General features: G+C 61.8%; 50 protein-coding genes. 27 read left to right on the top strand and 23 right to left on the bottom strand.

From position 1 onward, the window contains the following. Positions 1-10: 10 nt before the first annotated feature. The 3 genes from ACT3TS_RS09285 to ACT3TS_RS09275 all read left to right on the top strand — a co-directional run bounded on the left by ACT3TS_RS09285 (position 11) and on the right by ACT3TS_RS09275 (position 3191). Entirely contained in the window at positions 11-1300 is a 1290-nt protein-coding gene (locus ACT3TS_RS09285; RefSeq protein ID WP_444531224.1) for an ABC transporter substrate-binding protein, read from the top strand. 92 nt (positions 1301-1392) lie between these two features. Beyond that, the gene (locus ACT3TS_RS09280; RefSeq protein ID WP_444531223.1) at positions 1393-2298 is read left to right on the top strand and encodes a carbohydrate ABC transporter permease; all 906 of its coding nucleotides are present in this window, start codon (positions 1393-1395) and stop codon (positions 2296-2298) included. Further along, entirely contained in the window at positions 2298-3191 is an 894-nt protein-coding gene (locus tag ACT3TS_RS09275; RefSeq protein ID WP_444531222.1) for a carbohydrate ABC transporter permease, read from the top strand. Before ACT3TS_RS09280 ends, ACT3TS_RS09275 begins: the two co-directional genes overlap by 1 nt. 272 nt (positions 3192-3463) lie before the next feature. On the opposite strand, the gene ACT3TS_RS09270 is transcribed toward ACT3TS_RS09275, so the two are convergent. Beyond that, on the bottom strand, positions 3464-4156 hold the full coding sequence (locus ACT3TS_RS09270; protein ID WP_444531221.1) for a DNA alkylation repair protein: 693 nt from the start codon (positions 4154-4156) through the stop codon (positions 3464-3466). A gap of 174 nt (positions 4157-4330) precedes the next feature. Here ACT3TS_RS09270 and ACT3TS_RS09265 point away from each other — a divergent pair, with 174 nt between their 5' ends. After that, on the top strand, positions 4331-5428 hold the full coding sequence (locus ACT3TS_RS09265) for a Gfo/Idh/MocA family protein (RefSeq protein WP_444531220.1): 1098 nt from the start codon (positions 4331-4333) through the stop codon (positions 5426-5428). A gap of 236 nt (positions 5429-5664) precedes the next feature. Here the strand turns inward: ACT3TS_RS09265 and ACT3TS_RS09260 are convergent, their stop codons facing one another. From ACT3TS_RS09260 to ACT3TS_RS09235, 6 genes are all read right to left on the bottom strand, one after another. Next, positions 5665-6378, bottom strand: a complete 714-nt coding sequence (locus tag ACT3TS_RS09260; protein WP_444531219.1) for an ABC transporter ATP-binding protein — start codon at positions 6376-6378, stop codon at positions 5665-5667. After that, positions 6365-7258 (bottom strand): ABC transporter ATP-binding protein, encoded by an 894-nt coding sequence (locus tag ACT3TS_RS09255; protein ID WP_444531218.1) that lies wholly within the window; start codon positions 7256-7258, stop codon positions 6365-6367. Before ACT3TS_RS09255 ends, ACT3TS_RS09260 begins: the two co-directional genes overlap by 14 nt. Next, on the bottom strand, positions 7255-8571 hold the full coding sequence (locus ACT3TS_RS09250; protein ID WP_444531217.1) for a branched-chain amino acid ABC transporter permease: 1317 nt from the start codon (positions 8569-8571) through the stop codon (positions 7255-7257). Before ACT3TS_RS09250 ends, ACT3TS_RS09255 begins: the two co-directional genes overlap by 4 nt. Further along, positions 8568-9575, bottom strand: a complete 1008-nt coding sequence (locus ACT3TS_RS09245) for a branched-chain amino acid ABC transporter permease (protein WP_444531216.1) — start codon at positions 9573-9575, stop codon at positions 8568-8570. The genes ACT3TS_RS09250 and ACT3TS_RS09245 overlap by 4 nt, the downstream gene beginning before the upstream one ends. A 140-nt stretch (positions 9576-9715) precedes the next feature. Next, positions 9716-10951 (bottom strand): branched-chain amino acid ABC transporter substrate-binding protein, encoded by a 1236-nt coding sequence (locus tag ACT3TS_RS09240; RefSeq protein ID WP_444531215.1) that lies wholly within the window; start codon positions 10949-10951, stop codon positions 9716-9718. Positions 10952-11230: 279 nt separating this feature from the next. After that, on the bottom strand, positions 11231-13450 hold the full coding sequence (locus ACT3TS_RS09235) for an NADP-dependent isocitrate dehydrogenase (RefSeq protein ID WP_444531214.1): 2220 nt from the start codon (positions 13448-13450) through the stop codon (positions 11231-11233). Positions 13451-13630: 180 nt separating this feature from the next. Between ACT3TS_RS09235 and ACT3TS_RS09230 the strand changes: the two genes are divergently transcribed. Continuing rightward, positions 13631-14134, top strand: a complete 504-nt coding sequence (locus ACT3TS_RS09230; protein ID WP_444531213.1) for a ferritin — start codon at positions 13631-13633, stop codon at positions 14132-14134. Between the two features lie 517 nt (positions 14135-14651). Here the strand turns inward: ACT3TS_RS09230 and purH are convergent. Further along, positions 14652-16376: a bifunctional phosphoribosylaminoimidazolecarboxamide formyltransferase/IMP cyclohydrolase gene (gene purH / locus ACT3TS_RS09225; RefSeq protein WP_444531277.1), complete on the bottom strand. Its 1725-nt coding sequence runs from the start codon at positions 16374-16376 to the stop codon at positions 14652-14654. Positions 16377-16398: 22 nt separating this feature from the next. Here purH and ACT3TS_RS09220 point away from each other — a divergent pair, with 22 nt between their 5' ends. The 6 genes from ACT3TS_RS09220 to ACT3TS_RS09195 all read left to right on the top strand — a co-directional run bounded on the left by ACT3TS_RS09220 (position 16399) and on the right by ACT3TS_RS09195 (position 22805). Continuing rightward, positions 16399-18078: a glycoside hydrolase family 3 protein gene (locus ACT3TS_RS09220; protein WP_444531212.1), complete on the top strand. Its 1680-nt coding sequence runs from the start codon at positions 16399-16401 to the stop codon at positions 18076-18078. A 78-nt stretch (positions 18079-18156) separates the two neighbouring features. Continuing rightward, complete coding sequence (murQ, locus tag ACT3TS_RS09215) at positions 18157-19113, top strand: N-acetylmuramic acid 6-phosphate etherase (protein ID WP_444531211.1); 957 nt, start codon at positions 18157-18159, stop codon at positions 19111-19113. Between the two features lie 77 nt (positions 19114-19190). Then, positions 19191-20267, top strand: coding sequence for a serine hydrolase domain-containing protein (locus ACT3TS_RS09210; RefSeq protein ID WP_444531210.1), 1077 nt, complete (start codon positions 19191-19193; stop codon positions 20265-20267). 15 nt (positions 20268-20282) lie between these two features. Further along, on the top strand, positions 20283-21635 hold the full coding sequence (locus ACT3TS_RS09205; protein ID WP_444531209.1) for an MFS transporter: 1353 nt from the start codon (positions 20283-20285) through the stop codon (positions 21633-21635). An 87-nt stretch (positions 21636-21722) separates the two neighbouring features. Beyond that, entirely contained in the window at positions 21723-22025 is a 303-nt protein-coding gene (locus ACT3TS_RS09200) for a hypothetical protein (protein WP_444531208.1), read from the top strand. A gap of 138 nt (positions 22026-22163) precedes the next feature. Further along, on the top strand, positions 22164-22805 hold the full coding sequence (locus ACT3TS_RS09195) for a DedA family protein (RefSeq protein ID WP_444531207.1): 642 nt from the start codon (positions 22164-22166) through the stop codon (positions 22803-22805). A gap of 34 nt (positions 22806-22839) precedes the next feature. Here the strand turns inward: ACT3TS_RS09195 and purN are convergent, their stop codons facing one another. The 3 genes from purN to ACT3TS_RS09180 form a co-directional block, all read right to left on the bottom strand. Continuing rightward, positions 22840-23403, bottom strand: coding sequence for a phosphoribosylglycinamide formyltransferase (purN, locus tag ACT3TS_RS09190; RefSeq protein ID WP_444531206.1), 564 nt, complete (start codon positions 23401-23403; stop codon positions 22840-22842). 33 nt (positions 23404-23436) lie between these two features. Further along, positions 23437-24759 carry a cell division protein PerM gene (locus tag ACT3TS_RS09185; RefSeq protein WP_444531205.1) on the bottom strand — a complete coding sequence of 441 codons (1323 nt, stop codon included), beginning with the start codon at positions 24757-24759 and terminating at the stop codon, positions 23437-23439. A gap of 244 nt (positions 24760-25003) precedes the next feature. After that, complete coding sequence (locus ACT3TS_RS09180) at positions 25004-25207, bottom strand: cold-shock protein (protein WP_038467205.1); 204 nt, start codon at positions 25205-25207, stop codon at positions 25004-25006. Positions 25208-25785: 578 nt separating this feature from the next. Here ACT3TS_RS09180 and ACT3TS_RS09175 point away from each other — a divergent pair. From ACT3TS_RS09175 to ACT3TS_RS09160, 4 genes are all read left to right on the top strand, one after another. Then, on the top strand, positions 25786-26223 hold the full coding sequence (locus tag ACT3TS_RS09175) for a hypothetical protein (protein ID WP_444531204.1): 438 nt from the start codon (positions 25786-25788) through the stop codon (positions 26221-26223). A 155-nt stretch (positions 26224-26378) separates the two neighbouring features. Further along, on the top strand, positions 26379-27125 hold the full coding sequence (locus ACT3TS_RS09170) for a DsbA family protein (RefSeq protein ID WP_444531203.1): 747 nt from the start codon (positions 26379-26381) through the stop codon (positions 27123-27125). 2 nt (positions 27126-27127) lie between these two features. After that, a complete protein-coding gene (locus tag ACT3TS_RS09165; protein WP_444531202.1) occupies positions 27128-28027 on the top strand; it encodes a cytochrome c biogenesis CcdA family protein in 900 nt (299 codons plus the stop codon). Position 28028: 1 nt separating this feature from the next. Continuing rightward, positions 28029-28499: a hypothetical protein gene (locus tag ACT3TS_RS09160; protein ID WP_444531201.1), complete on the top strand. Its 471-nt coding sequence runs from the start codon at positions 28029-28031 to the stop codon at positions 28497-28499. 160 nt (positions 28500-28659) lie between these two features. Here ACT3TS_RS09160 and ACT3TS_RS09155 read toward each other — a convergent pair whose 3' ends face one another. Together ACT3TS_RS09155 and ACT3TS_RS09150 are read right to left on the bottom strand one after the other, a co-directional pair. Beyond that, positions 28660-29550 (bottom strand): alpha/beta hydrolase family protein, encoded by an 891-nt coding sequence (locus tag ACT3TS_RS09155; RefSeq protein ID WP_444531200.1) that lies wholly within the window; start codon positions 29548-29550, stop codon positions 28660-28662. 77 nt (positions 29551-29627) lie between these two features. Further along, positions 29628-31304, bottom strand: a complete 1677-nt coding sequence (locus ACT3TS_RS09150; protein WP_444531199.1) for an acyl-CoA dehydrogenase family protein — start codon at positions 31302-31304, stop codon at positions 29628-29630. Between the two features lie 128 nt (positions 31305-31432). Between ACT3TS_RS09150 and ACT3TS_RS09145 the strand changes: the two genes are divergently transcribed. After that, a complete protein-coding gene (locus ACT3TS_RS09145; protein ID WP_444531198.1) occupies positions 31433-33139 on the top strand; it encodes an IS1634 family transposase in 1707 nt (568 codons plus the stop codon). A 105-nt stretch (positions 33140-33244) separates the two neighbouring features. On the opposite strand, the gene ACT3TS_RS09140 is transcribed toward ACT3TS_RS09145, so the two are convergent. From ACT3TS_RS09140 to ACT3TS_RS09130, 3 genes are all read right to left on the bottom strand, one after another. Further along, a complete protein-coding gene (locus ACT3TS_RS09140; RefSeq protein ID WP_444531197.1) occupies positions 33245-33685 on the bottom strand; it encodes a DUF1810 domain-containing protein in 441 nt (146 codons plus the stop codon). After that, a complete protein-coding gene (locus tag ACT3TS_RS09135; RefSeq protein ID WP_444531196.1) occupies positions 33682-34371 on the bottom strand; it encodes an alpha/beta fold hydrolase in 690 nt (229 codons plus the stop codon). The genes ACT3TS_RS09140 and ACT3TS_RS09135 overlap by 4 nt, the downstream gene beginning before the upstream one ends. A 109-nt stretch (positions 34372-34480) precedes the next feature. Next, a complete protein-coding gene (locus ACT3TS_RS09130; protein WP_444531195.1) occupies positions 34481-35062 on the bottom strand; it encodes a helix-turn-helix domain-containing protein in 582 nt (193 codons plus the stop codon). Positions 35063-35157: 95 nt separating this feature from the next. Between ACT3TS_RS09130 and ACT3TS_RS09125 the strand changes: the two genes are divergently transcribed. Beyond that, positions 35158-36132, top strand: a complete 975-nt coding sequence (locus ACT3TS_RS09125) for an NAD(P)/FAD-dependent oxidoreductase (protein ID WP_444531194.1) — start codon at positions 35158-35160, stop codon at positions 36130-36132. Positions 36133-36228: 96 nt separating this feature from the next. Here the strand turns inward: ACT3TS_RS09125 and ACT3TS_RS09120 are convergent, their stop codons facing one another. The 3 genes from ACT3TS_RS09120 to ACT3TS_RS09110 form a co-directional block, all read right to left on the bottom strand. Beyond that, the gene (locus ACT3TS_RS09120) at positions 36229-38901 is read right to left on the bottom strand and encodes a DUF222 domain-containing protein (RefSeq protein ID WP_444531193.1); all 2673 of its coding nucleotides are present in this window, start codon (positions 38899-38901) and stop codon (positions 36229-36231) included. 311 nt (positions 38902-39212) lie between these two features. After that, a complete protein-coding gene (locus ACT3TS_RS09115; protein ID WP_444531192.1) occupies positions 39213-40745 on the bottom strand; it encodes a hypothetical protein in 1533 nt (510 codons plus the stop codon). 157 nt (positions 40746-40902) lie between these two features. Continuing rightward, positions 40903-42414, bottom strand: coding sequence for an acetyl-CoA hydrolase/transferase family protein (locus ACT3TS_RS09110; RefSeq protein ID WP_444531191.1), 1512 nt, complete (start codon positions 42412-42414; stop codon positions 40903-40905). Positions 42415-42689: 275 nt separating this feature from the next. Here ACT3TS_RS09110 and ACT3TS_RS09105 point away from each other — a divergent pair, with 275 nt between their 5' ends. Beyond that, the gene (locus ACT3TS_RS09105; RefSeq protein ID WP_444531190.1) at positions 42690-43232 is read left to right on the top strand and encodes a hypothetical protein; all 543 of its coding nucleotides are present in this window, start codon (positions 42690-42692) and stop codon (positions 43230-43232) included. A gap of 21 nt (positions 43233-43253) precedes the next feature. On the opposite strand, the gene ACT3TS_RS09100 is transcribed toward ACT3TS_RS09105, so the two are convergent. Beyond that, positions 43254-43613, bottom strand: a complete 360-nt coding sequence (locus ACT3TS_RS09100; protein WP_444531189.1) for a DoxX family protein — start codon at positions 43611-43613, stop codon at positions 43254-43256. Between the two features lie 146 nt (positions 43614-43759). Here ACT3TS_RS09100 and ACT3TS_RS09095 point away from each other — a divergent pair, with 146 nt between their 5' ends. The 4 genes from ACT3TS_RS09095 (at position 43760) to ACT3TS_RS09080 (ending at position 45538) form a co-directional block, all read left to right on the top strand. Then, positions 43760-44125 (top strand): hypothetical protein, encoded by a 366-nt coding sequence (locus ACT3TS_RS09095; protein WP_444531188.1) that lies wholly within the window; start codon positions 43760-43762, stop codon positions 44123-44125. A gap of 60 nt (positions 44126-44185) precedes the next feature. After that, a complete protein-coding gene (locus ACT3TS_RS09090; RefSeq protein WP_444531187.1) occupies positions 44186-44560 on the top strand; it encodes a hypothetical protein in 375 nt (124 codons plus the stop codon). Between the two features lie 164 nt (positions 44561-44724). After that, a complete protein-coding gene (locus tag ACT3TS_RS09085; protein ID WP_444531186.1) occupies positions 44725-45090 on the top strand; it encodes a hypothetical protein in 366 nt (121 codons plus the stop codon). A 52-nt stretch (positions 45091-45142) separates the two neighbouring features. Beyond that, the gene (locus ACT3TS_RS09080) at positions 45143-45538 is read left to right on the top strand and encodes a hypothetical protein (RefSeq protein WP_444531185.1); all 396 of its coding nucleotides are present in this window, start codon (positions 45143-45145) and stop codon (positions 45536-45538) included. On the opposite strand, the gene ACT3TS_RS09075 is transcribed toward ACT3TS_RS09080, so the two are convergent. Then, positions 45507-46538 carry a DNA-methyltransferase gene (locus ACT3TS_RS09075; protein ID WP_444531276.1) on the bottom strand — a complete coding sequence of 344 codons (1032 nt, stop codon included), beginning with the start codon at positions 46536-46538 and terminating at the stop codon, positions 45507-45509. The genes ACT3TS_RS09080 and ACT3TS_RS09075 overlap by 32 nt on opposite strands. A gap of 111 nt (positions 46539-46649) precedes the next feature. Next, positions 46650-47483: a pullulanase X25 domain-containing protein gene (locus tag ACT3TS_RS09070; RefSeq protein WP_444531184.1), complete on the bottom strand. Its 834-nt coding sequence runs from the start codon at positions 47481-47483 to the stop codon at positions 46650-46652. Positions 47484-47835: 352 nt separating this feature from the next. Here ACT3TS_RS09070 and ACT3TS_RS09065 point away from each other — a divergent pair, with 352 nt between their 5' ends. From ACT3TS_RS09065 to ACT3TS_RS09045, 5 genes are read left to right on the top strand one after another with little or no spacing between them, the layout of a single operon-like run. Further along, the gene (locus tag ACT3TS_RS09065; RefSeq protein WP_444531183.1) at positions 47836-50577 is read left to right on the top strand and encodes a Z1 domain-containing protein; all 2742 of its coding nucleotides are present in this window, start codon (positions 47836-47838) and stop codon (positions 50575-50577) included. Beyond that, the gene (locus tag ACT3TS_RS09060) at positions 50574-51563 is read left to right on the top strand and encodes a PD-(D/E)XK motif protein (protein ID WP_444531182.1); all 990 of its coding nucleotides are present in this window, start codon (positions 50574-50576) and stop codon (positions 51561-51563) included. Before ACT3TS_RS09065 ends, ACT3TS_RS09060 begins: the two co-directional genes overlap by 4 nt. Further along, the gene (locus ACT3TS_RS09055; protein WP_444531181.1) at positions 51560-53419 is read left to right on the top strand and encodes a hypothetical protein; all 1860 of its coding nucleotides are present in this window, start codon (positions 51560-51562) and stop codon (positions 53417-53419) included. The genes ACT3TS_RS09060 and ACT3TS_RS09055 overlap by 4 nt, the downstream gene beginning before the upstream one ends. Before the next feature lie 41 nt (positions 53420-53460). After that, the gene (locus ACT3TS_RS09050) at positions 53461-54303 is read left to right on the top strand and encodes a hypothetical protein (protein ID WP_444531180.1); all 843 of its coding nucleotides are present in this window, start codon (positions 53461-53463) and stop codon (positions 54301-54303) included. Next, positions 54300-55067: a hypothetical protein gene (locus ACT3TS_RS09045; protein ID WP_444531179.1), complete on the top strand. Its 768-nt coding sequence runs from the start codon at positions 54300-54302 to the stop codon at positions 55065-55067. Before ACT3TS_RS09050 ends, ACT3TS_RS09045 begins: the two co-directional genes overlap by 4 nt. On the opposite strand, the gene ACT3TS_RS09040 is transcribed toward ACT3TS_RS09045, so the two are convergent. Then, the gene (locus ACT3TS_RS09040; protein ID WP_444531178.1) at positions 55064-56566 is read right to left on the bottom strand and encodes a DNA cytosine methyltransferase; all 1503 of its coding nucleotides are present in this window, start codon (positions 56564-56566) and stop codon (positions 55064-55066) included. The genes ACT3TS_RS09045 and ACT3TS_RS09040 overlap by 4 nt on opposite strands. Between the last annotated feature and the right edge of the window lie 233 nt (positions 56567-56799).

The raw sequence follows: 56799 nt of genomic DNA, 5'->3' as shown, positions 1-56799 counted from the left end.
GAGGAAAAACATGCGACGTCGTCTATCGTTGCTTGCCGGAGTTGCAGCGCTGGGTCTGACCCTGGCAGCCTGCGGCGGCGGCGGCGACACCCCCGCTGACAGCTCCAACGCCAAGGATGCCACCGGAAAGGTCGGCGTCTTCACCTGGTGGGCCGATGGTTCCGAGAAGGCCGGCCTTGACGCACTCGTCAAGGTGTTTGGCACGGACTACCCGGATGTCACCTTTGACAACCTTGCCGTTGCCGGTGGCGCAGGCTCACAGGCCAAGAGCGTCCTGGCCGCACAGTTGAAGGCCGGCAACCCGCCGGATTCCTTCCAGGCCCACGCAGGCGCCGAGCTTCAGGACTACATCGACGCAGACCAGCTCGAGGACCTGAGCAGCTTCTACGAGGAGAACGACCTCACCTCGCAGTTCCCCAAGGACCTCATTGACCGTCTGACAGTTGACGGCAAGATCTACTCCGTGCCCTCCAACATCCACCGTGCCAACGTCGTCTGGGCCAACGTTGAGGTCCTGAAGAAGGCCGGCGTCGACCCGGAGAAGCCCGCCGAAGACCTCGACGCCTGGTTTGCCGACATGGACAAGATCAAGGCCTCAGGCACGATCCCGCTGGCAGTCGCCGGTTCCTGGACCCAAGTCCAGCTGTTTGAAAACATCCTCCTGGCCAGCTTGGGCGCAGACGGCTACAGCGGCCTGTGGGATGGCAAAACCGAGTGGAAGAGCGCCGAAGTCACCACGGCCATCAAGGCTTACGAGAAGGCCCTCAGCTACACCAACACCGACCGCGACTCACTCAGCGACTGGGCTCCTGCCACACAGCTCGTTCAGGACGGCGCAGCCGCCTACAACGTCATGGGCGACTGGGCGGAAGCCAAGTTCACCCTCGACGGCGACAAGGCCGGCACCGACTACGTCTACTTCCCCACACCGGGAACCGCAGGCGTCTTCGACTTCCTCGCCGACTCCTTCACACTGCCCAAGGGTGCCCCGAACCCGGCCGGTGCCAAGGCCTGGTTGACCACCATCGGCTCCGCCGAAGGCCAGACCGCGTTCAACAAGGTCAAGGGCTCCATCCCGGCCAACACCACCGCCAAGACCGATGACTTCTCCGAATACCAGAAGAGCGCCATCAAGGACTTCGGCCAGGACACGATCGTCTCCTCACTGGCGCACGGTGCAGCAGTGCCCGTTGCCTGGTTGAACGACCTGAGCACCGCCGTCAACAAGTTCGGCGGCGACAAGAACGTTTCAGGGCTGCAGGATTCCGCAGCATCGATCGCGGCGAAGTTCGCCGAGTAACACACCGCATTCAGGCTGGGGGCGGCCGCGACAATCATGTCGTGCCGCCCCCAAGCCATGCACTACCGATTTTCTTCGGAAGGAGGCAAACTATGTTAAAACGTGCAAAAACATGGGGTCCCGGCGTATTGCTGCTGGCCCCGACAATCATCCTGGTGGGCGTCTTCGTCTACTGGCTCATCATTGAGAACTTCCGTGTCAGCCTCACAAACCAGCACACGGCCAAGCCCAGCAACAAATACGTTGGCTTTGACAATTACACCAACCTCTTGGCAGACCCAAACTTCCAGCACTCACTGTGGAACCTGCTGGTCCTGACCATCGTCTTCCTCGGTGGCACCTTGATCTTCGGCTTCCTGTGGGCCTGGATCCTGGAACAGCCGTCCAAGGGCGAAGGGTTCTTCCGCTCGGTGTACTTGTTCCCCATGTCGGTCTCCTTCATCGCCTCCGGCGTTGTGTGGCGCTGGCTGCTCTCCAGCCTGCAAACCACCCAGCCCGGCGGTGAACGCACCACGGGGCTGAACCGGCTCCTTGACAGTGTTGGTTTGGGTGCCTTGCAAAACGACTGGTGGTCGAACCCCACCTGGGGCATTGCGGCCATCGCCGTCCCCGCCATCTGGCAGCTTTCCGGCTACGTCATGGCGTTGTTCCTTGCCGGTTTCCGCGGCATCCCCGACGAGCTGCGCGAAGCGGCACGCATCGACGGTTGCACCGAATGGAAACTGTACCGCCACGTAATCTTCCCGCAGCTCAGCCCGGTCATGCTCTCCGCCGTCATCATCATCGGCCACATGTCCCTGAAACTGTTCGACCTCATCCGCGCCATCGTGCCGGACGCCAACACCTATGACGTCCAGGTTCCGGCGACCATGATGTGGGTCAAATACATTGGCAGCGACTACGCCGATGCCGCCGCGATCGGCACCATCCTGCTGGTTCTCGTGGCACTGGTCGTCATCCCCTACCTCATGTACACCTCACGAGCGGAGAAGCGCTAATGTCCACCGCCACAGTGAACAACAAGAACCGCCTGCGTTCGGCGCAGGACATGAAGTCGGATGCCAAGCGCAACAACAAACGGCGCATCAACCGCACGCTCAAGTACGCGCTGCTGATCTTCTTCGTCGTCGTGGTCATGCTGCCCGCGTACGTTTTGTTCATCACCAGTTTCAAGGGAACGGCCGACGCCGACCCCTCCCGTGCCTGGTACCTCCCCGAAGTGTGGGAAACCGGCGGCTGGGTGAAGGCCTGGACCACGCTGGCCCCCTCCTTGGGCCGCACCGTCCTGCTGGTGGTGCCCTCGGCATTGGTGTCCGCCTTCCTGGGCTCCATCAACGGCTATGTGCTGTCCAAGTGGAGGTTCCCCGGCTCGAACATCGTGTTCACGTTGATCTTGTTCGGCATGTTCATCCCCTACCAGGCCGTCATGATCCCGTTGACGCAGCTTGTCAGCGACCTCGGCGTGCCGCAGGGCGTCCCGTCCCTGATGCTGCTGCACATTGTCTACGGCCTGCCGATCTGTACGCTGATCTTCCGCAACTACTATGCCTCCGTCCCCGATGAACTCATCGAGGCGGCTCGCATGGACGGTGCCGGCATCCTGCGCACCTACGGCTCGGTCATCTTCCCCGTCTCGGCCCCCGGCTTCGTCGTGGTGTTGATCTGGCAGTTCACCTCCGCCTGGAACGACTACCTCTTTGCCGCGTTCTTCTCCTCCGGCCGCAACGGCCCGGTCACGATCGCACTGTCCTTCCTCGCCGGCGGCCAGCTCACCGACTACGCCGCCTCCATGGCCGGCGCGCTGATCGCCTCCGTCCCCACACTCATTGTCTACATCCTGTTGGGCAAGTACTTTGTGGGCGGCCTGATGAGCGGTTCAGTCAAGGGCTGACGCCCAAGCACCCCCGGCCCAAGGCAGGCCGGCCGCACAGGCCCCGTCCGCCGTCGTTCCTCAAGGACGACGGCGGACGGGGCCTTCCGCGTCTCCCCCGCCTTCCAGCCTGCTCCAGACACTCGCTCCGTAGATGGGGTGTTTGGGCCAACGCTCACTTGTTGGCGGGGTGCTTCAGTTGCGTTTTTTAGCCCGCGTGGTGATGGCCAGCAGGGCCACAATCCCGATCCCGACAGCCGGCCGGCCTGCCAGCCAGCCGCACTAGTGTCCTGCTACTTGGCCTGCCGGCTGACCATCTCGTTGATCCAAAGGGGCGCGTACGGGGAGGTGCAGTTGGGCGGGGTGGGGTAGTCCTTGAGCACTTCGAGGCGCTCACCGATCTCCAGCGCGCGGGCCCGCAGCTCCGGGTTTTCAATGCCGATCTGGGCCAGTGCGAAGTTCATGGCCCATTGGAGGCGGTCCGGGGCCGACTTCATCTGGGCCTCGATGATGTCCAGCAGGCCCGGCAGGTCCAGGCCCGCCGGCGCCTTCACAATGCGTTCGCTCGTCAGCGCCCAGCCGGCCGCCGCAACCACCGGGTCGGGATCGGTGAACCAGGCGTTGCGCAGTTCCTCTGCGTGGGGGCCCTTCTTCACCACGTAGTTCACGAGCCAGTCGTTCACCTTGGGGATGTGGGCCTGGCGCAGCATGGTGTCCAGCTCTTCCGCGGTGAAGGACTTGGGCCGGAACATCAGCAACGCCACCAGCCGCGCTGCAGTGTCACCGGTGGCCCAGAGCTCGCGGGCAAGCTCCTGCTGGGACTTCAGCCGCTTCGCAATTGCACGCAGCTTGCCAAGGTTGACGCCGTGGTCGTCACCGTGTTTTTCGTTGATGGCACGAGCCTTGGGGTCCTCCAGCGCCGCCAACTCGGCCAGCACCTGGGCCGCAGTGGTAGTTGTTCCAGTCGTTTCAGTCGTTTGCGCCATCTCGGTCTCCAGTTCCGCAGCAGATGCGCTTCATCTTACTGGGCGGAACCGACAACTGCGCGGGGCCGGTCTCCCGGCGGGCACGCCTTCGCCAACACCTTCGTGTTCGACGCAATTTGTCGAAGCGCTTGTCATGTTCCCCCGCCGGAGATGCATTGCTGGCAGAATGTCCGAATGAGCACCCCACGATTCGTCGGCCGTCCCGACTGGTACACCACATTCAATCCCGACACCCTTGCCGCCACCGGCGCTCCCCTGCGCTGGGGCGTGATTGCCACCGGAAACACTGCCGACACCGTCACGGCCGATCTGGCGCTGCTGGAAGATGCCGTGCTGCAGGCAGTGAGTTCGCGCAGCGGGAAGAGCGCGGCAGCGTTCGCCGAACGGTTTGGCTTTGCGACTCATTATTACGACGGCGGATCCGACGGTTCAGCTGACCCCGGCCACCTCCAGCTGGTGGCGGACCCGGAGGTGGATGTGGTTTACATTGCCACCCCGCACGGGCAGCACTTTGATGTGGCACGGGCTGCCTTGGAGCACGGCAAGCACGTTTTGTGCGAGAAGGCACTGACCATCACGGCCGCCGAGACGCGCAGCTTGATCAATTTAGCGCGCGCCAAGGGACTGTTCCTGATGGAAGCCGTGTGGGCGCGGTTTGTGCCGGGCTACCAGCGAGCCCTGGAGATCATTGCCTCGGGCGAGATTGGTGACGTGAAGTGGGTGCAGGCCGATCTCGGCTTCGTGGCGCCAACGGATGAAACGTTGCGCATTTGGGCCCCGGCCGACGGGGGTGGGGCGCTCCTTGACCTCACCGTCTACCCGCTGCTGTGGGCGTGGGGAGCACTCGGCCGGCCTGAGACGGTGGCCGCCACCGGCACACTCACTTCCTTTGGCGTGGACGCACAAAACACCATCACGCTCAGCTACCCCAACGGCGGGCAGGCCCAGCTGCTCAGCCACCTGACCTCGCAGGGCCCCAGCCGGGCCACCGTCTCCGGCACCCTGGGGTATCTGGAAACGGTGGATTCACTGAACAACCCCCGGCAGCTTCTCATTTCCGGCCCCGGCGACGCCAAACGCACCGAGACATTTGAGTACCCGGGCCGCGGCTACACCTACCAGCTGCGCGAAGTGACCCGCTGCATCCAGGCCGGACTGACCGAAAGCACCACCATGCCGCTGGATGATTCCCTGGCCATCATGGAACTGTTCGACGAGGTCCGCCGCCAAATAGGTGTCAGCCACCCCAACGATGCCCGCACCGACCTCTAACCGCCGCCCTGCCCCTGCCCCTCTCACTGCCCAACGCTCGCTCTCATACGGGGCCCTTTTCCCCAACGCTCTCGCAATGGACGCATCGCACGGTGCGGGCACTGCGCGAGCGTTTCGAAAATAGCCGCCATTACTGCGAGAGGGTTTGTTGGGGGGGGCGACGACGGGGCGCCGCCTTCGCGCTGGAAGGTGACGCCCCGCCGTCGTACTTTGGGGTTTTACTTTGGGATCGGGACTCAGCCGACGCCCAGGTAGGCTTCCTTGATGGCCGGGTTGGCCAGCAGTTCCTTGCCCGTGCCGCTGTGCGTGATCTCGCCGGTCTCGAGCACAAAGGCCCGGTGCGCCCGGGCCAAGGCCTGGTTGGCGTTTTGCTCCACGAGCAGCACCGTGGTGCCCTGGGTGTTGATCTCGGTGATGATCTTGAAGATTTGCCGGATGAACTGCGGGGCCAGCCCCATGGAGGGCTCGTCCAACAGCAGCAGCTTGGGCCGGGACATCAACGCCCGGCCAATGGCGAGCATCTGCTGCTCGCCGCCGCTCATGGTGCCGCCAAACTGCTTCTCACGCTCCTTCAGCCGCGGGAACAAGGTGAACACCCGGTCCAGGTCCTCGTCCACGCCGCTGCGGTCCTTCCGCCCAAAGGTGCCCATGTCCAGGTTTTCCAGCACCGTCATGGCCGGGAAGATGCCTCGCCCTTCCGGCGCCTGCGAAATGCCCTGCACGACCCTGATGTGGGCCTTCATCTTGGTGATGTCCTCCCCCATGAACTTGATGGTCCCGCCCGAGGGGTTGAGCAGCCCGGAGATGGTTTTCATGGTGGTGGTTTTGCCGGCACCGTTGGCACCGATCAAGGAGACGATCTCGCCCTCGTCCACCGTGAAGGACATGTCGTGGATTGCCTGGATCCTCCCGTAGTGGACCGAGACGTTGTCCAGCTCAAGCAAAGTCATCTTCAGGCTCCCCTAGGTAGGCGGAAATCACGCGCGGGTCTTCACGGATGTCGTGCGGCTTGCCGTCGGCGATCTTCTTGCCAAACTCCAAAACCACAATCCTGTCCGTGACGCCCATGACGAGTTTCATGTCGTGCTCAATCAAAAGGACCGTGTAGCCGTCATCCCGGATGGTGCGGATGAGCTGCATGAGCTCTTCCTTTTCCGCCGGGTTGAAGCCGGCAGCCGGTTCGTCCAGGCACAGCACCTTGGGGTCGGTGGCCAGCGCCCTGGCAATTTCCAGCCGGCGCTGGCTGCCGTACGGCAGGTGCCGCGAGAGTGTGGCTGCCTGATGGCCGATGCCGACAAAGTCGAGCAGGGCCATGCCGCGCTCAATGGAGCTCTTTTCCTCCCTGATGTGTCTGGGCAGGCGCAGCAGGGCCCCCACCACGCTGGTTTTGTGCCGCGCATCCAACCCAACCACCACATTCTCCAGGGCAGTCATTTCGCCAAAGAGGCGGATGTTTTGGAAGGTGCGGGCCAACCCTGCACGCGTGATTTTGTGCTGCTTCATGCCGTTGAGCAGCCTGCCCTCCAGCAGCACCTGCCCGCCGGTGGGCTTGTAAACCCCTGTCATGGCGTTGAAACACGTGGTCTTGCCTGCCCCGTTGGGGCCGATCAAACCAAGGATTTCACCGCGCTTGATGGTGAAACTGACGTCGTCCATGGCCAGGAGGCCGCCGAATTTCATGGTCAGGTTCTTGACCTGCACCAAATCCTCGCCGACATCGACGGCAAACTTCCTGTCGGGTGCGATGGCCTCGGCCGTTTCCAGGTCGACGCCGCCGGCACGCAGGGCCGCTTCGTCCACTCCGCTGTTTGGATCCACTGCTTCACTCATGATGGCGCCCCCTCTGCGCGGGGTTTGGGCGACGGCAGCGTGGCAGCCGCTCCCGGCCCGCCTGGTTTCCCGGAACCGTCTTGCGGGCCCGGTGCGCCAGGCTTGTCCGGACCGTCCGGACCGTCCGGCCTGCCGGAATTCTTGGCATACTGGCGCCTGACTGCAGCATACGCCTTGGTGCCGTAGGCCAACAGCCGCTGTTTGGCCGGAACCAGGCCTTGGGCACGGTAGATCATGATGATGATCAAGGCGATGCCAAAGATCAGGAACTTGTACTCGGCAATGGCCGTAAACCGCAGCGGAATGTAAGCCACCAGGGCGCCGCCAAGGATGGCACCGACCTTGTTGCCCGAGCCGCCCAGCACAACTGCCGCGACAAACAAGATGGACGTCACGACGTCGAACTTCTGGTTGTTCACGAAGCCAACCTGGCCGCCCATGAGCGCCCCGGCCAGGCCGCCAACACCGGCGCCGAGCGCGAAGGCCCACACCTTGTACTTGAACGTTGGCACACCCATGGTCTCGGCGGCGTCCTCGTCCTCGCGGATGGCGATCCAGGCACGGCCAACGCGGCTGCGCTCCATGTTGCCGACCAGGAACAGCATGATGATCAAGATGGTCAGTGTCAGCCAGTACCAGGGGGTTCCGTTGGAGTTGGCGAAAATGGGGATTCCGTCGGCGCCAACACCGGGCGGGTGGCCCACGTTTTGGAAACCGGGCTGGCCCTTCATGGCTGGGATGATGGTGGCGAGGATGCGCACGATCTCACCAAAGCCGAGCGTCACGATGGCCAGGTAGTCCCCGCGCAGGCGCAGCGTGGGCAGGCCCAGCAGGACGCCGACAAACATGGAGACCGCAATGGCCACGGGGAGCGTCCACAGGTACGGGATCTTGATGAACGCGGAGTCCGGGCTGGTCAGCATGGCCGCCGTGTAGGAGCCGACGGCGAAGAAGGCAATGTAGCCAAGGTCCAGCAGGCCGGCGTAGCCAATCACAATGTTCAGCCCGACGGCGACCAGCGCGTAGATTGCCATGAGCTGGCAGGCCAGCGGCCAGTCGTTGCCTGGTTCGGTCGTGATAAACGGGATGTTCATGACGGGCAGCAGGAACGCCACGACCACGATCGGGATGAGGATCAGCCATTGTTTTTGGCGCGGCATTTCACGCCACCGGTCACTCCACGCACCAAATTTGCGGTTTGCCCGCGGCACGGCTGCGCTTGAGCCAAGCGGCACTCCCGCAGCATCCGAGTCGGCTGTGCCCTGTGCTGACTTGGCGGTTGACAGCGGCTTTGGTCCGTCTGACATGCTCATGCCTTGCTCCTTCCAAGCGAGGTGCCCAGAATTCCTTGGGGACGGAACAGCAGCACCAGCACCAGCACGAGGAATGCGACGACGTCGGTCCACTGGGAGTTGCCCAACAGGATCTGCCCATAGTTGCCGATCAAGCCCAGCAGCAGCCCGCCAAGGAGGGCGCCGCGGACGTTGCCGATGCCGCCCAGCACTGCGGCCGCAAAGGCCTTGATGCCGAGGATGAAGCCGCCGTTGTAGACAACGCCGGAGGGGATTTTCATGGTGTAGAACAGCGCGGCCGCGCCGGCAAGGATGCCGCCGATGACGAACGTGGTGATAATGATTTTTTCCTTGTTCACGCCCATCAGCGTTGCCGTGTCCGGGTCCTGGGCGACGGCGCGGATGCCGCGGCCGGTGCGGGACTTGCTGATGAAGCGTTCGGTAACGACCATCATGATGACAGCGGCCGTCACGATCAGGATCTGGTCGTTGTAGATGAAGGTCCCGAACAGCTCAAAAATCGGCGTGACCTGGAACATGGTCAGGGCCTGTTCGGGGACGGCCCCGCGCCATACGTAGATCAGGTACTGGATGGTGAAGGAGGCGCCGATGGCCGTGATGAGAAAAACCAGGCGGGGTGCGTTGCGTTTACGCAATGGTTTGTAGGCCAGCCGCTCCAGCAAGAATGCTGCCAGGGCCGCGGCCAGGATGCCCACGATCAACGCCAGCAGCAGGTTGATGACAATGGCGCCCACATCCAGATTGGGGGCGGAGGGGCCGAAACCCAGGAAAGAAAGTGTGAACCAGACGCCGTAGCAGCCAATGATGAAGACTTCGGAGTGGGCAAAGTTAATGAGGTTCAGTACACCGTAAACGAGGGTGTAGCCCAGGGCCACCAGGGCGTAGATGGAGCCAAAGGTCAAGCCGTCAAAAGTTGCGGACCAGAAGTTCTGCCCCAAGGCTGCAAAATCCAGCGTAATCCAGTCGCTGGCCGGCGGTGCGGCCAAAAGTATGGTTGGAATCATGGGAGGTTTCCATTTCCTTCCGCGGCGTCCGGCAGGTCATGCCGGCGGCCAGCGCAAGTTGAAAGGTGGGCTGACGGGTGCTTGCACGGCAATGCTGTGGGGCGGAAGTCCACCCCACAGCATTGCCGGCCAGCTGGGGTTTACTCCCCGATGGGACCGATGGGAACGATCTTGCCGTTCTCCGTCTTGTAGCCGTAGACAGTCGGAGCCTGCAGCTCGCCCTTGTCGTTCCACTTGTAGTGCTTGCTCAGACCGTCCTTGTCGTAGGTCTTGACCCATTCGAGCAATGACGCCCGGTCCTGGTTTCCGGCGTCGATGCCCGAGAGCAGCACGGTGGCTGCGTCGTACCCTTCAATGGAGTACGTTCCCGGGTCGATGCCGGCCAGTGCCTTGTAGTCCTTGGCGAAGGTGGGGAGCAGCTCGCCGGGGATGCAGGGGCAGGTGAAGTATGCGTTGGCGGATGCGTCGCCTGCCTGCTTGATGAACTGGTCATCCTTGAGCCCGTCCGGACCAATGAACGTTCCCTTGTAGCCCTTGTTCACCAGCTGCTGGTCAAACGGGGCGCCTTCGGCGTAGTAGCCGGAGTAGAAGACGGCGTCGGCCTTGGAGTTCATGATCTTGGAGATCGTGGCCGAGAAGTCCTTCTGTCCCTGCGTGACCTTGTCAGTGCCCACCAAGGCGTCGCCGAGGCCTTCGGCGGTGGTCTTGCCCAGGCCGATGCCGTATTCGGAGTCATCCTGGACGATGTAGACCTTCTTGGCCTCCAGCTTGCCTGTCATGAACTTGGCTGCTGCCGGGCCCTGGACCGCGTCGTTGCCCAGTCCGCGGAAGAACGTGGTCCAGCCGTTGTTGGTCAGGTCCGGGTTGGTTGCTGCCGGGGTGACATGGACCAGCTTGACCTGTTCGAAGATGTTGCCGGTGGCCTTGGACTCGCCCGAGAACGGCAGTCCCACAACGCCGATGATGCCTTCCTCCTTCGTGGCCTGGGTGACCGGGCCGGTGGCCTTGTTGGGATCGCCTTCAGTGTCAAACTTCTTGAACACCACCTGGCAGTCGGCGTTTGCGGCGTTGTGCTCGTTGATGGCCAGCTGCACGCCGTTGAAGATGTTAATGCCGAGCTGGGCGTTGGGGCCGGTCTGGGCACCAACATAGGCCAGCGTGGTGGTGGCCGGACAGGTGGCCTTGCCGTCACCGGCCGGCAGGACGGCGTCCTTTGGCGTGTCAATGGTTGTCAGCGCCGGAATATTGACGGCGGCGCCGCCCCCGCCCTCCGAAGAGCTTCCGCCCTCCGGGGCAGCGGTGTTCGCACATCCAGCCATCAGCATGCCAAGTGTGGCTGCCGCAGCCAGTGTGGTCATAACTCTCTTGCGGTTCATTTATGCGCCTTCCGAAGTTAGCATCAAGGCCCGCGGGACGTCGTCGTTCCCCGTAACCATTGGCTTCACGTGATTTGACCTTACTACCCAGTATGTGAGGTGGAACACATATATTGCGTAAAGATCTGATAACAGATGCTTGTTTTGCGCTGGGAAGGCCCGACGGCGGCTGGTTGGGCAAGAAAAAAGCCCGCCCCGGGTGAGGGGCGGGCTTTTTTGCTGTGCGCCCCTTCGGGGGCTGCGGCTGGCAACCCCCGAAGGGGTCGCAGCTGGGATCCATTAGGACAGCGTGTCGATGGCCTTGTTCAGCAGTGCCGACGGGCGCATGATGGCTGCAACCTTGGCTGCATCAGGACGGTAGTAGCCGCCCAGGTCAACCGGTGAGCCCTGCACGTCCGCGAGTTCGGCGATGATTGCTTCTTCGTTGCTTGTCAGGTCCGCGGCTACTGCCTTGAACGCTTCCGCCAGCTCGGCGTCGACTGTCTGTGCCGCCAGTTCCTGTGCCCAGAACTTGGCTAGGTGGAAGTGGCTGCCGCGGTTGTCGATTTCGCCAACCTTGCGCTTCGGCGACTTGTTTTCCAGCAGGAACGTGCCGGTTGCCCTGTCGAGGGTGTCGGCCAGAATCTGTGCCCGGGCGTTGCCATAGTTGACGGCGAGGTGCTCGAAGCTGACGGCCAGGGCCAGGAACTCGCCCAGTGAATCCCACCGCAGGTGGTTTTCCTTGATGAGCTGCTGTACGTGCTTCGGGGCGGAGCCGCCGGCACCGGTCTCGAAGAGCCCGCCGCCTGCAATCAACGGCACGACGGAGAGCATCTTGGCGCTGGTGCCCAGTTCCAGGATCGGGAACAGGTCCGTGAGGTAGTCGCGGAGCACGTTGCCGGTGACGGAAATGGTGTCCTCGCCGCGGCGGATGCGTTCCAGGGTGAAGGCGGTGGCCTTCTCCGGGGACAGGATCTGGATGTCCAGGCCGTCGGTGTCGTGGTCCTTGAGGTACTCGTTGACCTTGATGATGAGGTTTGCGTCGTGGGCGCGGTTGCCATCCAGCCAGAACACAGCGGGGGTTGCGGAGGCGCGGGCGCGGGTGACGGCAAGCTTGACCCAGTCGCGGACGGGGATGTCCTTGACCTGGCAGGCACGCCAAATGTCGCCGGCTTCGACGTCGTGCTCGATCAGCACGGTCCCGGCAGTGTTGACGATCTGCACGGTGCCGGCTTCGCCGAGCTCGAACGTCTTGTCGTGGCTGCCGTATTCTTCGGCTGCCTGGGCCATGAGGCCGACGTTGGGGACGGTGCCCATGGTGGTCGGGTCGAAGGCACCGTGGGTGCGGCAGTCGTCGATGGTTGCCTGGTAGACACCGGCGTAGCTGCTGTCGGGCAGCACTGCCAGGGTGTCGTGTTCCTGGCCGTCGGCGCCCCACATGTGCCCGGAGGTGCGGATCATGGCCGGCATGGAGGCGTCAACAATCACGTCGGAGGGGACGTGGAGGTTGGTGATGCCATTGTCGGAGTCGACCATGGCCAGTGCCGGGCCGTTTTCGTACCCCTTCGCGATGGCGGCTTCAACGCCTGCGCGCACGTCCACAGGCAGTTCGCCCAGGCCGTTGAGGATGGAGGCCAGGCCGTTGGCCGGGCTCAGGCCGGCAGCTGCCAGGGCCTCGCCGTAGTTGGCGAACAGTTCGGGGAAGTAGGCCTTCACCACGTGGCCGAAGATGATCGGGTCGGAGACCTTCATCATGGTGGCCTTCAGGTGCGCCGAGAGGAGGATGCCCTCTTCCTTGGCGCGGGCAACCTGTGCGGTCAGGAACTCGTCGAGTGCCGCGGCGCGCATGACCGTGCCGTCAACGATTTCGTCGGCCAGGACGGGGAAGGCGTCCTTCAGCACGGTGGTGCTGCCGTCGGCTGCAACGAACTGGATCTTGATCTTGTCATCGGCTTCGATGACAACGGACTTCTCGTTGTGGAAGAAGTCGCCGCTGTCCATGGTGGCCACGTTGGTCTTGGAATCCGCGCTCCAGGCACCCATGCTGTGCGGGTTGGCCTTTGCGTAGCTCTTCACCGAAAGGGGTGCGCGGCGGTCGGAGTTGCCTTCGCGCAGGACCGGGTTCACGGCGCTGCCCTTGATCTTGTCGTAGCGGGCGCGAACGTCCTTTTCCTCATCCGTGGAGGGGTCATCCGGGTAGTCCGGGAGGGCGAAGCCCTGGCCCTGAAGTTCGGCCACGGCCGCCTTCAGCTGCGGGATGGAGGCGCTGATGTTCGGCAGCTTGATGATGTTGGCGTCCGGGCTCTTGGCCAGGGCACCCAATTCAGCCAGGGTGTCGGCTGCGCGCTGCTCTTCGGTGAGGTAGTCGCCAAAGACGGCGATGATGCGGGCGGAAACGGAGATGTCCCGGGTTTCCACCTCCACTCCGGCCGTGGAGGCGAATGCCTCAACAATCGGCAGGAAGGAGTACGTGGCCAACATGGGCGCTTCGTCTGTCAGGGTGTAGATAATCTTGGCCATAGGTGAGGTGTCTCCTGCGAAAATTCAATGGATTACTGAGAATCTGGTGAGATTTCTTTCCCTCCCAATCTACCCGAGACACGGCGTTTGCCCGCTATCGGCGCTTTAGGTGACGCTGCCCTAAGTGAACTTAGCCTCACTTTGTGTGCGCCGAATTCATTTTCGCAATAACGTGGAGCCATGGAACTTAAGGGAAAACTCGCAGAAGCCATCAACGATCAAATTACGCTGGAGATCCAGGCCGCGGTGGTTTACCGCCAGCTGGCCATTGAAATGGATGTTCAGGACCTGCCCGGCATTTCACGCTGGTTCCTGGCCCAGTCGGCGGAGGAGCTGGTGCACGCACAGAAGTTCACCGACCACATGACCGACCGCGATGCCGCCCCCAAGATCGGCACGATCACGGCTCCGGATGTCACGATCAACACCGTCCTTGAGGCGTTTGAGGCGTCGCTGGCGCACGAGCAGAAGGTCTCGGAGTCAATCCGCAACCTGTACCGCATGGCACAGCAGGAGGGCGACATTGACTCCATCCCGCTGTTGAACTGGTTCATCGAGGAGCAGCTGGAAGAGGAAGCCACCGTTGGCGAAATCATTGGCCGGGTGAAGCTGATCGGCGCCGATGGCAACGGCCTGCTGCGTTTGGACGCCGAGCTGGGTGCCCGCAAGGAAGGCGACGACTAACCTCCCCACCAAACCAACGCTATCGCAGCAATGGCTGGATTTTTCGGAACGCTCCCGCACCCCGGTGCGAGAGCGTTCCGAAAAAATGCCCCATTGCTGCGATAGCGTTTTAAAGCACGATGCTGGCGGCAGCCGGTGGGCGGAATGGTTTCGCCGCGGGGGTGGGGCACGGTCTCCGGCGGGGTGGCTGGGGGTTGGGCGGTGCGCCCGCGCAGTTGGCCAACCAAGAGCGGGACGCCAAGCACGAGCACCACGAGCACAAATATTCCAACCACCACGTACAACCACACTGCACCGGACATGGCCGCAACTCCCCCCACGTCGAAGAATATTTCAGTAGTGGCGGGTATGCCACACGGGTGAGGTGGCGTCGTAGTTTGGGTAAAACTACCGCCTCCGGATCTGAGCCACGATGCCGACCAGCAACGTCAGAAACGCCAGTGTCGCCGCACCGATGATCAGTGTGGCCAGGACGCCGGGCTCCAGCAGCCAATCCAGCATGCTCATGGATGTCCTGTCAGTGGAAGAAGTGGCGTGCACCGGTGAAGTACATGGTGATGCCGGCTTCGTTGGCCGCCGCAATCACTTCTTCATCGCGCACCGATCCGCCGGGCTGGACGACGGCGCGGACACCGGCGTCGAGCAGGATCTGCAGCCCGTCGGCGAACGGGAAGAACGCGTCTGAGGAGGCCACGGCGCCGATGGAGCGCTGCGCGGACGCGGCTTCGGGGGTTCCCGAGGCGCCGCCGGCAGCGTCAACCTCGGATTCCACGGTGACCCCGAGCGTGTTGGCGCGCTCAACGGCCAGCTTGCAGGAGTCGACGCGGTTGACCTGGCCCATGCCGATGCCCACTGCGGCGCCGTTGTGGGCAAGCAGGATGGCGTTGGACTTCGCGGCGCGGACCGCGGTCCAGGCAAAGGCGAGGTCGGCGAGGGTGGCGGCATCGGCCGGGGCGCCTGCGGCGAGGGTCCAGGTGTCGGGGTTGTCGCCGTCGGCGTCGACCTTGTCCGACATTTGCACCAGCATGCCGCCGGAGACCTGGCGGACTTCAGCCGGGTAGCGGCCATAGCCTTCCGGCAGCGACAGCAGGCGGATGTTCTTTTTCTTGGCGAGGATCTCCACGGCTTCGGGCTCGAAGTCAGGTGCGATGACAACTTCCGTGAAGATGCCGGCCACGGTGCGGGCCATGCCGGCGGTGACGGTGCGGTTGGCCGCGATGACGCCGCCAAAAGCCGAGAGCGGGTCGCAGGCGTGGGCCTTGGCATGGGCGTCGGCGATGGGGTCCACAGCGTCCGGGGAGGCCACGGCCACGCCGCACGGGTTGGCGTGCTTGATGACGGCCACGGCCGGCTCGTCGAAGTCGAAGGCCGCGCGCAGGGCTGCGTCGGCGTCAACGAAGTTGTTGTAGCTCATGGCCTTGCCGTGGAGCTGGTCGGCCTGGGCGATGCCGGCCGGCGCACCCTTGTCAACGTACAGAGCTGCCTGCTGGTGCGGGTTTTCGCCGTAGCGCAGCACCTCGGAGCGTTCCAGGGAGTAACCGGCGTAGGACGGCCAGTCGATGATGCCGTCGCCGTCCTCGTCGAGGAACTGCGCGGAGGTCCAGGCGGCCACGGCGTTGTCGTAGGCGGCCGTGTGTGCGAACGCCGCGGCTGCCAGGCGCTGGCGGGCGATGAGTTCGAAGCCGCCGGCCTGTGCGGCGGCGATGACGTCGGCGTACCTGGCCGGGTCGACCACCACTGCCACCGAGGGGTGGTTCTTGGCTGCGGCGCGGACCATGGAGGGCCCGCCAATGTCGATCTGCTCAACGACGGCGTCCTGGCCGGCACCCGAGTTCACGGTGTCAACGAACGGGTACAGGTTGACCACGACGAGGTCGAACGGCTGCACGTTCATGTCTTCAAGCTGGCGGACGTGGTCCGGGAGTCGGCGGTCGGCAAGGATGCCTGCGTGGACCAGCGGGTGCAGGGTCTTCACGCGCCCGTCGAGGGCTTCGGGGAACCCTGTCACCTCGGACACTTCGGTCACGGGGACACCGGCGGCAGTAATTCTGGCTGCCGTTGAACCGGTTGAAACAATGGCGACACCGGCGGCGTTGAGGCCGATGGCCAGCTCTTCCAGCCCGGTCTTGTCGTAGACCGAGATCAAAGCCCGGCGGATGGGAACACGGTTATGCGGAACGCTGGTCACAGGAAATCTCCAGGGGTGGTTCGATGATGGCGACACATAAAGTTTAGGCCACATCCGCGCCGGTAGGATTTCAACCATGACTTCAAGTGAGCCAGACCACCAGCAGCCTCCCGTTGACGGCAATCCCACAGCACTTCCCGGCAACAATCCCACCGGCTTGCCGGCAGATCTCGACCGGCTGGTCAATTCGGTCATCCTGCCGGGTTTTGTTGGCACAACTGCGCCACCATGGCTGGTGGCGGGCCTCGGGAACGGGCTGGCCGGCGTCGTGTATTTTAGCCACAACATTGATCCGGGCGCGCCCGGGCAGGTGACTGCCCTCTCCGCCGCCATCCGCGCCGCGAACCCGGATGCAATCATTGGCGTCGACGAAGAGGGCGGCAACGTCACCCGCTTGCAGGCCAGCGGCGGCTCCACGATTCCCGGCGCCGCCGTCCTGGGCGCCCTGAACGAGCCGGCCGCCACCAAGGCAGCCGGCCGCGCGATCGCCCGCCTGTGCCGCGACGCCGGCATCAACCTGACCATCGCCCCGGTGGCCGACGTCAACACGAATCCGCTCAACCCCGTGATCGGCGTGCGGGCCTTTGGTGCCGACACCGCCCTCGTCAGCACCCACACGGCCGCCGCGGTGGCCGGCATCCAGAGTCTGCACGTGGCAGCATGCGCCAAGCACTTCCCGGGGCACGGCGACACCGTGGCGGACTCGCACATGGACATTGCCCGCGTGAACCTGACCATGGCGCAGATGGCAGAGCACCACCTGCCCCCGTTCAAGGCCGCCGCCGATGCGGGCGTTGCCGCCATGATGAGCGCACACATCATCATCCCCGAGCTGGGCGAGGCCCCCGCCACCTTGAACCCGGCTGCGAGCGCACTGCTGCGCGGGATGGGCTTTGCGGGCGTGTTGATCACTGATGCGCTGGACATGGCCGCCGTTCGCGCCACCGTCGGCCCCGGCGAGGGCGGCGTGCTTGCCCTGCTGGCCGGCAACGACCTGCTGTGCGTGGGCAACCCGCTGAACGCCTACACGACCGGGCGCGACGACGAGTCCTGCTACACCGAGGTGTACGACGCCGTGATGGCTGCCGCCACGTCCGGACGCCTGCCGGTGGAGACCCTGCGGACGGCGGCCGCCCGTGTGCAGGCACTGGCCCGGTGGACCGCCGCGGGAGTTCCACGGCAGGATCCCGCCGACGATTCAGCCGGGGAATCCCGGGAAACGGACGACGACGTCGACTGGGTTTCGGTGGCTGCCCGCGCCTGCCGCACGGATTCGCTGGGCACAGACTTGCAGGGCACCGGGGCGTTTGGCGCCGTGGCACCCGGTGCAGCTGCTCCGGTGCTCACGGGAACCGGTCCCGTCACCCTGGTCGATGCCCGCACCGGCCACAACATGGCTGCCGGCCCCACCGGAAACTTTCTTGCCGCCGCGCTGGGCGGCTACGCCGTCGACGTCGTCCTTGCCGCGGAACTTTCCAGTGCGGACCTTGAGTCACGCCTGGTGCAGGCGCACGCCACCGACGCCTCCACGCACGCGGCACAGGGCGCCGTCCTGGTCCTTGTCGATTCACTGGCGTCGCCCGGGCAGCAGGAGACACTGGAGCTGGTCTTCTCCACCGTCCCGCAAGCGGTCTGCATCAATGCCGGGCTGGCTCCCGCCGAAGCCACGCCGCGGGCGACCATCCACTGCCACGGGTTCAGCCGGGTGACCGCCCAAGCGGTGGTCCGCCTGCTGGAATCCGCCCAGCCCGCCTAGTCGCACAACCCTCCCAGCCACACCGCCCGGCCCAGTCCCCCACAGTCCAGTCCCCCACACAGCAAGGAAGATCAAACAGTGACCACCCCTGAGCGCACCATCGACGCCATCCGCTCCGAAATCGCGACCCTGACAACCGAAGCATCCAATCCCCGGTACCCGGACCTGGCCGCCCTGACAACAACTGAACTCGTTGCCGGCATGAACGGTGAGGACGCGCTCGTGCCCGCCGCCATCGAAAAGCAGCTACCGGTCATTGCCGCCGTCATCGATGAAATCGCAGCCCGGATGGGCCGGGGCGGCAGGCTGATCTACGTGGGCGCCGGAACCCCCGGCCGCATGGGCATCCTCGACGCCAGCGAATGCCCTCCCACCTTTGGCACCGACCCCTCCCTCGTCGTTGGCGTCATCGCCGGCGGCCAGGCAGCCGTCAAACAAGCCGTGGAAAACGCCGAGGACAGCGCCGAGGCCGGAGCCGCCGACGCGGCCGCCCTGAACCTGACGGCGAACGATTCCGTCGTGGGCATCGCCGCATCCGGCCGCACCCCGTACGTCATCGCCGCCGTCAAGGCCGCCCGCGCCCAGGGCGCCTACACGGTGGGCTTCGCCTGCAACAACAACTCCCCGCTCGGCGCCGCTGCGGACACCGCCCTGGAGATCGAGGTCGGCCCCGAGTTCCTGACCGGCTCCACCCGCCTAAAGTCGGGGACCTGCCAAAAACTTGTCCTGAACATGATCAGCACCATCAGCATGGTTCGGCTCGGCAAAACGTACAAAAACGTCATGGTCGACCTGCGCGCCACCAACGCGAAGCTGCACGCCCGCAGCGAACGCACCCTCATGCAGGTCACCGGCTGCGACGCCGCCACGGCCACCTCCGCCCTGGCCGCCGCCGACGGCCACGTCAAGGCCGCGATCCTGGCCATCATGACGGGCCTGCCCGCCGAGCAAGCCGCCACCCTGCTGGCCGACAACGCCGGCTTCCTGCCGAACGCCATCGACGCCGGCACCCGCCCGGGCACCGACGCGAGCTGACGACCCGGCCCGCCCTCCATTCCGACAACCCAGACCACCCTGACAATCCAGACAGCGCACGACGCCGGGAGCCACCCATGACTGCCACCCACCGACACCTCGAATCAGACATACGCCGCCTGCTCAACCAGTGCGTGGCGGATGGGGTCGCACCCGCGGCAAGCTGCGCCGTCGTGCTTGGCCTTGATTGGCTGCCTGAAATCGCTGCCGGGGCAGCCTCACCGGAAACGTACTTTGATTTGGCCTCCGTGACGAAGCTGTTCACGACCGTGACAGCGCTGTCGCTGGTGGACAGCGGCGAGCTGGAGCTGGATGCGGCCATTGGCGGACGGCTGCCCGCGTACAGACGCGGGGCCAAGTCGGCCGTGACGCTTCGCCATTTGCTCACCCACACCTCGGGCCTGCCGTCGCAGTGGCGGGGCTGGGAGCGCAGCCTGGACGAGGGACGCGCCTTTGACCGCCAGGCACTTGTTGCGGACCTGCTCGACACGCCGCTGGAGGCCGCGCCGGTGACACGCTTTGAGTACTCGTGCGCGGGGTTCAACACGATCATGGCGCTGGCCGAGCACGTGACGGGCACGCCGTGGGCTGCCCTGGTCCAGGAACGGGTGCTCGGGCGGCTCGCCACGGACCGCATTACCGGCACCCCGCGCGTGGAGCACTGCGCACCCACGGAGTTCCAGCCGTCGCTGGGCCGCGGCCTGGTCCGGGGCATTGTGCACGACGAGGCCGCCTGGTCATTGGGCGGGCTCAGCGGCAACGCGGGCATGTTTGCCACCGCCGGCGGGCTGCGCGTGTTTGGGGCGGCACTCCTGGACGGCCTGCCCGGCATCCTCTCCCCCGGCCTCGCCGCGGAGATGTGGCGCAGCCAGCTGCCCGACATGCTGGGCAACAATTTCAACCCCGCCGATCCCGGATTTGGGCACGGACTGGGGCTGCGCATCAACCAGCAGCCCTGGATGGGCACGGCAGGCCGCGAAGCCCGTGGGCACGGCGGGTTCACCGGCACCTCCCTGCTCATCGACAGGGAGCACGGCCTCACCGTCTCCCTGCTGACCAACCGGGTGAGCCCCCGCCGGGACGGGGATGACGCGACCGGGCTGCGCAAGGCGGTGTCCGACGTCGTCTATTCTGGTAAAAATGACCCTAACTGACCAGGACAAGGCCTCATGAGCATTTCACCGCCCACACTTACCGGCGACCGCGTCGTGCAGGAGCTGCCCTGGAAGTGGCGCGTGCAGGGCAGCATTTTCCTCATTGGCGGGCTCGGCTTCATGTTTGACGCCTGGGATGTCACGCTCAACGGCTTCCTCATACCGCTGCTGTCCAAGGAGTGGGGGCTCAGTCCGGGCCAGGCGGCGTGGATTGGCACGGCCAACCTGATCGGCATGGCCGTGGGCGCTTTTGCGTGGGGGTCGATCGCGGACATCATTGGGCGCAAGAAAGCGTTCACGCTCACGCTGCTGATCTTCTCCATCTTCACGGTGCTCGGGGCCGTTTCCAACGAGATCGTGCTGTTTTGTGTATTCCGCTTCCTGGCCGGCTTTGGGCTGGGCGGCTGCATTCCCGTGGACTATGCGCTCGTGGGCGAGTTCACGCCGCGCAAACACCGCGGCCGAGTACTGACGGCGATGGACGCGTGGTGGCCGATTGGGGCGTCGCTGTGCGGGGTGGTCTCGGCCGTGCTGATGGCCTCGTTTGGGAATTGGCGGTACCTGATGCTGGTCATGGTGCTGCCGGCGCTGCTGGTCTTTTGGGTGCGGGTGGGTGTGCCGGAATCGCCGCTGTACCTGGTGCGTGCCGGCCGTCCCGCCGAGGCCAAGGCCGTCATCGAGCGGTTGATCGAGCGGACCGGGGCCACCGTGGGGCCGTGGACGCTGCCCGATCCGGCCACAGCGCCAAAGCTCTCCTTGGGAAAGATCACCGACCAGCTCGCCGGCCTGTGGCGTTTCAACTGGCGCATTACCGGAATTGCGTGGTCGTTGTTCCTGACCATTTTGCTGGTGTACTACGGCGCCTTGACGTGGATGCCGTCCATTCTGGTGGCCACGGGGTACGCCCAAAACAAGGCGTTCATGGCCACTGCCGCGATGACCGGCATCGGCTTGTTGGGTGTCATCGCCGCGGCGCTGCTGGTTGAGCGCCTTGGCCGGAAGTGGATCCTGGCCGTGACGGGGCCGCTGGCGGCGCTGTCGCTCGTGATTTTCGCCCTGGTCCTTGACGCTCCCATTGCCGCACAAATCTGGCTGCTCGTGTTTGGCTTTGTCGTCCAGGTGGCCATCCCCGTGCTGTACACCTACGTTTCGGAGCTCTACCCCACCCATTTGCGGGCCACCGGCTTTGGCTGGGCGTCCACGATTTCACGGGTGGGCGCAGGGCTGGTGCCGTTGATTTTCGGTTCCCTGCTGTGGCCGGTGCTGGGACTGCCGTTGACGTTTGCCTTGACTGGCGGCCTGGTCGTGCTGGCCGTGGTCTGGATGGCGTTCTCAGCGCCGGAGACAAAGGGCGCGGCACTGGATTAGCTTGCGTCCTGGACGCTCAGGATTCCTCCACGTTGAGCAGGTAGTCTGTTGCCGACAATGAATTCCCCAGCTATTTAAGGACCATCCATGAGCGCCCTCCTTCCCACCGCCTTCGCCACCGCCGGTCTGCTCGGCGGCTACCAAACAGCCCGTGCCACGAAGAACCGCCAGCTCGGCGGGGCCGTTTTGGCGGCGGCCGGCACCGCGGCGTTCCTGGGCTGGAAGAAGAATGCCGGCGCCGGAACGGCCGCTGCCCTGGCCACCACCTATGTGCTGGCCTTTGGCGCCTCCCACCCGCTCGCCAAGAAGATGGGTGCCTGGCCGGCCGTGTACACGGTCACCGCCGCAACAGCCGTTGCCTCACTGGCATTGGGCCGCACCCGCAAGTAGCGCCGGAACTGACCGGCGCAACGCAAAAGACGCAGCGCCGGTCGGTGCCGTTGCCGCGACTGGCCCCTCCGGCCGTAGAATCTAAACTAGCTTTCATCCCGGCAACGGCACCACCGCGCCATCAACGAAAAGGACTCCATGGATCTCGCAGCCGACACCACCGGCTTTCTGGCGAGCATCTGGATCTACTTCATCGGCGGTGCGTTCGTGATGGCCTCCGCCGTCCTGCCGCCTGTTCCCAGCACCACTGTATTTGTGGCGCTGGGCGCACTTGCAGGGCTCGACGGCGGACCGCAGGCCCTGCCGCTGGTGCTTGCCATGATGGTCGGCGCCATGGCAGGGGACCTGCTGACCTACTGGCTCACTAAATTGTTTGGCCACACACGCTTGGGCTCGGTCCGTGGGCCACGGCGCCAACGCGCGGTTGATGCTGCCACGCGGAGGCTGACACAGCGGCCCTACATGTTCATGCTGACCTCAAGGTTCATCCCGCTCGGCCGGCTCTCCTCCAACATCGCCGCCACCGTTGCCGGATACCCGCTGCGGGCGTTTACGGTGTTTTCGTTCGTTTCAGCCGCGGTCTGGTCCATTTACGCCGTCGGCATCGGCATCCTGACGCAGTACTGGCCCGGCATCTCGACGCAGGTGGCGGTGGTCATTGCGATCGTCTTTTCCATCGTTCTCGGCTGGCTCGTCGGGAAGGTTTCGGCCTGGTTCCTTGACCGGAAGAAATCACGGCTGCTCTCCGGCAGCACCCCTGAACAATCGCCACGCCCCTAACATCCCCTCACAACCTCCCCCTCAGGGGTTCGGCTCAGGCGCGGGCCAGCTCTCCCAAAACCTGGATGAGCAGCTCGCGTTCGGCCACCTTGATGCGTTCGTGCAGCGACTCTTCCGTGTCCTCCGGGAGCACGGCGACGGGTGTCTGGGCGATGATGGGGCCGGTGTCCACGCCTGCGTCGGCGAAGTGGACGGTGCAGCCGGTGACCTTCACGCCGTAGGCCATGGCGTCGCGGACACCGTGGGCGCCGGGGAACGACGGCAGCAGTGCCGGGTGGGTGTTGACGTAGCGGCCCTCGAAGGCGTTGATGAAACTCGGGGCGACGATGCGCATGAAACCGCTGGACACAACATAATCGGGTTTGTAGCCGGCCACGGTTGCCAAAAGCGCCGCATCCCATTCGGCACGGCTTGCGTAGTCCTTGAAGTTCACCACGAAGGTATCGAGCCCGGCGGCGGAGGAGCGGTCAATGCCGAAGGTGTCCGGCCGGTCGGCGCCCACCGCGGCGATTTCAACGGGCAGGCTGCCGGCGTCGACGGCGTCGATCACGGCTTGAAGATTTGAACCTGTCCCGGAGACTAAAACAACTATGCGCATGCCCACAATTTTAGGGGCAAGGACCCGCATGCCCTATTCGGCGGCTTCTTCATTGCGGCGCAGCAGTGGCAGCCCGTCGCGTTCACCTTCGAGCCACGGCGCCAGAAGGGAACCAAGCACGACGCCGATCCCCACCTCCGCACCGACCCACAGTGCCGCAGTGGTTGGGTCCGGGCCCAACTGGGTGAACCGGCCAATCCCGAGAGAGCCTTGTGAAAGCCAGAACAGCACCCAGGTGATGGCAGCCGCAACGATGCCAGTCACCGCGCCGAGAAACAACGTGGACCCGGGCAGTGAGAGCCACCGCTGGCGGACCTTGAGGGAAAGCCACTCGTCAAAGTGATTTTCCCCGGCACGCACAAACCACCAGCCGGCAAGCAGGCCGGCCACTACGGGGATCAGGAGCGCAGCAAAACCCCATGTCATGGCCCCTGCGGGAAGAGCAGCAAGAACCGGAATGGGCGGCACGGGTGCAACCGCCGTGCCCAGGGGAGACACTGTCGATCCAACACCAAGGTTGAACCCGTCGCCACCAGCCCAGGCCAGCGACCAGATCGCCAGGTTGGGCATGAAGGCCAGCTGCGACAGCGTCAGTGCCGCCCCGCCCATGGCACCCGGACGCAGAGCCTGATAAACGCCGATGATGTCACCCCAGCGCGCTGCCACATTCACCGCCAACAGCAAGGCCGAAAGCGACACCGCGGCCATGACGGCGACAAAGCCCGAGCGCAGTACGGTCCAAGCGTAGGATCCGGCCCAGCGCTGGTCCTGACTTGTCTTGGCGATCCAGTCCGCGGCGCTCATGCCGATCAGCCGGCTCCACGACCCTGCCTCCAACCGTGAACCAATGATGAGTCCCGCGGCAGCCGGAATGATGGGAATCAGCATACTTCCCAGCAACGGCGCATCAATTTCGGGAGTGCTGCAGACAAAGCCTGTGGCCAGTCCGGCGGCCGCGTAGACGGCAACGGCGCTCAGGAGTGGCTGCCACAGCTGGTCTGTGTAGGAAGCCCTGGCCAACCTTCTGCCGGCCCGCCAGGAGAGGAAAAATGGAATTAACAGCAGCCCCAGGGGCAGCAGGCTGAATGTGCCCGATTCCACCGTCGCGGAGCTGGGCCCGCTGGCCACTGTCACGCTGAGGGGGACGCCATGTCCCAGAAGCCAGATCTGGCCGGCCAATCTGGCAACGACCGAGGGATCCTTCTCGGCAAAACCGCCGGCAAACCAGGTGGCGGCGAGCGGGACAGCCACGATCAAGGCAGATATTACAAACATTTGAGCAGCCTCAAATGCCCCTTGCAGCCACAGCGGCATGGGAATCCCGTCGCTTTGGCGCTTGGCCGCTTTCGTGTTCATCGTTTTCAATGTTCCCACATGGCGGCCCCCTGAGCCGCGCACAGCGCCGGTGGAGTTCCCCACTTTATGTGCACCTATGTGCAGCGGAGCCGCCAACCAACACATTCTGGCCGGTAACCCCCAGTGGGTCCGAGACCAAAATTGTTCGTTAAACACAGATAAGGCCCGGGATAAATCCCGAACCTTATCTGTTCAAGCCCTAAGGACTAAAGAATGCGCGGTTGCCCGCACGTTTTCTTTAGAATTAGATAGCCTGGATGTTGACTGCCTGAGGACCCTTGGGACCCTGCTCAACATCGAAGGAAACCTTCTGGTTTTCTTCGAGGGAGCGGTAGCCCGAGGAGTTGATCGCGGAGTAGTGCGCGAAAACATCCTGTGACTGGTCATCGGGAGAGATGAAGCCGAAGCCCTTTTCAGCGTTGAACCACTTGACGGTACCTGTTGCCATTATTTCTATTTCCTTCTGAAGTTGGAGATTCCGCCCGACCTTCGGGCCTCCGTATACGGTGTAAGTCCGCTTCTCCAGAAAAGCGACGTCTGCCCGAGGGCCGGCATCGCTTCAACTACAAAAAACGCAACACTACAACTACGTCCAAGTATACATACCAAATGGCGGAAAGCCATTAAATCTTGAGAGCCGGATCACTTGAGCTGCGACGAGGCTGTGAGAAGTCTGGGAAAACGTGGAGTTTCCGGGGATCCCAGAGAAATTGACCGTGACACGTCACTCAAAGTTTCCCTGTTGTTCATCCGTCATCTCGGAAAGAGTTGCGCCCTCATGGGGATGCACGACGCCGAAACCAGCCTCCCAGCCCACGTCACCACCGACCCCCCGGCCTCCCAGCTTCCTTCTCCCCCGCATTGGGTGTCTTCCCAGCCTTCACCGGCTTCCCCCTGCCGCCAGTTCGCCCCGGGGCCCACGGCTGCTGTCGCACAAGGCTGCTGACGTATAGTTGGGGCCAATGTGCCGGGATCCGACCGGGCAGGCACCAATTGTGAGACCACACGGGCAAGGGAGGAGAGCAGATGCGAAGCACCAGCTCCTTCATCCGCGTGGCTGCCCACGGCCTGTTGCTGGCCTTCGCAGCATTCCTGCTCGTCACCGTCGGCTGCACAGGCGCAAACGCCTCCCCCGGAGCGCAGGAGAATCCCGGTACACAAGGTGCTTCGGCCGTGTCGCAGCCGTACGCCTCTACGAGCCCGGCTGCCGGCCAGGCCACAGGCCAACAAGCCGCACGGCTGGAAACCTCCGGCCAGGTATTGACGGCTTGCGTCCCGGGACGGGACAAAGCCCGGGTTGAGAGCAATGCTGTTGCCCCGACCTTGGCGCATTTGCAGGACTCCCCCGGGAACGCCGGCTCAGGACTTCCCGACCGGGCCCGGGCGAATACCGCCTCGGCACAGTTGTCGGACAGGATTCCCGCGGCGCTGACACATCTGGACCTGGGGATCGTCAGGACGTAGACCACGGTGCGCCGGCACCCAACCCAGCATGAAAAGCATGGGTGGTTGTCCGGCGTCGAACGTGTCCTTATATATGTATGCATGGTGCGCTGCCGCCGGCCCGGATTCCCGCGGCCGCGGAGGTGCTGCGCCTGCGCGATCCCGAAAGTTTCCCCATGAATGTAAACGTGAAAACGAAGAAGACCCGGAATGTTGTCCTGGCCCTGGTGCTGGGCGCTGTCCTTGTTCTGGCCATTATTTTTGTCGGCGCTGCTGCCGGTGAGAGCCGGCTGAATTCCGCCAACCCGACCGTCAGACCTGGCTCACCGTCCGCCGGCGGCTCGGCCGGCAATCAAACTCCGGAGTCGGGGCCGCAGCTGGAGCGGCGGACTCCGTCGGATCCGCTGGCGCTTGGCGCAGTGGATGCCCCCGTGGTCATGATCGAGTACTCGGATTACAGGTGCCCGTTCTGTGGTGTGTACGCGCGCAAGACCCAGCCCGAAATCGTGAAGAAGTATGTTGAGACCGGGCAGTTGCGCATTGAATGGCGCGACCTGCCGGTATTTGGCGATTCCTCGGTGAATGCGGCAGTGGCCGCCCGCGCCGCAGCTGCGCAGGGCTTGTTTTGGGAGTTCAACGAGGCCGTCTACGCGGCTGCACCCGAGAAGGGCAAGGCCGAACTGACCGAGCCGGTGTTGGTGAAGTTTGCCGAACAAGTTGGGATGCCGGACCTGGCAAAGTTCACGGCGGACCTGAAGAGCGCCGAACTGCAGGCGCTGGTCAAGGCCGATCTGGCCGAGGGAACGGCACTGGGATTGAACAGCACACCCACTTTTGTCATCAACAACCAGGCGATTCCCGGGGCCCAGCCGCTGGAAGTCTTCATCCAGGTGATTGACGAAGCATTGGCACAGGCCAAGTAGCTGTGGACATTGGATACACGGGGGCATTCCTGGGTGGAATCCTCACCCTCCTGAGCCCTTGTTCGGTCATGTTGCTTCCGGCGTTTTTTGCCTATGCGTTCGCCAGCCCCACCAAATTGCTGGGCCGCACGGCACTGTTCTACGCGGGCCTGCTGACGACGCTGGTGCCTTTGGGCCTGCTCGCCGGCTTGGTGGGATCCCTGGTGATGCAAAACCGGAATGTGCTGATCACGGTTGCGGCTGGCGTGGTGATGGCCATTGGGGTGCTGCAGATCATCGGAGTTCAATTTCCCGGTCTAAGCCGCCGGGCCGGTGCCGACGGCACGTCCGCGGTGTCCGTTTTCGTGCTGGGTTCGGTCTACGGTGTGGCGGGTGTGTGCGCCGGCCCGATCCTGGGTTCGGTCCTGGCAGTGGCAGCGGCCGGCGGCAATCCGCTTTATGGCGGATTCATGCTGGCGATCTTTGCGCTGGGCATGGCCCTGCCGCTGGGCATCCTGTCCTTGTTCTGGACCCGATTCCGGCTCGGCGAGCGCGGCTGGCTGAAGCCGCGGCGCTTCCAGCTCGGCCCGTGGAAAAACTCCGTGTGGATGGTCGTTTCCGGCTTCCTGTCGATTGGCATTGGCGTGCTGTTGCTGTCAACGCAGGGCACAGCTTCGCTGGGCGGGGTGTTGGGCATCGACGCGCAGTTCGAGGCGGAGTCGTGGGTCGTGGGGATCTCGTCGAAGATTTCCAACGTTGGTTTCGGTGTTGCCGCGCTGCTGGTGCTGCTTGCCGCGGGCGGCGTGTATCTGTGGCGGTCCCGCCGGGCCGAACACGACGCTGAACGCCGGGCCGATCACGACGCCGGCCGCGACGCCGATCACGACGCCGGCCGCGAGCGCAGCTCCCGGGACGGGGGCTGACATGATCCCCACCGTCACGCGCAATTTGCGCGGCTGGCCGCTGCGGCGCTGGACGGTCTTCGCCGCGACGGCTCTGGTGGTCTATGTGGTGGTCGCCATTCCGACCGTCTTGATCCCCAACCCGTTCTTTGCCCGCGAGATTCCGCCCACCTGGTGGTCGCACGCGGCATTGGGCACCACCTCGCTGCTCACCGGGCTGCTGATTGCCACTTATGTGGCATCCCCCATTGCCCGCACCGGCGCCACGAACAAGTCCGGGATGTTTGGATCCTTTCTGGCGTTCTTTGCCGTCGGCTGCCCCGTCTGCAACAAGCTGGTGTTGCTGGCGTTGGGCACCACCGGGGCCATGAAGTTCTTTGAGCCGGTGCAACCAGTTCTGGCGGTACTGTCCATCGGACTGCTGCTCTGGGCATTGCTGCGCCGGATTTCCCAAGAGAATGCCTGCCGCGTGTCAGCTGCCGCACACCAATAAGGCACGACGCCGCCGCCCACCCTCGCTCCAAGCTGGCCCGATCGGAGGTGGTTGCGCGGGCGGTTTCGGGAGGTGGTTGCGCCGGCGGCTACGGGCGGGTGCGGCGCAGGCAATGACAGAAGGGGCGGCTGCGCGGTCTGACTGCCACCCTCAACTTGCGTCACCCGTGCCGCCGCTCCTCCAGCCACTGCGCCACCTGAGGCCAAAGCCCCTCGCGCAGTCCTCGGCGGAAGAAGCCCATGTGCCCGATCGCCGCAACGCCGAATTCGGCAGGCGAGTACGTCCGGCGTTCCACGTCCGCCGCGGTCAAGTGATCCGTGATCGCGTCAATCTGCTGCGGTGTCGCCCAGGGATCGTCGCTGAATCCGATCGCCAGCAGCGGCCCGGTGACGGCTGCCGCCCGCTCGGAGGCGTCCATGGTTGGGTCGTCAAAGAAATACCCGGGCAGACGTGACCAGCGGCCCCATTCCCTCATCGCGCCCGCTGGAATGTCCTCGCCCAGTCCCAGCTTTTTGCCGGGCATGTAGCCGAGAATCCGGCCGGTCAGCGGCCCCGCAACACTGAGCGTCAGCCACACCTTGACCCGCTCCGGCAAGGCCGGAACGGTTGCGGTGACCCCGGCATGGGAAGCAATGGACACCATTCCACGCAGGCCTTCCACCCCGGACCCCAATGCCAGCGCGTGCCCGCCAATGCTGTGGCCCACGGCGAACCGCGGCAAACCCGGGAATCGCGCCGCCGACCATTCCGCCACATCGGGGACGTCCTGGTCCATCCAGTCCCGCATGCGCAGTCCGCGGACGGCCCTCGGAGCGCCGGATCTTCCGGTGCCGCGGAAATCGTAGGTGACAACGGCATAGCCCTGCCCAGCCAAATACTCCGAAAAACCCGCATACAGCCGCTCGGGGACAGCAGTGGCCGGATGGATCACCACCAGGGCAAGCGGCTCATCGGCCGACGGCGTCCGCAAGGTACCGCGAATGCTTCCGCCGCCCCGCGAGGCAATCGACAAATCCCTGGCGTTCACCGTGCCATTCGCATTGTTACTCATGAGTAACATACTAGGTCGCCTCCGCCGCTTTGTCAGCAGTTGAGCCAGCAGTTGAGCCAGCAGTTGATCCCGTGCAGCTACGCCCGTGCCAGGATCCCTGCCAAATCGGCCGACGGCGGGAGGGACCCGTAGTTGAACGAGCGGTCGGCCCCGAGCCGGGAGACAACAAACGCATCCGACACCGCGGACGGGGCAAAGCGCAGCAGCAGCGATGCCTGCAAGGCCAACGCCAGCTTTTCCACCACATTGCGGGCTTGCCCGGCAAAGTCAGCCGGGGCCGACCGCATGGGCGCCAATTGCTCCTTGAGCCGTGCGGCAAAATCGTCAAATACCGGGTGCGCACCCGAAGCGACACGCAATTCAGCAAAGAACGCATCCACAGATTCCGGCTCGGTGGCCATGGTCCGCAGCACGTCCAGCGCAATCACATTGCCCGTTCCCTCCCAAATGGCCGTGACCGGCTGCTCCCGATAGCGCATGGCCAGCGGGAAATCCTCAATGTAGCCGTTGCCGCCCAAGCACTCCATCGCCTCATAGGCGTGATTGGGCCCGCGCTTGCAGACCCAGTACTTGGTGACCGCCGTCGCCAGGCGCCGGAAAGCACGTTCGGAGGGTCCGGCGTCGTCGTCAAAAGCCCGGGAAAGCCGCATGCTGACGACGGCGGCAGCCTCGGATTCCAGCGCCAGGTCCGCCAGCACATTGGCCATGGCCGGCTGGTCGATGAGCCGGGCGCCAAACGCGCGGCGGTGGCGGGCATGCCACACGGCCTCGGCCACCGATTGGCGCATGCCGGCGGCCGTGCCGAGGATGCAGTCCAGCCGGGTTCGTCCCACCATGCCCATGATGGCGCGCACGCCGCGGCCGGGCTCGCCGACCCGCCAGCCGGCAGTTTTGGCGAATTCAACCTCGGAGGAAGCGTTGGAGCGGTTGCCCATCTTGTCCTTCAACCGCTGGATCATGAAGGGGTTCCGGTCGCCGTCGGGCAGCACTCGCGGCACCAGGAAGCAGCCAAGCCCCGCTTCCTCCTGCGCCAGGACGAGGAAGGCGTCCGACATGGGTGCCGAGCAAAACCACTTGTGGCCGGTGAGCAGGAAGTGCCCGCCGGCCGGCACCGCACGGGTGGTGTTGGCGCGAACGTCCGAGCCGCCCTGCTTCTCCGTCATGGCCATGCCAAACAACGCTCCGGGCTTGCCGGCGGAAAGCTCCGGACTGTACTGGCGGGAGTACAACCGTGGCAGCCACTCCCCTGCAAGCTCCGGCGCCCCACGGAGGGACTCCACTGCAGCATGGCTCATGGAAATGGGGCAGGCATGGCCTGGTTCGACCTGTGCGAACAGCATGAATTGCGCCGCCCGCAGCGCATTGGCACCCTTCCCGGGATGCTCCCACGCGGAAGTGTGCGCCCCGGCGGCAACGGCCTGCGAGATGATGCGGTGGTACGAGGGGTGGTATTCCACCTCGTCGATTCTCTGCCCGTATTTGCTGTACGTGTGCAGAATCGGCGGATTTCGGTGCGCCAGCCGGGCATCCTCTTGAAACTGCGCTGAACCCACGACGGCGCCCGTCGACTCAATCGCGTCCTTCACCTCCGCTTCGCCAACAGTTTGCAGGTACTCCGCAAGCGGGACGTTCGCCGTGTACTCGTTGACGTCCACGCGGGGCGGCGGCTGGTTGAACACACGGTGGGTTTCGAGGTTTGCTGGCGGGCTGCTTTCAAGGGGTCCGGCGGTCATGCCGGCATCTGTGGCGGTCATGGCTCTAGCGGGAGTTTCCCGGCTATTTCGTTTTTGAAGGCTCCGACAAAATAGAAACCGCGTAGCTTGCGGCGTGTCGGCGCCTTCATTTCACCAAAATGTGTATGACCTAAAGTATGATATGTGGTATGGCGCTCTATAAGAAAACTGTCAACGGCAGCGTGTACTGGTACCTGCGTGAAATGGCGCGGGTGGACGGGAAGCCGAAGATGGTCTCCGAACGGTACTTGGGCAGTGCGAAGGACATTGAGAAGCTGCTCGATGCCAAGGAAGCAGTCTCTGTTCCGGGCCGGAGCAAGCATTTGGGTTTCGGTGACAGTGCCGCGGTCTGGGGTATTCTGCAGCGCCTGGATGTTGCCGGGATCATCGATTCGGTGGTGGGTGCCCGGCGTAAGGATGCCGGCGCGTCGGTGGGCACCTTCTTGGCCCTGGCGGCCTTGAACCGGGTCGTGGCACCCACCTCGAAGCTGGGCTTCGCTGACTGGTGGAAGTCCACGGCGGCAGACCGCTTCACCAAGATCCCCGCTTCCGTGCTGGATCACCGGAAGTTCTGGGAAGCCACGCACCGGCTCAGCCTTGACCAACTCGCGGTGATTGAGGAACGCATCGCGGTGGCGATGGTCACCGAATTCGATCTCGATATCTCCGCCCTGGCACTGGATATGACAAACTTCGCCACCTACATTGATTCAGCCAACGAGGCGGCCCCGATCGCCCAGCGCGGCAAGGCCAAGCAGAAACGCGCCGACCTGCGCCTGATCGGTTTGGGACTGGTCATCACCCGCGACGGCGGGATCCCGTTGCTGGCCCACGCCTACCCGGGGAACAAGCCCGACGTCACCCAGTTCCCGCTGATGATCGACGCCCTCGGGACCCGGCACCGCAAGCTCGCCAAAACGGCCGGGGCCACGGCTGCGCCGGAGGTGACGGTGGTTTTTGATGCCGGACAGAACTCCGCCAGCAACTTTTCCCGCGTCACCGACACGAACCTGGCTTTCGTGGGCTCCGTCCCGCCCTCACAGGTTGCGGACCTGCTGAAAATCCCTGCTAAAGACCGCAAGGTCGTGGATAAGAAACGCTTTGCCGGGCTGACCGCGACCGAGACCCGCCGGGTGGTTTACGGGACCGAACGCCGGGTGATCCTGACTCATTCACCGACCTTGCATGCCAAGCAGGTTGCCGGTTTCGCCCAGACCCTGGCCAAAGCCCAGACCACACTGGGCGAGCTGGCCGAGACCCTGGCCCGCGGAAAAGCCCGCCGCACCACCGACGAGCTGGCCGCGCACATCAAGACGATCACGAACGATTCATGGCTGCGCCGCGTCCTTCAGGTGGCCGTCACCGGTGACACCCCGGCCACCCACCGCATCACCACCGCCGTCAACGAGGAAGCGCAGGCAGAACTCGAGGATGAGGTGTTCGGCAAACGCGTCCTTGTCACCACCCACGAGGACTGGCCTGTTGCCGCCGTCGTGGAAGCCTACCGATCCCAATCCGATGCCGAGTTCGGATTCCGGCAACTCAAGGACCCCCACGTCGTCTCGTTCTCACCGATGAATCACTGGACCGAGCACAGTATCCGCATTCATACCTTCACGTGCGTCTTGGCCCTGCAAATCGCCCACCTCATGCGCCGCGAAGCCGAGAACGCCGGGGAACACCACTCCGTCCGCGAACTGCTCGAACGCCTCGCAAGCATCGGTGAAACCGTGATGATCTACCCCTCCACCGGAGGCCGCCCAAAGGTCCGACGCATGCTCACCGAGGAAATCGACACCCATGCCACCCTCGCCGAAATCTTCAACCTCAAAAAATGGGCCCCAAAGAAAAGTTAGGTGATACACTCCGACGCATCAAAAAGCGGCTCTGACCAGGCATAACACCAGTCTCGAACCCGCTAACCGGGAAACTCCCGCTAGGCTACGCCGTGCATCACTGGTTCAGGTCGATGAGCGCCAGCGTCCCAGGATGCCCTCCGAGGCAGGGTCCGGAATGCCGTCGTAGAACCGCTGCAGGACCTCGCCAAAGATTGGTTCGTCCGGTGCAGCAGCCTGAAAAAGTGTCATGGCCGAGCGCAGCTTGTAGACATCAGGGTCGCCGAAGATCTGCTCCGCGGAGTGTCCCGAGGTGTCCAGCAGGATGCGGCAGCACTCGCGCAGCCGGGCGCCCAGGACTGGGTGCGCCGCGTACGCAATTGCTTCCTCCAGCGACTCAAGCGCGAAGTACTGGGCTGTCCCGCTGCGGCCCAAGCCCTCGGCCTGTGGAAAAACGAACCACATCCAGTGCCCTGTCTTGCGGCAGGCACCCAACTCGGCCTTGACGCCGTCGTATATTTCATCCTGGGCCACGAGGAAGCGGCTCAGGTCAAAACCGGGACTCATCGCGCTCCCTTCCCGAGCACCATTGCCGTGCACGCCCGGTCGAGGAACTCGGCAACCTCGCGGGGGCGTGACAGCACCGGGGCATGGCTGGAGGCAATTTCGGTGACGACTGCGCCCATGCGTGCGGCCATTTCCCGCTGCAGGAGCGGTGGCACACAGGCGTCCTCCGTGGCGAGCAGATAGTGGGACGGCAGATCCAGCCACGCGGGCGGACCCACTTTCACGCCATCGAGGCCAATCCGGACCATCTTTTGCGTAGCGGCGGCAACAGCAACGACATCCACGGGAGCATCGGCGGCCAACAGCTGGCCAAAGCCCTCCCTGTTGATATAGGTGTAGTCTCCGGCGACCACCACATGGTGAGAGATCAAGCTGCCGGGATACTTGCGGGACAACCTGCTGACAGATTCCCCCTCCGCAGGGGCAAACGCAGCAACGTACGCCAACGCCTCCACAGCTTCAACGCCTCGGGCAGCCTCGCCGATGACCGCACCGCCATAGGACCATCCCGCCAGCAAAACCGGACCCTGCACCGTGGCGAGCGTGCGGCGGACCGAGGCAACGTCGTCGTCGAATGACTCCAGGTTCAGCTGGGCGGCCACGGGGTCATGCCCCAATGCCCGCAACTCCATGATGACTTTGGCCCAGCTCGAGCCGTCAGACCATAAGCCGTGAACTAAAACCATTGTCGCCATCGGGGCACCTCTCCCTTGAAGTTTTGCCTCAATGTACCAAAGAACGACGTCGGCAAAGCTCACCAATTGCCTCACGACCGCCAACACCGCCGGCCGACGGCTACTTCGCCGGCGCCGCCCGAACGTGCATGCGCTCACCCTGCGGTCCAAAAAGAGTCAGGAACTCCACGCTCTCAAACGTGGCCCGGCCAAACCAGTGCGGGGTGCGCGTGTCGAACTCCGCGGCTTCACCCTGCTTCAGGACGAAGTCCCGCTCCCCCAGCACGACGCGCAGCTGCCCCCGCAGGACATACATCCATTCGTACCCTTCGTGAACCTTGGGCTCAGGCTGCAGCAGCACGGAACCGCCGGCAATCAGATGCTTGAACGCCTGCATTCCGCCGGCGCCCCTGCTCAGCGGGATGATGGTCTGGCCGTGACGGTTGATGGGGCGCAGATGAATCCGCGGATCCCCGGTCGCGGGGGCGCCCACCAACTCATCGAGCGGCACCGCGTAGCTGCGGGCGAGCGGGAGCAGCAACTCCAGGTTCGGCCGGCGCTGCCCGGACTCCAACCGCGACAACGTGCTGATGGAAATGCCCGTTGCCTCGGCCAATTCAGCCAATGTCCGGCCCCGCTGCAGGCGCAACGCCTTCAGCCGCGGCCCAACGCTTGTCAGCACGTCTTCGATGTCATCACTCATAAAACCAGTTTGCCATTCCAGCAACAAACATTGCCACTTCGACATGTCTGGGCGCAGGCTTGAAGGACACAGCGACCCATCAGAAGGCGGACATCATGCAAGACGTAATCATCATCGGCGGCGGAGCTGCGGGACTCAGCGCGGCACTCCTCCTGGGCCGTTCACGCCGGTCCGTCACGGTCATCGACGGCGGACAGCCGCGCAACGCACCGGCTCACGGCGTGCACGGCTTTCTCACGCGCGACGGCGTTGCGCCCCGTGAGCTGGTTCGCCTGGGCCGGGCAGACCTGGCCCAATACGACGTGCGAGTTGTGGAGGGAACAGTGGTGGGGGCACAGCGCTTGGACGGCGGCTTCCGTGTTTCACTCGAGAGCGGTGACGTTCTCGACGCAGCGCGGATACTCGTCACGACAGGGCTGGTGGATGAGCTGCCCGAAATCGAGGGACTCAGCGACCGCTGGGGCAAGGACGTGGCCCACTGCCCGTACTGCCATGGTTGGGAGATTCAGGACCAGGCCATTGGCGTCATTGCCAGCGGGTCATTTGCCGCACACCAGGCGCTGCTGTTCCGCCAATGGTCGCCCAACATCACACTGTTCCTCAACGACGAGCCCCGGCCCGCCGACGTCGAACGTGAACAACTGGCCGCCCGTGGCATCACAGTGGTTGAGGGGAAAATCGCCAGGGTTCGCGCCGTCGATGATGCCGTAAACAGCGTCGAACTGACGGACGGGACCAGCCATCCGGTTCAAGCGCTGACTGTCCAGTCGCGGGTTGTCGCACGCGCAGCCTTCCTGACCGGGTTGGGTCTTGTGCCGACACCCAACCAATTTGGGGAAACCTTGGAGTCCGACGAGACGGGGCTGACAGCAGTTCCCGGCGTATGGGCGGCCGGCAACGTCACGGACATGAAGGCCACTGTGCTGGCCTCGGCTCAGGACGGGGCGAATGCCGCGGTGGCCATCAACATGGACATGATGGCACAGGAACTCGCGACGGCCTTGGCGGAACATCAAGCGGACACTGCGGCGGTCCCTCCGGAAGAATCCTTAGGCGTCCCGGTCGGCTGATCGGAGCCGGTGATCGGTTCCGCACGTTGATCGGCACCAGCCACTGGCGGGCAACAACCTTCGGCTAAATCTTCAACTGGCCTTCAACTGCCCTGCTCAGCGTCCCATGTCTGGATGGCTGACGAGGTAGTTGGCGAGGGTTTCTTTGTCGAGGGCCGCTTGTTCCTCGTCGGTGGGGAAGGTCCCTGGTGGCGGCACTGGCAGCGGGCGGGCGTAGGGGTCGTCGTCTTGTTCCATGCCCGGGATGTCGTCCTCGTCCAGGACCGCGAAGTCCAAGAAGTCCTGGGAGTCATCGAACTCGTGGAAGTCCTGAGGCTCTTGAGGATCCGGGGGCTCGTGGAACTCGGGAGCACTTTCGGGGTCAGTACTCGCGGGGTCAGCGGCGGTGTTTTGGCCGGTGTTGTTGTGGCTGTCTGGTTGTCCGAGGGTTTTGTTGATGTGTGTCTTCAGCCATTCCGGGTAGACCGGTGGTTGCGTATCGCCGACCTCTGGCGGGTAGTACCGCCCGGTCGGTGAGGTCCAGGCAACCCGTCCGGCGACTATGGCCGGGGTCCAGCCACGCAGGCGCACTGCTTCACGTTCCGGGCTTTGATCGGTACGGCATTCACCGGTACGGGTCCTGTCGTCCTTGAAATGCTTCAGCACATGATGGCGATGACACAACGTTTCAAGGTTGTCGTAGATGGAGAGGCCGCCGTGCTCAAATTTCTTGATGTGGTCGATCTCGCAGTTCGTCGCTTTCGCCAGACACCCCGGGAACTGGCAGTACTCGTCCCTGATCTGCAGCATCGTGCGCATCGCTGTGTTGATCCTGTAGCGTTGCGGAGCCACATCGAGAGGTTCATTGCTGATCGGATCAACCAACACCCGCAACAACGACGGAGCCCCTGCCGCCAAGTGCCGGGCAACTTCCATGCTGAGCGGACCATAACCTTCCAACCACGCCGGCTCATTCGTGGCCCCCAACAACGACAACGCAGGAATCAACAACACCGGAGTCACCTGCGGCATCGGCGGCCACACCGGCCCCACCACACAAGCACCACCCCCGGCGGCACTGCTACCAGTGCTGGCACCGGCGCCGCTGGCGCCGTTGTTGGTGCCGATATTCGCATTGTTGGTGGTGTTGCTCGCAGTTGTCCCCTCACCACCGGTAATTGAGGCCAAGTTCGCACTGCTACTGGCGCTGTCGGCGGTCGTGATTGCGTTGTCGGCGCTTGACGGGGGTGGTGTGAGGGTTGGCGGGATGGCTGCGGGGTCCCAATCGGGACCGTTGCGGATATCGGGGTCCTTGAAGCCGGGATCGGAATAGTCCGGGTCGTCAAAGACAGGCACCCACCTGTCAGGAACATCCACCACACCACGGTCCCGCCGGGCTACATAGTCCCAGTCCGGGCCACGATCACGGATCGGGACGGGCTCTGGGGCCGGGTCTGGCTCTGGTTCCGGGCCGGGGTCCAGGGGGACCCCGTCGGCGGCCGGGTCCACTGGCGCGAACCACGGACCCTGAGCATCACCAGTGGCGGTACCGGCAGCATCCGCAGCGCCGTTAGCTGCAGCGGGCCCAGTCCCCGCGCCGGCGCCGTTAGGTGTGCCATCAGTGGTGGTGCCCTCAGCGGCGGTGCTGGCGGTATTGGAAGTGCCGTCAGTGGTGGTGGCGGCATTGGAAGTGCCATCAGCGGTGCCGGCGGTATTGGTGGTGTTGGGTTGGGTGGGGGCGTAGATCTGGTTTTCGGCCATGGACTGGTTCAGCAGCAGGGCCGCGGCGACATCAGCCCTGAGCTGGGTCAGGGTCCTCTCTTCGTGGGGTCCCTGGGCTGCCTGGGCAGTCAGAGTGCATTGAGCCCAAATAGCCTCCACGGTCGGTGCTGGTGCATACAAGCTCAACCACGACATCCCGTCCCGGGCACGAGAAACACCCAACCGCCGCTGGCTATACTCACGCCGCGTCTTGGGAGTGATCGTTTCCGGGTAGAACCGTTCCCGGCGGCGCCGGGCCTTCTCCCGGAAACTCGGCAGCGTGGCGCCGGCAGCTTTGCCGAGCAAGACCTGCTCAAAAGCATCAACAGTTTCCTGGGCCAGGCCTGCTTCACGCAGCAGACTCGTTTCCTGGGCGATGATGACCGCGTAGTCCCACCCCAACCAGCCACTGCTCAAGGACTCCATCGTGGCCGGCAAATAGTTCACGAGCGTGCCCGCATGCAGAATCAACTGCCCCGCCACCCCCTCGGACACCGACAAGATCCCGGCCAAGTCAGCCCGCATCGACATCAGCGAGATATCGTACTGCCAGGAATCAACAGCAAGAATGCCGCCCTCAAGAACAGCCGTGGACTCTAAACGGGCTATCAACACAGCCGCCAGCGCCGCGCACTGATTCTGATGCTTATGCAACGCCGCAATCGCGTCAGTGCAACCATCCATCAACGCCCGCGCCCCCTCCAAACGGGACTCCACAACACCAACACCAGCAGATGGGCCAGCAACAGGGGAACGAAGAGCGGCAGACCCGGCGCCAGCACCGTCGGGGACAGTAGCGGCGGGGTCAACGGCTTCAGCAGCGGCTGGCTGGGCAGTGTCAGCAGCGCCGCGACGGGGGCCGCAGTGGCGGGGATCGGGAACCGGCAGATCGGGCAACCCGGCCATCGCAGCAATGTCAGTGCCAAGGGGTTCAATGGAAGGAAGAGCAAGTCCAGCAATCAGGTCCGCCACACTCACTGTGGTGGATGAACCATCCCGGCCAACCGGGAAATTCACTGAACTACCCATACCACAAGCATATCTCAAATGTGTGGAAAGCAACACTATTATCCACAACTACCTAAAAATATTTCCTAGCACCCCCGCGGCCCTGATTCCTGTCCATAATCGTCTAAATGACGCACGGATCTCCTCAGCGGATGCGTCCTGATGAAGGCCTTCGGGGACTTGTATCTGCGAATCCATCGGGATGGGCGATCGCGTTCATCACTGCACGGGATCAGTTCGCCCCTTGGTCACCCAGAGCATGCCACACATGGACTCGAGCACTCATTCAACGAATTGAAGACGAATGAAGGCCGAGTTAAAGAGGCGGGACACTAATCGCAGAGAAACACGCCGGCGCGGTAACCGTAGTCGCGTTCAAGCTTGTCGATGCCGTCCGGGTCGTGGCTTGTCAGCGCCTCTTGGATGGCCTCCGGCGGTGCGGGGAACTCGGCGTTGAGGTGCTTGAGCGCCCACGCGTTGCTGGTGAAGGCCCATTCAAACACCAGCAGGGCCCCGATCACGGCGGCCCAGGTCAGCACGTGCGCGGGCGTCCACGGGATTTCGCGGTTCAATGGGCCAAACACCAAGGTGTGCGTGGTGAGCATGGAGAATGCGGCGGCAAAGAATCCGACAAAGACCGCCGCCTCCGTGGCCCCGAACGACACCCCGGAGCGGATGAACCAGCGCCGGCGCATCATGAACTGCCAATACACGGCGGCGTTGATGATGGTCAGCACGGTATAGAGCCAGAGGGCGGCCAGCGTCCACCACGGGACGTCGTCGACCATGGACGGAACCAGCAGCGTGCCGGCCAAGGCGAGCACGGCAATCAGGTTTGGCGGAATGCCGATCAGAAAGCGGGTCCGCCGTGCGGCCCGGGGAGTTGACGGGCCGTCGGGATGGGTTTCATCTGCCATCCACTGGGGAACGTAGCGCATGCCCAACGCCGCGCTGCCAGCCACTGTGCCGTCCGGGCCTGGCTCCGGCCGGGTTGCGGCGTCCTCGTCGCTGACGTGCTCCCCCGGCACAGGTTCGTCAGCGATGTTCACAAAATTCTGTCCGAGGTACCGGCGCTCAAGCAGGATCCGTTCCTCGACAAAGGGCCGCTCGGGGTCCGTCCACACATCGAATTCATTGCCGATGGCCGGCGCCCAGACAGGATAGTCAAAGAACCGGATCCGGCTGCTTTCCAGCCGACCTCCCGTCCGGTATTCCAGCTCAACGTGAAACATTGCCCTGTTGTCGACAATGAATCGCTCGTTCGTCACCGCCACCACAGTGCCCACCGAATGGTCCCCGCCGGCCACAATGTCCCGGTGCGTCCGCTGTTCCACCTTGGCCTGCCGCCACATGATTTTGGCCAGCCTGAAGACCTTGATCGCGGGCACCAGCAGCAGCACCGCCAGCCCTGCCAGCAGCAGGAAACCGAGCCAGTGTTCGGTGACAGCGCGGATGACGGCAGCACCAATGCAGCCGGCAAGGAGGCCCGTCAGCACGGAGGCGTGGGCCAACCGCCTGCCGCGCCGCGACACAACCGTGTGTCCATGGTGGTCGGAGGTGCGCTTGACCACCCCATACCCCAGCACGTGCTTGAAGTCCTTGCCGATCTGGTTTCCCAGACCAAGAGCCCCCACCAGGCCAACAACGAACAGCAGGGCCGGCACAAAGTGGGCGACGTCGTCGAACACGCGGCTGATTTCAAAAGGCGAGAAGAATCCGAGCATCGCCACGGCCAGCGCCCAGAGGAATGCCACCAAAATGCAGGAGCGCAGGGTTTTCATCACGTAGCCGGCCCACACCACCGGGGAGGTGGGCAGCGGCACCGTGTCCGTGCCCGGGACCGCGCGCGACATGGGATACGCCATGATCGCCCCCTCCAGTTAGCTGAGCTTTCATTGTGCCCACGGGAGGCAGCGATGTCGAGTTGCGCCACGGCTTTTCCGGACACGGCCGACGGCGGCTGCCGGACTTGGGTGCCCCGGGCACGCATCCGGTGGGTTCACCGGGCGGGGAGGCAACCGCCTACGGGCGCATGTCCCCGGTCTCGATGTAGCGCTGGTGCCAGGACAGCGCCTCGCCCAGCAGGTGCGGGGTGTGCTTGCCGTAGGAGTCACGCGAGGCGCGCGCAAAGTAGTCTTCCAGCATCGGCTTGTAGTCGGGGTGCGCACACTTTTCGGTGATGACGCGGGCGCGCTGCTTCGGGGACAAACCGCGCAGGTCGGCCAGCCCCTGCTCCGTGATCAGGACCATGGTGTCGTGCTCCGTGTGGTCCACGTGGCTGGCCATCGGCACGATGCCGGAAATCCGGCCGCCCTTCGCCGTGGACGGGGACATAAAGGCACCGAGGAAGCCGTTGCGGGCAAAGTCGCCCGAGCCGCCGATGCCGTTCATGACGTGGGAACCTACCACGTGCGTGGAGTTCACATTGCCGTAAATGTCGGCCTCGATCATGCCATTGAGTGCAACACAGCCGAGGCGCCGGATCAGCTCAGGGTGGTTGGAGATCTCCTGGGTGCGCAGCACAATCCGTTCACGGTAGAAGTCCACGTGCCGGTTGAATTCCTCAATGCCCGCCTCGGACAGGGAGAAGGAGGTGGCGGAGGCAAATTCAATGGTGCCGTCCTTGATCAACCCAAGCATGCCGTCCTGGATGACCTCGGTATACGCCTTCAGCCCGCGGTAACCGCCGCGCGAGAGCCCCGCCAGCACGGCGTTGGCGATGTTGCCCACGCCGGACTGCAGCGGCAGCAATTTGTCGGTCATGCGCCCGGCCTTGATTTCCCCGTCCAGGAAATCCAGCAGGTGGTCGGCGATCTGGTTGGAGGCAGCGTCCGGCTCGGCGAAAGCCGAGAGCCTGTCGGGTGCGTCGGGTTCCACGACGGCGATGACCTTGTCCACGTCGAGGTTCAGGTACGGCTGGCCAATGCGGTCTTCCGGGGCTGTCAGGTGCACGGGCTTGCGGAACGGCGGCAGCGCGGTGCCGTAGTAGACGTCGTGCATGCCCTCCATGGCCGCGGACTGCTGCGTGTTGACCTCCAGGATGACGGCGTCCGCCATGTCCAGCCAGGTCTTGTTGTTGCCCACCGACGACGAGGGAATCAGCGAGCCGTCCTCCCGGATCCCCACCACCTCGATGATGGCAATATTGATGCCACCGTAGAAGCCGAACCAGGTGTGCTGTGCCACGTGGCTGAGGTGGTTGTCCATGTAGTCGAGTTCGCCGTCGTTGATCCGCTTGCGCAGCGCCGGGTCCGACATGTACGGCAGGCGCAGCTCCATGCCGCCCACCTTGGCCAGGACGCCGTCGAGCTCGGGAGCCGTGGACGCACCGGTGAGGACCTTGATCTTGAATGATCCGCCGTCAGCGTGCACTTCCTCCATCCGGGAGGCGAGCGCCTGCGGGACCGCTTTCGGGTAGCCGGCGCCGGTGAAGCCGCTCATGGCAACTGTCATTCCCGGCCTGATCAGCGCGGCTGCCGCCTCGGCAGACATGCGCTTCTCCAACAATCCAGCGTGGCGGATACGATCGTGCACAGTGGTCCTCTTTCAAACTTTTCCCGAGACATCCGGCAATGTCACCCAAACCACTATAGGCGGTGACACAGAATACACCCAGTCAAGCATCCCGTCCATAGTCTTTCGCAAATTAAGCACGACGGCGGCACGCACCTTGCGTCGCCGGGGCACCTGGTGCTGTGGCCGGCCGGGAGTCCCCAAGAGCCCTCTGCGGGAGGAACCAACACAACTACACTTAACAGGAATACGGCCTTGCATGGCCCCTCGGTGACAACGGCAAGGACGGCCCCGATATGAGGGAATGGTTCTGGCGGCACAGGACAGCCGCCATCCCGCTTGCCATAGTGCTTGTCGCTTCGGCGGGATTCTTCGCCTATCTCGCCAGCGGGAGCAACTGGCCGCCTGCCCTCTTTATGGTCGTGTTCAATGTGTTGTTGTGGACGGGCCTCTTCTGGCTCAATGCGCGGGCAGCCCGGAAACGGAGGAAGTCCCTGGAAGCGCGTGGCATCATCGCTTTCATCCGATATCCGGGGTCGCGGCCAGGTTCCCTGGACGACGTATGGGCCTGCGGCACCGCCGACTGCCAGCCGCGAACTATCATCTTCCAAGAAATCATGTCCGGCACTGAAGTGCCGTTGGGAAAGCCAGTAAGGCTGGATGTCGTCTCCGTTGCCGGGACGCAAGGGACCAGCGGCCACGGTCCGGCGAACATCCTGCCCCCTGGATTAAAGGTGCTGACCCTGGCCTTGACCCGCGGGACCGTGGATATTGCCGCAGAACCCTCGGCCCTGGCCCGGATCGAGCAGGAAGTCTTTCGGCCCGCCCCGGCCGCTTGACGTGGTCCGAACCGGTCGGCCTCAGGGAATCGCCAGCCACACTGCGGCGGCAGCAAGTACGAACAAGACGATGTTCAAGCCGATCTGCCGGCTTTCACCGCGGAACAGGTGAAGGCCGATCGCGCCGATCTGCAGGAGCACGAGCCCGGTGGCTGCGGCGATGGACAGCCACGGGTGGATGCCAGTCAGTGGAGGCAGGATCAGGCCGATGGCGCCGAGGACTTCAAGTGTGCCGATGGTTTTGACGGCCACCATCGGCGCCTGGCCCACCCACGGCATAACTGATTTCAGCTGCGTCTGGGTCCGAACGAGCTTCATCCCACCGGAGTAGACGTACACGAACGCAAGCAGCCCCGCGATGATCCAGTAGGCGATGGGCATGCGGCTCCCATTCAATAGACACTAATTTCCACGTGAGCCCATCATGCGCCAGCGTGGAAGCCGCGGCAAGTGCGGCAAGGCAGCCCAAGAGCCTGCCCCGGCACAACAAACTAATAATCACCGTCCGATGCTGATAGAAATAGAGCATGACTGATACTTCCAGCCACCCGGCTGCACACGGCGAGCATCTGCAGCCACAGCGTTCACAGTTAGTTGGCACCATCGTGTCGCTCGTCGGCTGGGTGGTGGTGATTCTGCCCATCATCATGATGTCCGCGCTGATCTTTGCCGAGGTCATGAGGCCCGACCGCGGCATGTGGGACCCCCGCAACATCGCACTGATGCTCGCCGGCGTCGTGCTGTTGTTTTGCATGATCGCCGCCCCGCACTTGCTCGGGCAGGCCGTCAGGTTCCGCGAACGCGCCATGTGGCGTGCGGCCCTGGTCACCGGCATCCCCACAGTCAGCGTGGTCCTGTATTTCGTGTTCCGCTGGGTGGCCAACCTTGGCTAGCGGCTGAATCCCACAGATCCGCCCCGCCCCGATACATTCCACCAGTCGCATAAGGCATCCATGTCATATCCCGATCAGCAGCCGCCATCACTCCCGTACCAGCCCGGCCCCCGCATGCCACCGCCACCGGTCCGCAAGGGGCGAAGTTTCATCTGGCTCATCCTTATTGCCCTGGCAGGGTGGGCGCTGTTCGCCGTTCCAGCCCTCTGGCTCTTCTTTTCCGCGGCAATGAACTTGAGCTTGGCCCCCGGACGGCCTGCCACGGGAGGCTACGTGGCCTTCAGCCTTGTGTCCGTTCTGTGCATGCTCTCCTCTCCCATCCTGCTGGGCTGCGCCACCACGTTCCGCCTGAAGAGCTTGTGGATCATCGGCATCATCACCGTCATTCCTGCACTTGTCGGGGCCGCAATCATTTACTTGGGTCCGTACTTCTGACCAGAGCCGGGCATGGAAGACTCCTCCACGGAGAACCCCTTTGTCGAAGCCACGCGGGAGCCACGCGGAAGCCGCGCCGGACGTCACCCCGGAAGCCACGCGCCAATGAGCCCCAATTAGTCCATTTGTTTGGCTAATTAACTTGGGGATGGTAAAAATGATGCATGAGCATTCCCGTGAGCAGTCCCGCGGACAACTTGAAAATGCCGCGCCGCGACAAGGCCATCGTCATCACCGTCGTTGGCTGGCTGCTGCTTGCGCTCCCCCTCGTCTTGGTGGTCAGGTTCATTGGCGCTGTGATTGAGCTGTCCGGGTCGTACAACGAGGGAACCATGGGCTCGGGCGACAGCGGCTTCGTCGTCCTCCTTGGCGTCGTGGCACTCTGCATGGTGGCGGCCCCGCTCTTTGCGGGCATCGGCCACTATCGCGCCAGCTTCGCGTACCGGCTCCTGGCTTGGGTCACGGGCGCTCCGTCCGTGCTCGCCGCGGGTTTCCTGTATCTGACCATGTTCAACGGGGCCCGTTTGTGACCGTCGCCTCCTAACACAGCCCACATCCAGCACGGCATGCCAGAATATTTCCATGCCACGTCCCCACCGCGAGATCCCGTCCCAGCGACTGGCGGTCTCAGTTGTCCAAACGCCCAAACCTGCCGCCAAGCCCCACCGGTCAGTGTGGTGGGCCATTGGCATCACGCTGGTGGGCTGGGCGCTGCTGGCCTACCCGGTGGTTTTGCTGGGGTTGCTCTCGTACATTGTCATGGCGGGGACCTACGACGGCACCGTGACAGCGGCCAGTGTGGCTCTTGGCATTGCCGGTTTCCTGGCCACGCTGGCCATGGTCGCATTTCCGCTGCTGCTGGGCCTTGCCGTCAAAGTACGACGCCGGTCCCTTTGGTTCGCGGCGATTCTCACCGGCGCGCTGTCCGTTGCCGCCTGCATCTACCTCACTGTGGAGTGGCTGGTCCCGCTGGGCTGACACACGTGGCAGACGCGCAAGCTTGGGCGCGGACTACAGCCCCCGGAAGCCGCGCCGGCGCGACCACGGCGTCAAGGTCAGCCGGCAGCGCAACTGATTTAACGCCGTCGTGCTTAATAAAGGTGGTTGACTCGGGGTCGAGGCGGGTGCGCATGACGTCGATGGCTTCGGGGTTTTGGTCGACAAGGACGAAGCGGCGGTCCAGTTCCTGGGCGGCGGCGCCGGTGGTGCCGCTGCCGCCGAAGAAGTCGAGCACCCAGTCGCCGCGTTCGGTGCTCGCCTGGATGATGCGGCGCAGGATGCCGAGCGGCTTCTGCGTCGGGTATCCGGTCTTTTCCCTCCCATTGGGTGAGACGATCGTGTGCCACCAGGTGTCCGTCGGCAGCTTGCCGAGCGCGACTTTTTCGGGCGTGACCAGGCCCGGCGCCATGTACGGTTCGCGGTCGACCTCTGTGCTGTTGAAGTAGTACGTTTTGGGGTTTTTGACGTAGACGAGGATGTTGTCGTGCTTGGCGGGCCACTTCTTTTTGGAGCGGGCGCCGTAGTCGTAGGCCCAGATGATCTCGTTGAGGAAGCATTCGCGGCCGAAGAGCGCGTCGAGCAGCACCTTGGCGTAGTGGACCTCGCGGTAGTCGAGGTGGAGGTAGAGGGTGCCGTCGTCCTTGAGCAGGCGCCAGGCTTCCTCGAGCCGGGGTTCCAGGAATTCCCAGTAGTCGCCGAACTGGTCGTTATAGCTGAGGGCCAGCCCCTTGATGGTGTCGTAGCTGCGGCCCTTGAAGCCCACGCGCGAGCCGGTTTCGCTGCGCACATTTGTCATGTTTTGGCGCGTCTGAACCTTGCCGGTGTTGAACGGCGGGTCGATGTAGATCAGCCGGAAGCTCTCATCCGGGAGCGTCCCAAGGAAGCTGAGGTTGTCCCCTTCGGCAACGATGTTACTGCCGTCGGCCTGCCAGGCAGTTGACGACTCTGTCGCCGGCTCGGGAGCCGGGTCCGTTGCCATTGCCGGTGGCTGGCCCAAGGGGAAAATGCTCGCGTCCGTTGTCATTCTTCAAGGTTAGCGGGGCGTACAGGGTTGACCGAACCCTGTCCACTTCCTGGGGCTCCTGCCGGCTTAGCTTTCCGTGTCATCGGCGCTCAACACGTCCTTGGTGGCGTGGTTGTAGTGGAATGTGACGGAGCCGCCAACATGTGCGAACTCGTGGTTGGCCCCATCCAGCACACCAAACGCGCCGTAGTTTTCGTCCCAGGACCCGTTCAGGACGGCCTTGTAACTGTATTTTCCGGCCGGCAGGTCGGCTGTGAGCTGCCACGTGCCGCTGTGCTGCAACGTCATTTGCAGGGCGCTGTGTGCGGGGTCCCAGTTTTTCGCTCCGAGCGCTTCGCCAAACGTCCCGGCCAAGGCCACCGATGTGGGCTGGTCGGCCGGCGCGTCGGTGGACTCCTTCGCCTGCGTGGCTGTGCCTGTGGCTGTGGCTGGCTTTGCTGACGGTTTCTTGGCGGCGGGTTTCTTGGCTGCCGGCTTCGTGGCTGCGCTCTTGCTTGAGGCCTTTTTGGCGGCGGCCTTGGCTGCTGCTTTTTCAGCGGGCTTTTCCGGCAGCGGGGTGCCCGCCGGAATCAGTGTGCCGTTGCCGAGGGCGTCGACAAGCTTTTCGACAGTATTAAAGGCAACGGTTGCCCGCAGCCCATTTTCCGTGATCTCCCAGCCGCTGCGGCCCTTGGTCATCCAGCCGGCCTTGACCAGATCGGCTGTGGCCTTTGTGAGATTCTTGTGTCCGCGGGGAATGCCGCCGCTGAGGAGCTCGGATTCTTCCTTCGTGAAGGGAATGCGCGTGGTGGCTTTCGCCAGGACCTCTCCCCCGTTGGGCTTCTCAACCAACCACGACCCTGCGGCCATGATGTCGAGTACTTCCTTGAGTCGGCGGTTGGTGTTGTCTCGAATGCTCACGGCAGGTCTCCTATGGAAGCGGTGTACGTTTCAACTGTGGCACGGGGAAAAGTTACGCGACAGTAGGTGACGTGGGAGTCGGCGGACGTCGTGGCACACGCGGCCGATTTAAGTGTGAGCAAGCGGCAACCCCACCCATTCGCAAGCAAAATGTGAACCTGGAATTCCAGCGCACACTGAAGCCTCACCGCCACCGCAGTAAGCCCAATAAATCTGAAGTAGGCATAAAATCTGATTCCTATTAGTCACCAGATTGCGGCCATAAGGCAGAAAAGACGAGGTTTCTCTGAACCCTTAGGTAGGATCTCATTGGAGTGTTTTCGAGATGCACGTACGTTACGGGGGAAAAGCGATGAAGCAGGAAATTTCACAGCAAAAAGACGAGGCAGACGCGCAGTCAAGCCAAGTAAAGCAGGTCGCCGATCTAATTGAAGGTCTCGTTCGCGGAGGAAAGTCTATTACTGCGGCCGTAAGCTTCCTAAAAACTGGCTTCTTGGCCATCCCAGAAAACCTCCTGATGGCCGGTCGCCTCGAGTACGAACGCCGCCGAAATCTCATACTCGTTTGGGACGACCAAGGCGATACCGTCATAGGACCTCAAGTCGGCAGCTGGTACGGCGGTCCCGCCAGCGGTGACGTGTTCTGGCCTCCGCTATGGAATCAACTAAAAGAGGAGATACCGGATGGGTGCGAAGATGTGGATCAGGCTTCATCGAGAGTCATTTCTCTAGGTTCCAGTGCTGGCGATGAACACATAGATACCCGAGGACTCGTCCTCGGGTACGTCCAAAGCGGTAAAACGACCAATTTTATGTCAGTGATAGCCAAGGCCGCTGATGTGGGATACAAGCTGATCATCGTCCTATCAGGCCAGACAGATAACCTTCGCCAGCAGACGCAAGACCGAATTCAGCACTACCTACTCGGCTCTCATCCAACGCGCATCCATCCACTGACAACTCTCGAAAAGGACTTCTCCGAAGATATCCTTCCCGAAGCCCTTCTGAGCCAAGACGATTTACGCTTTCTGGCTGTCGTCAAGAAGAACCCAGCGCGACTCTCTCGCCTCAACAAATGGTTAAAAAAGGCGTCAGCCACCACCCTCGCATCCTGCCCGATCCTCGTCATTGACGATGAGGCGGACCAGGCATCCATCGATGTTGGCACGAAGCGGCAATCCACTATTAACGCCCTCATCCGGGAACTGTTGTCTCACCCAAAGTCCGCATACATTGCTTACACGGCTACGCCCTTCGCTAATCTGTTGATTGACCCGAAAGACCCCACTGACCTATACCCGCGCACCTATGTTGTCAGTCTGCCTCGACCAGATGCCTACTTCGGGCCTGAACGCATCTTTGGCACGTTGGACGCGGAGGAAGGCACAGATCCTGACGACGGACTAGACATCGTGCGGACCATCCCTGAGGCAGATGTTTCTAAGGTCCGCCCTCCTACGGGAAAGAACAGCATAGAGTCCTGGACTGCAGAAGTCTCCCGTACAATGCGGGCCTCAATTCTCTGGTTTCTTTTGGCCACGACAGCAAGGCGGCTCAGAACCTCAGAAATTAAACACTCTTCGATGCTGATACACACTTCCATGCGAGCATTGGCTCACGTCGAAATCCAAGAAGCTGTTGATATCGAACTGAACGGAATTCGCGGAGACTTCAACAACAATGATAGAGAACTCATCACCGAGATCGAAACTTTGTGGAGCGAAGAAACTGCCCGCGTATCCGCCACTTTGTTTAACAATTCAGAGATAAGTTTCTCAGAAGTGTTAGCAAATCTGTCAGATACCTTGGAGGCAACAAAAGTCATTGTTGACAACTATCTGTCAACCGAACGTTTGAGTTACGACAAAGAGAAACCTTCGACGGCAATTGTCATCGGAGGAAATACCCTGTCTCGCGGCTTGACGCTGGAAGGGCTCATATCTAGTTACTTCGTTCGAGCTTCATCGGCATATGACACGCTTCTTCAAATGGGGCGATGGTTTGGCTACCGAAAGGGGTATGAGGATCTCGTCAGGATTTGGATGACTGATGAATTACGCCGCTGGTTCACAGCATTGGCAACGGTTGAAGCGGAGATTCGAGATGAGATTGAGGTCTACGCCAAAGAGAACAAGGATCCAAGCCAACTTCCCGTCAGAATTCGAACTCACCCTCAGATGGCTGTCACGTCCGCATCCAAAATGAAGAACGCAATCAAGGCACGAGTCACGTTCTCGGGTCACAAGATTCAGACGATTCTGTTCAGCAATGATCAGGAATGGCTCGATGCCAATGTCGAAGCCACAACTAATCTCGTTCAGCGTGCTATTGCTCTAGGCCACAAAGAGAATGAACTGGAGCGAACCAACAGTCGTGGGTTCATGAAAGTTCCAGCTGAGATCGTTCTTCAGTTCTTAGATGAATATTCAGTTCATGAAGATGCCCGCACATTCAAGTCCGAACCTATCAAAGACTACATCCGATCCCAGAATGAGCGTGGACTGTTGGACGAGTGGAATATTGTGTTCATCGAACGACAAGGGCAGGACTCTTCAGATTTGTCACTTGGTTTAGATGAACCTCTGAAATTGTTGCGTCGGCGAAAGCATAGTACTTCAACGGACGACACGATTAATTTGAAGGCCATCGCTTCTCGGTGGGATCGCATCGCCGATCTCGAACTACCAAAGTCGGCCGTCGTTTCCTCCCTTGGGCTAGCCGATGAGTCCAAAGTACTGGATCGGCATCTGAGGACCATAAGATCTCAACGAGGTTTAGACAAGACTGGCCTGCTTATTATTTATCCAATCAATATGAACTCAGAAGATACATTCCAGCCTCGGCCCGACGTCCTAGGAGATACGACAGTCACTGTTGCCGCTGTCGGAAAGTCTGAACGCGAAGCTCTACAGGCACCACAGCACTTGGTTGGTGTGGGGCTTCTCTTCCCTGAATCAAAATTCAACACCGATACGATAGATTACATCAGCGCCAAAGTTAGCCCAGATTACCTTGACAACGCCGATGATGAACTCATCCAAGCGGATGCGCGAGATGAAGAATTAGCAACCCAAGAAGAGAATGCATCAAAGTGACAGAGCATAACGAGGCCTCCAGTTCGATATTCGAATACTTGACCGCTGCGGCCGCAGCAAAAAAATTGACGGCGCGCCCTACTACTGCCTCGACTCCCTTGGGAGAAGTCGTACATGCTATCGACGCACAGGGCTTTCCGTCCTTAATGGTTCCAGTCGCAGAAACGGAAAGAAAAGGAATCGACTGGCAAAATAAGATCATCACTTTCGGCTACCGTCAGATGCGAATCGCCGGAAAAGACCGTACTTTCCTGGTGCTCCAATGTACTTCCTCACGCCTTCTGCCCCAGTTCAGTCTCCTTGCTGATGATGTTCTTGAAGCGGTTTCCAGGAACCCAAACGAAGCCGACAGAGCTACTCGAAATACCCTTGAACGCTGGAAAGAGATGCTTCGGGACACTCAATCAAAGTTGCTGGGCGAAGAAAAGCTCGTCGGCATTTACGGTGAGCTTCTGTTCTTGGAGCAGCTAACGATGCATCACGGGATTGATGCTCTTTCAGCGTGGACGGGACCGCAAGGCATGCGTCATGACTTTGAACTGGCGAATGCCTCCTTCGAAGTTAAGACCACGACCAACCACAACAGCTTGACCGTAACTTTCCACGGGTCAAAACAGCTGGAGCCAACGGACCATCTTCCGTTATTTGTTGTGGTGTACCAGATCGAAAAATCCGTAAACGGCGTCTCAGTACCAGCTTTGCTTCAGAGGCTCTACGATCGAGGTTTGGACCGTCTGGAGATACTGCGACAAGTCGGGCTACTTGGATACGCTGAAGAGGATTCTGGACACTACTCGGATAAGCGATTCACGGAGCTGACCCATAAGGCTTTGAAGGTGACTCAAGATTTTCCGCAGCTCACCAGCTATACCGTTCCCCCCTCGATTTTGGACCAAATAGGCTCTTTGAACTATTCCGTCGATCTGGGGCCACTGCCAGCTTCAGACATAGCGCTAGAAGAACTAACAGTCAGGGTGCCCCTGTGAATAAGCAATTCTCCCTCTTTCGACACCCTTGGGAAGCTACGGGAAGTGGCGACGCACGCTCCCTTCAGAATGCCATGGGTAAGACCAGCTTGGACTTGTGGAACGTGCTTGTCCGCGAATCCCTCCAGAACAGCTACGATGCTCGCATCGAAGATAGTATCGGATTCGCCATCGCTGACACAGAATTGAGTGAGTCCGAGACCTCGATATTGGTCAATGAAATCTTCGCCGAGCTACCTCCCGAAGGCGCATCTACGAAACTGCGGCAGATGCCCTCGAAGGGCAGAATTCGTGTCCTAACTATTTCAGATTATGGGACGCGAGGTCTTGGGGGCCCGCTTAGAGCTAACATCGCTCCAGGTGAGAACGAACGAAGCGACTTCGTCGACTTCATCAGAAATTTTGGACGCTCCCAAAGTAAAGGACTTGAAGGCGGTACGTATGGCTTGGGCAAAGGCGTCCTTTTCCAAGCAAGTCGAATTGGCGTTTGCTTGGTCTACTCTCAAACTCAAACTCCCTCAGGAATCGATTATCGTCTCATTGGCGTTTCCGGAGGCGATGGTGACTACGTTGACAATGGATACAAATACACCGGCCGCAATTGGTGGGGTGTCTTAGCAGACGATGCCGTCATTGACCCAATGACGGGTACTGACGCGCGCGAAATGGCAATGAGTGTAGGATTTCCTGTGCCCGCAATGGGAGAATCCGGAACCAGCATCATGGTCGTAGCTCCAGAACTGTTTAACCTCTCAGAAGAAGACATCCTGATTGACAGCCGAATCCGGGCGTTGAGAGACGCTGCCATACGTTGGGCATGGCCTCTTGCGATAGATGATGGAAACGGTCCCAAGGTAAAGTTCCAATTTTCACTGGACGGAGTAAATCTTAAGGACATCCATCCGTTAGATGAACCGCTGGTTAGACATTTCGCACAAAGCTACGTGGATTGGCTGCAGTACAAGAAAGATCCAGGCACGTTCTTTTCACCCTTCGTAAAGATCTACCCTGTCAGGTCCCTCAAACCTGTGAAGAGACTCGGTTCCTTGGTCATGCGCGTTTCTATGGAGGCTCATGGTGACGCAAAAGAACTACAGAATCACGTCGCGCTTCTACGGAAGCCCCGAATGGTGGTCAAGTATTTGCCCGTCACCGCACCACCCTCAGAGCATGCCGCCCATTCTGTATTTATTGCTGACGACCTCGTTGATCCGGACTTTGCCAGTTCGGAACCCGTCACCCACGATGACTGGATCGTCCAAACAAACTCCAAACGCGGGACTGCAAATTTCGTGCGCATAGCGCTCAAACGCATTAGTGACATCTTCAAGGACCTCCATACAGCTGACCCCGCTGCAACTGCCGCGGTGATGTCCACCGGTGCAACGAAAATCGCTGCTGAACTTGGCGGACTTGTCGGTCAATTCTCCGGAACTGGAGCGGCATCCACTGAGACGAGCCCGAGCCAAGGGTCTATTCCGACTGGCCGTTCAGGCGGATCACGCAGAGCCACCGCTAGGTTGACGGCGCCCCCGAAATTGACGATGATCAGAGACCGTCCACACGTAGAATTCCGTTTCCACGTGAATGGGGGCCAGAAAGACACCGCAATGCAGCTCACTGCTTCGCCCCAGATAGTCACTGACGGTGGCAGTATCGATACTGATTTCTCCACCGAAGATCCGCTGAATCTACCGGAGTTTGTCGGCTGGAGGCGACAAGGAGAGGCCGAAATCCTTACTAGCTCTAAGGTCATTTTTGCAACTCCCACCGAAGAGATTTTCACCGCTATATTTACTCAACCATTAAATGTTGCTGTCAAAGTAGCTGCACTCGTTGAAGAGGTCAATAGTTGAGAACGATAAGTTACGGTCATAACGTCCTAGATGACGATGCGATGGTCGCCATAAATTGGCAGTATTCGATTAATGGGCAAATGGTTCATCCTACAGATGAGGTCTTGGCTGACTGGAACTATTATGCTGACGTTACTGTTAGCGCATCCGTTTCATTGTCTATTTCGGATGCCAAAGAGAAACTTGGTTTAGGCCCCTACGCTAGGGTTTGTTGGGTACTCATCGCTCGGTCAACGGGTACGCCTGTAATTACTAGGAGTGTGCCCCGTGTCGCGGTGAACGGAGCACAAGAAATACCGCTCAGAATTCCGGCCTCTTCTCTAGGTGGCACCCTAAGCGTGGAGCTTGTCCTCTCGCTTTTTGAGCCTGCCTCCGCAAACACCAGCCCATTCGCGCCGACTGAAGTCGGCCATGTTATCTATACATCCACAACCAAAGTTCGACTTGAAGGTAATAGCGGACAGGTAGCAATTTTGCCCACCTCGTTCAAGGACCAGGGTTTATCTAACCCATCTTCAGGATTGTGGTGGCTCCGAATGATGTCTCAAGATCTGGATGGCTCAGCCAGCGGCTCAATCTGGGTGTGGCTGAATACTGACAATCCCGTGATGAACGCCCTTATAGAAAAAACTGCCTCTGAAACGAGCCTGCTGTGGCTTAAATTTTTGAAGCTCGATTTCACACGACAGTTACTTAGGGAGGCATTGCAGAACCCAGATTTGGATCAGAATACTGATTACTTGGAGGGCTCCCTCGGCGCCTTGCTTATATCTGTAGTCAAGTTAATTGGGCCATCAGTTGAGGCAGTAAAGAGCAAGTACCTTGAAGATCCAGGACGAGTTGAGGCTGAACTGCAGGGCGCGATTGAAGGTGCATCACAATGACAATCATAAATTTACGATGCTTCCCTAGACTATCCACAGCACTTGGTCATCGCCAATGGAACACTCTAACTGCCCTTTCCCTCCATGAAATTGGTCAGATAGCAGATGGCGCCGATTCGCAAGGTGCAGACTTTTATGCCGTCGCAACAGAAAGGTGCTCCAATATCGACCTTCATGCGATCCGGCGTGACATCCTTATGCTCGCAAAGGAACACGGTTTCCCTGAAAGCGCAAGATTCCGTACAAAATTCGATCAAGATGCTGCCGGCATCTTACACAAAAGCATGCAGATATTGCCAGCCGACGCCGCTAGCAATGAAGTCTGGAACTTCATCAATGTCCGGATGCTCCCCGACGTCGTGATCTGGAGATACGGCACTCAGAGCCCGGCAGGTAGCTGGGTAGTTTCTGACGAACGCTTGTTCCATATGACTAGAACAACTTTTGGCCGGCTCTGGTGGCGAGCGGAACTTTTTGGCCCAGAATTGGCGCGGAAGCTGGGCGAGGACGAAGCTGTGCAGCTCATGGAGCGACCTCGGATATCCGGATATAAACCTTTGGCGACCGCAATCATTGAACGGCACTTAGCGTCAAGCGTTACCTCGAACCGGATGGATCTACTTCGATCAGCGATGAAAATATTTCGTAGAAAACTTGCTGTCTTCAGTGTTTTCACAATGGACAACGTTCAGATTCAAGAGTTTGTAGATTCCGTATTTTCGACTGCAGAAAGCACCCCGAGACCTAAGGCCGATCTACCTTAGCTAGAAATCAATCCCTGTCCAAGGATTAGGTCGCGTATCCGATTCCCTATCTTCTTAGCCAAAAGCGGCGGTACGGCATTCCCCACTTGGGTAAACTGTTCCGTTCTATTTCCCAAGAATATGTAATCGTCCGGAAAAGTCTGCAAACGTGCAGCCTCACGAACAGTGAGGCTACGCATTTGAACTGGGTCCGGATGGATGTAATAATGACCATCTTTAGCGATGTGCGAAACAACCGTCGTTGATGGAAGCGAATCTAACTGAACTCGAAATCGGTCGGCAAATGGAACTACATCGTTGCGAATATTCTTATGATTCGGCCAAAGACCTTCATTAAGGTTTCTAACTTTAAGGCTTGCCGTCTTACCTCTTGAGAGGCTACTTAGCATGCCGTATCTAATCAGATCCTCAACCATATGGCCGCGGGCTTCATGGTTCCAAGTCGGTATCCCGGATATATGTGGCGGACGGACAAACTCTCGATAGTCGTCTATGTTTCGCTTACCAGTCTTTGACCAGGCATGCGGGAGATCCCTGGACGAAACTGGAAGGTTGGTTCTGCATTTCAGGCCCTTGAATGCGCCAGGGTTAAGCTCTTCAACTTTCTTTCGTGCTTGATACCACAGGTCATCATCTGCACCCTTCTGCCTTGAAACAGTCGACCTCAACGCCGGTAACCCATGAATCGCGTCCCCCACGGTCACCATATCGACTTTCTCAAGGAGCTCCGGAGCGCCTAAACCACTGTCTCTCTTGACACCGACAATGATGACGCGATGGCGCTTCTGAGGAACACCATATTTCTCGGAATAGATCAGAAAATCGTCGGCTTTAAGTTCATCTCCACGGCGGGATTGAACCATGGAATAGAGATCATACTCTATTCCATCCCCTTGATTCTCCAAGTCAGCACGAATTAGCTCAAAAGTCTTCTGTCCCCGGTTAACTGAAGAAAGCATCCCCTTCACGTTTTCCATTACAAAAACAGTCGGCTGATGAACTTTGATGATATTGAGATACTCCCTGTACAGAAAGTGCTTATGATCATCTTCGAATGAGGCATCGTGAGTACGACGCGATCGTCCGGCCAGAGAGTAAGCTTGGCATGGAGGCCCTCCAATGAGTACCCACGGGCCGTTGCTCTCCTTCAAGGCATCGCTAATTATCTTGTCGGATTCAGTGCGACTTTCTTTTGAAAGTTCAAACTGATGTACCTCTTTCATCGCTTCCTGATATACGACGGAAAAAGTCCCATCAGACTTTAGAACTTCGACAGAACCACACTCCCGGAGAAACTTTTGAAGTGCCCCGTCCTCAAATTGCCCCTGTTCACGCATCTTGCGCATGGCGCTTCGGAGGCGCAAAGTCTGGACGGCCGAGTGTTCCATCTCAATCGAGGCGACAGTCTTGAACACCTGTTCCCCGAATCCGTTTCGGACGCTCGAAAATCCTTCGTTCAACCCACCTGGGCCAGCAAAAACATCAATCACCGGGATCACCGGGGCCTCCTCAATAAAGCACAACGGTTCAGTTTACCAGGACAGAGACCACTATCTAACATCGACCCCGAGCGACGGATGCTGGCAAGGCACACTACTTCAATTGACCCACCTCAATTTCAGCGTCCCTTGATCACCTGTGAAGAGCCGGCCACCGCAGCCTTGAGCAACTGGCCTGCGGATGGAGGGTCCCTCATCACTGAGCAACGTCCCGCCCAACCACCCGGCATCAG

This window comes from Specibacter sp. AOP5-B1-6, assembly GCF_052376555.1.
Taxonomy (GTDB): domain Bacteria; phylum Actinomycetota; class Actinomycetes; order Actinomycetales; family Micrococcaceae; genus Specibacter.
This window is presented reverse-complemented; position numbering and strand designations above follow the sequence as displayed.

Bases quoted from the DNA above. Each gene is read 5' to 3' on its own strand.
- ACT3TS_RS09205 (WP_444531209.1), top strand. From the start codon at position 20,283: ATGAGCATTTCACCGCCCACACTTACCGGCGACCGCGTCGTGCAGGAG.
- ACT3TS_RS09080 (WP_444531185.1), top strand. From the start codon at position 45,143: ATGCCACGTCCCCACCGCGAGATCCCGTCCCAGCGACTGGCGGTCTCA.
- ACT3TS_RS09045 (WP_444531179.1), top strand. From the start codon at position 54,300: ATGACAATCATAAATTTACGATGCTTCCCTAGACTATCCACAGCACTT.
- purH (WP_444531277.1), bottom strand. From the start codon at position 16,376: ATGTGGCCTAAACTTTATGTGTCGCCATCATCGAACCACCCCTGGAGA.
- ACT3TS_RS09265 (WP_444531220.1), top strand. From the start codon at position 4,331: ATGAGCACCCCACGATTCGTCGGCCGTCCCGACTGGTACACCACATTC.
- ACT3TS_RS09255 (WP_444531218.1), bottom strand. From the start codon at position 7,258: ATGAGTGAAGCAGTGGATCCAAACAGCGGAGTGGACGAAGCGGCCCTG.
- ACT3TS_RS09185 (WP_444531205.1), bottom strand. From the start codon at position 24,759: ATGAACACGAAAGCGGCCAAGCGCCAAAGCGACGGGATTCCCATGCCG.
- ACT3TS_RS09150 (WP_444531199.1), bottom strand. From the start codon at position 31,304: ATGACCGCCACAGATGCCGGCATGACCGCCGGACCCCTTGAAAGCAGC.
- ACT3TS_RS09145 (WP_444531198.1), top strand. From the start codon at position 31,433: ATGGCGCTCTATAAGAAAACTGTCAACGGCAGCGTGTACTGGTACCTG.
- ACT3TS_RS09280 (WP_444531223.1), top strand. From the start codon at position 1,393: ATGTTAAAACGTGCAAAAACATGGGGTCCCGGCGTATTGCTGCTGGCC.
- ACT3TS_RS09100 (WP_444531189.1), bottom strand. From the start codon at position 43,613: ATGCCCATCGCCTACTGGATCATCGCGGGGCTGCTTGCGTTCGTGTAC.
- ACT3TS_RS09105 (WP_444531190.1), top strand. From the start codon at position 42,690: ATGAGGGAATGGTTCTGGCGGCACAGGACAGCCGCCATCCCGCTTGCC.
- ACT3TS_RS09120 (WP_444531193.1), bottom strand. From the start codon at position 38,901: ATGGGTAGTTCAGTGAATTTCCCGGTTGGCCGGGATGGTTCATCCACC.
- ACT3TS_RS09220 (WP_444531212.1), top strand. From the start codon at position 16,399: ATGACTTCAAGTGAGCCAGACCACCAGCAGCCTCCCGTTGACGGCAAT.
- ACT3TS_RS09090 (WP_444531187.1), top strand. From the start codon at position 44,186: ATGTCATATCCCGATCAGCAGCCGCCATCACTCCCGTACCAGCCCGGC.
- ACT3TS_RS09160 (WP_444531201.1), top strand. From the start codon at position 28,029: ATGATCCCCACCGTCACGCGCAATTTGCGCGGCTGGCCGCTGCGGCGC.
- ACT3TS_RS09115 (WP_444531192.1), bottom strand. From the start codon at position 40,745: ATGGCGTATCCCATGTCGCGCGCGGTCCCGGGCACGGACACGGTGCCG.
- ACT3TS_RS09260 (WP_444531219.1), bottom strand. From the start codon at position 6,378: ATGACTTTGCTTGAGCTGGACAACGTCTCGGTCCACTACGGGAGGATC.
- ACT3TS_RS09065 (WP_444531183.1), top strand. From the start codon at position 47,836: ATGAAGCAGGAAATTTCACAGCAAAAAGACGAGGCAGACGCGCAGTCA.
- ACT3TS_RS09240 (WP_444531215.1), bottom strand. From the start codon at position 10,951: ATGAACCGCAAGAGAGTTATGACCACACTGGCTGCGGCAGCCACACTT.
- ACT3TS_RS09200 (WP_444531208.1), top strand. From the start codon at position 21,723: ATGAGCGCCCTCCTTCCCACCGCCTTCGCCACCGCCGGTCTGCTCGGC.
- ACT3TS_RS09155 (WP_444531200.1), bottom strand. From the start codon at position 29,550: ATGAGTAACAATGCGAATGGCACGGTGAACGCCAGGGATTTGTCGATT.
- ACT3TS_RS09140 (WP_444531197.1), bottom strand. From the start codon at position 33,685: ATGAGTCCCGGTTTTGACCTGAGCCGCTTCCTCGTGGCCCAGGATGAA.
- ACT3TS_RS09275 (WP_444531222.1), top strand. From the start codon at position 2,298: ATGTCCACCGCCACAGTGAACAACAAGAACCGCCTGCGTTCGGCGCAG.
- ACT3TS_RS09270 (WP_444531221.1), bottom strand. From the start codon at position 4,156: ATGGCGCAAACGACTGAAACGACTGGAACAACTACCACTGCGGCCCAG.
- ACT3TS_RS09170 (WP_444531203.1), top strand. From the start codon at position 26,379: ATGAATGTAAACGTGAAAACGAAGAAGACCCGGAATGTTGTCCTGGCC.
- ACT3TS_RS09285 (WP_444531224.1), top strand. From the start codon at position 11: ATGCGACGTCGTCTATCGTTGCTTGCCGGAGTTGCAGCGCTGGGTCTG.
- ACT3TS_RS09125 (WP_444531194.1), top strand. From the start codon at position 35,158: ATGCAAGACGTAATCATCATCGGCGGCGGAGCTGCGGGACTCAGCGCG.
- ACT3TS_RS09075 (WP_444531276.1), bottom strand. From the start codon at position 46,538: ATGGCAACGGACCCGGCTCCCGAGCCGGCGACAGAGTCGTCAACTGCC.
- ACT3TS_RS09175 (WP_444531204.1), top strand. From the start codon at position 25,786: ATGCGAAGCACCAGCTCCTTCATCCGCGTGGCTGCCCACGGCCTGTTG.
- ACT3TS_RS09210 (WP_444531210.1), top strand. From the start codon at position 19,191: ATGACTGCCACCCACCGACACCTCGAATCAGACATACGCCGCCTGCTC.
- ACT3TS_RS09130 (WP_444531195.1), bottom strand. From the start codon at position 35,062: ATGAGTGATGACATCGAAGACGTGCTGACAAGCGTTGGGCCGCGGCTG.
- ACT3TS_RS09195 (WP_444531207.1), top strand. From the start codon at position 22,164: ATGGATCTCGCAGCCGACACCACCGGCTTTCTGGCGAGCATCTGGATC.
- ACT3TS_RS09235 (WP_444531214.1), bottom strand. From the start codon at position 13,450: ATGGCCAAGATTATCTACACCCTGACAGACGAAGCGCCCATGTTGGCC.
- ACT3TS_RS09250 (WP_444531217.1), bottom strand. From the start codon at position 8,571: ATGAGCATGTCAGACGGACCAAAGCCGCTGTCAACCGCCAAGTCAGCA.
- ACT3TS_RS09245 (WP_444531216.1), bottom strand. From the start codon at position 9,575: ATGATTCCAACCATACTTTTGGCCGCACCGCCGGCCAGCGACTGGATT.
- ACT3TS_RS09085 (WP_444531186.1), top strand. From the start codon at position 44,725: ATGAGCATTCCCGTGAGCAGTCCCGCGGACAACTTGAAAATGCCGCGC.
- purN (WP_444531206.1), bottom strand. From the start codon at position 23,403: ATGCGCATAGTTGTTTTAGTCTCCGGGACAGGTTCAAATCTTCAAGCC.
- ACT3TS_RS09180 (WP_038467205.1), bottom strand. From the start codon at position 25,207: ATGGCAACAGGTACCGTCAAGTGGTTCAACGCTGAAAAGGGCTTCGGC.
- ACT3TS_RS09050 (WP_444531180.1), top strand. From the start codon at position 53,461: ATGGTCGCCATAAATTGGCAGTATTCGATTAATGGGCAAATGGTTCAT.
- ACT3TS_RS09095 (WP_444531188.1), top strand. From the start codon at position 43,760: ATGACTGATACTTCCAGCCACCCGGCTGCACACGGCGAGCATCTGCAG.
- ACT3TS_RS09230 (WP_444531213.1), top strand. From the start codon at position 13,631: ATGGAACTTAAGGGAAAACTCGCAGAAGCCATCAACGATCAAATTACG.
- ACT3TS_RS09135 (WP_444531196.1), bottom strand. From the start codon at position 34,371: ATGGTTTTAGTTCACGGCTTATGGTCTGACGGCTCGAGCTGGGCCAAA.